This window comes from Nocardia sp. NPDC055321, from assembly GCF_053645575.1.
In genome coordinates, this window is the sequence record NZ_JBSHMS010000011.1 from 113,405 (window position 1) to 169,219 (window position 55,815).

The window sequence follows — 55,815 nt, forward strand, 5'->3', positions numbered from 1 at the left end:
CGCTCACCGGCTACGACATCGAGGTGGCCGAGGCGGTGGCCGGCAAGCTCGGCCGCACGGTCGAATTCGTCCAGGCGCCGTGGGATTCGCTGTTCGCGGGCCTCGAGTCCAAGCGTTTCGACCTGGTCGCCAATCAGGTGACGGTCAATCCCGAACGCACCGCGAAGTATTCGCTGTCCGAGCCGTACACCGTCTCCGACGGTGTGGTCGTCACCAAGAACGACAACACCGCGATCAGCGGCCTGGCGAGCCTGCCGGGCAAGACCTGCGCGCAGTCGGTGACCAGCAACTGGAACAAGGTCGCCGAGGGCGCGGGCTGCAAGGTCGAGGGCGTGCCCGGTTTCGTCGAGGCCATCACCCTGCTCAAGCAGGGCCGCGTGGACGCCACCGTCAACGACAATCTCGCCTACAACGAGTACGTCAAGACCAAGAACGACACGAGCGTCAAGATCGCGGGCAAGACCGGGGAGACCACCCGGCAGGCGTTCGCCGCCCGCAAGGACGACCAGGCGCTGACCGACCGGATCAACACCGCGCTCGCCGAACTGCGCGCCGACGGCACCCTGGCGAAGATCTCGGACAAGTACTTCGGCGTGGACGTGAGCAAGTAGGACCCGGGCGAATCGGGCGGATTACGCGACGATGGACGACTCCACCTGGGAGCTCATTCGGGCGAACCTGTGGCCGATGCTCGAGGCCACCGTCACCAAGACGCTGCCGCTGACCGCGATCAGCTTTGTGGTCGGCCTGGTGCTCGCGCTGTTCGTGGCGCTGGCGCGAATGTCGAAGATCTGGCCGGTGTCCGCCGCGGCCCGCTTCTACATCTCGATCATTCGCGGCACGCCGCTGCTGGTGCAGCTGTTCATCGTCTTCTACGCGCTGCCGCAATTGAACGTGGTGATCGATCCGTTCCCCGCGGCGGTCATCGCGTTCAGTCTCAACGTGGCCGGCTACGCGGCGGAAGTCATTCGCGCGTCGATACTTTCGGTCGCGGACGGGCAGTGGGAGGCGTCCTACGCGGTGGGCATGTCCTACTCGCAGGCGCTGCGCCTGATCATCCTGCCGCAGGCCTCGCGCATCGCGGTGCCGCCGCTGTCGAACACCCTCATCTCCCTGGTCAAGGACACCTCGCTCGCGTCGACCATCCTGGTCACCGAACTGTTGCGCACGGCGCAGCTGGCCGCCGCGCCCAGTTTCGACTTCTTCGCGCTGTACGGCGTCGCCGCGGTCTATTACTGGGTGATCTGCCTGATCCTGGGCTTCGGGCAATCCGGGCTGGAGACGCGACTGGCCCGTCACGTGGCGCGCTGACCCGCGATTAGCTGATCCGCCACGTGTCGCGCGGGAAAACACCGTGTGCCCGTTCAGCGGGACAAATCTCTCAGGACTAGGGTTGTCCCCGTGATGCGACGAACGAAGATTGTGTGCACACTCGGGCCCGCTGTGTCCTCCGAGGACCGGATTCGTGAACTCGTCGAGAGCGGTATGGACGTGGCGCGGCTGAACTTCAGCCATGGCGAACACTCCGACCACGCCGAGAACTACAAGAAGGTACGAGCGGCCAGCGATCTGCTCGGACGCGCGGTCGGCATCCTGGCCGATCTGCAGGGTCCGAAGATCCGGCTGGGCCGGTTCATCGAGGGTAAGACCGTCTGGGCGACGGGTGAGGAAGTCCGCATTACCGTCGACGAGATCGACGGTACCCACGACCGTGTTTCGACCACCTACAAGCAGCTCGCGCTCGATGCCAAGGCCGGGGACCGGCTGCTCGTCGACGACGGCAAGGTCGGCCTGACGGTCGAGCGCGTCGACGGCAACGACGTGGTGTGCCGGGTGACCGAGGGCGGCCCGGTTTCCAACAACAAGGGCGTGTCCCTGCCGGGTATGGACGTCTCGGTTCCGGCGTTGTCCGAGAAGGACATCGAGGATCTCGAGTTCGCGCTGAACCTCGGCGTGGACTTCATCGCGCTGTCCTTCGTGCGCTCGCCGTCGGACGTCGAGCTCGTGCACGAGATCATGGACCGCGTCGGCCGCCGGGTCCCGGTGATCGGCAAGCTCGAAAAGCCCGAGGCCATCGACAATTTGGAGGCCATCGTGCTGGCCTTCGACGCGGTCATGGTGGCGCGCGGCGACCTCGGCGTCGAACTGCCGCTCGAGCAGGTGCCGCTGGTGCAGAAGCGCGCGATCCAGATGGCGCGCGAGAACGCCAAGCCGGTCATCGTGGCCACCCAGATGCTGGAATCGATGATCACCAACTCGCGCCCGACCCGCGCCGAGGCCAGCGACGTGGCCAACGCGGTGCTCGACGGCGCGGACGCGGTCATGCTCTCGGGCGAGACCTCGGTCGGCGACTACCCGATCGAGACCGTGCGCACCATGGCCCGCATCGTGCACGCGGTGGAGAGCGAATCGTCCACCCGGGTGCCGCCGCTGACCCACGTGCCGCGCACCAAGCGCGGCGTCATCTCCTACGCCGCCCGCGACATCGGCGAGCGGCTCAACGCCAAGGCGCTGGTCGCGTTCACCCAGTCCGGTGACACCGTGCGCCGCCTCGCGCGCCTGCACACCCCGCTGCCGCTGCTGGCCTTCACCCCGAACGCGGTGATTCGTTCGCAACTGGCCTTGACGTGGGGTACGGAAACGTTCATCGTTCCTCCGGTGGGTTCGACCGACGAGATGATCCACCAGGTCGACAACGCGCTGTTGTCGATCGGTCGCTACAAGAAGGGCGATCTGGTGGTCATCGTGGCGGGATCGCCGCCGGGCACGGTCGGCTCCACCAACATGATTCACGTGCACCGTATCGGCGAGGAGGACCACTAGGTGAGTGCGTCGCTAGGCGAAACCGTGGACGGGGCAGCGGATTCGGTGAATCCCGGCCCCCCGTCCGACGATCTGCGGGGGCTGCTGGAGGTGCTCGATCTCGAGGAGCACGGGCCCGACATCTTCATCGGAAAGCATCCGGAGAAGACGTGGAGCCGGACCTTCGGCGGCCAGCTGGTCGCGCAGGCGATGATCGCCGCGGGCCGCACCGTGGGTCCGGGTCGCCCGGTGCACGCGGTCAACGCGCATTTCGTGCGCGGTGGCGACACCAAGAAGCCGATCGAATACCAGGTCGATCGCCATCGCGACGGGCGCGCGTTCGCCAATCGCACGGTGACGGCCTACCAGGACGGGCAGGAACTGTTCGTCATGCTGGCCGCCTTCCAGGACTGGGGTAAGGGTCTCGAGCACGGCACGCCGCTGCCCGACGTGGCCGATCCAGAGGGCCTGCCCCGGGTGGAGGAGTCCTTCTCCGGCCTGGAAGACAAGCTCGAGATGTTCGTCAACGCACCGCATCCCATCGACATGCGGTACACGAACGATCCGGCGTGGATCCTCAAGGGCACCGGCGAGAAGCTCAACCACAATCGGGTGTGGATGCGGACCGACGGCGCGTTGCCCGACGATCCGATGATTCACGTTGCGGCGCTGGCGTATTCGTCGGACACCACGGTGCTGGACTCGATCATCACCACGCACGGGCTGTCCTGGGGGCTGGATCGCATCCTGGCGGCGACGGTGAACCACTCCATCTGGTTCCATCGCCCGTTCCGATTCGACGAGTGGGCGCTGTACGCCACCGAGTCGCCGGTCGCGGCGGGCTCGCGCGGGCTGGCGCGCGGGCACTTCTATTCGCGCAGCGGCGATCTGCTCGCGACCACGGTGCAGGAAGGCGTGATCCGGCACTTCCCCAAGCGCTGAGCCGACACCGAATTCAGGCCGTACCCGCGAAGGGTGCGGCCTGATTCGCGTTCAGATGAGTTCGCGGTTCTCCGCGAGCTCGAAGTTCTCGCGTTGCAGCGCGTGCGCGATGTAGGGGATCGGCTCCTCGGCGGACAGCTCGAAGACCAGCCGCTGCTCCAGGCGCGCGATGCCGGCCTTGGTGAGCTGACGCGCCTCGCCGACCAGGCTCAGCGCGATCTCGTAGGTGCGGCGGTCACCCGGCTCGGTGTCGGGGTGGTCGAGTCGCCATTGGGTTTCCAGAACCGTATGGGTGGGGTCGTCACACTCCACGGGGAGGGTGAAACGCCACGCGAAGATGTCGCGATCGTCCACGTACTCGTCCACGACGCGGCACACCGTTTCGGTGACGCGGTGGAGGGTCTGCGGTGTCACGAAAACATGGAGTGAAACATCCGAAATTCGCTTCGGCATGTCTGAGTCCTGTTCCTGTGTCGAGGAACCATCGGCGGTGTGGTTCCGCGGGGCAGTGTAATCCTTGAACGGACCAATGGGGCAGACAGGTGGATTGACACGCAGGGCCCAGCGTAATCCTCGTTACCTCGAATGGGAACACATCCGGGGCGAGGAGTATCGGAATGTGCTCTTACCCGGCCGATTCCATGGCGCGATGGGCCGGTTGCCGTGATTGCTCGGGCAATTCGGGCACGGGAGCGGATCTGTCGCGGCCGCCGGGCAGAACCAGCAGGGTCGGGCGGGGTGTGCCGGCGTCACTGGCGGCGGTACGGGGGTGGATGGTGGCCTCGGGGTGCTCGTGCGCGTGCAGGGCCAGCAGCAGGGGCACCAGGGCGTCGGCTATGCGGTCGCCGACCTCGCAGAACGCCTTGGGCGACAGTCCGACGGGGTCGGCGATGTTCTCCCGGCCCGGGTAGGCGAGATCGTCGCGCGCGGCGTGCAGGCCCGCGAGCGTGCGCGCGCCGCTGATCTTGGCGATGCGGTAGGCCTCGAGCAGGGTGAAGGTGCGCGGGAAGGCCGCGGGGGCCGTCTCGCGGACCTGGTCGCGGATCTTGTCGGTCATGGTGAGGATCAGATCGGCGCGCTGGGCCATCTCGGGTTTGAACCGGCGCGCGCGAAAGCCGCTCGGGTCACCGCCGAGACCGGTAATGGTCTGGGCGGCAAGGGGTTCCACCGGGAAGCCGACCAGCGCCCGGACGCCGGCACTCTCGGCGGTCAGTCGTAGGCCGTGTTCGGCGGCCACCGCGAGGGTGAGGCGCTCGGCGATGACGGACCGGCAAACGTTTCCGCTGCACACGAAGAGCACATGCATGCGCACAACCTAGGCGCGGTTTCGCGCGCCGAGAATGGCTGCGTGACCGAATCACACCTTTCGTCCGGGAAGTTCATCCGTCGGCCGAATGTCGGTCGCTTCGCGTTCGCTCGAAGGTATCCATGGGGCCGGGGATGTGCGTGTCAACGTCCCTGAAATGTGAGCATGGTGGTTTTCGCCCAGCAAATCAAGTGCGCGGTGATTCAGTCCCGGTCGGATTCGGTTGCGTCGGAACCGTAATAGGATTTTTCGGTCACGACCGAGGCGACTTTCGGCGCGGCCCCGCGCACCCGGTCCCGGGTGGAGAACAACCGGCCGCGCGCCGGGACCACGGGCGCGAATCGGCCGAGTCCGCTGGGCGCGGCCATGTCGTCGTAGACCGAGTCGATCCCGCCGCGGGCGAAGTACGCCTCGTGCCAGAAGCCGGTGCCGCCGGAGTCCTTCAGGAACTCCTGCCACCAGATGCGATGCGGGTCCGAGCGGGTCCAGCGTTCCAGGCTCTCCAGATCGCGCCAGTACTGGCGCGCGCCCCAGTGCGGCGGGAAGAACGACCACACGACGTCCTCGTGGCTCAGCAGGCCGTCGGGGCGTTCGCGATGGGAGCTGTAGAGCTTGGGGCCGACGCCCAGCAGGCGCAGCACGCCGCGGGGGCGGTGCACCCGCATACCGAGCAGGATCATCACCAGATCCGGATATTCGGACAGATCCGCCGTCAATCGATTGACCCGCATGCGCGACCTCCCTCGCCGAGGCCGTACGCCGACCCTGTCGGAGATATACGGATTATCCCGCCTATCCGGTTCGAATGCCATGGCCGGACATTTGCCGCCTTGTTCGCGGCCCCCGGGCGGCTCCGAAACGCGACCGCCGGGTACGCGGCGCCGGCACAACGCCGTAATCGAGGCCCGCTCGGGGCGAATACCGGTGTGGGGGTGGGGGATCTCTGGCAGGGTGCGGGGTGTGGACAGGCGAGTTGAGTACGGGTTGCGGGAGTTTGCTGAGGCCTATGTGCTGGCCCGGGCCGACTGGTCGGATTCGATCGGCGGATATCAGCAGGACAGCACCGCCTACAACAAGGCGTTGCGGGCACATCGGGAGCGGCTGCTGGAGACGCTGGAGGAGCTGTACGAGCTGAAGCTCGAGATGAAGGAGATGGTCGAGATCCCGCGCGGGACGGTGCTGTTCATGCACTTTCGCGCGACGGTGAACTCGGCGCTGGCGTTGCGCACGCCCGGCAATCTGGAGGCCGGTCTGCTGCTGCGCTCACTGGAGGCGGCGGGCGAGCCCGGCCTGCGGATCAAGGCCACGTCCAAGCGCCTCGATCAGTTGCTCGACTCCTCCCGGGAGGCGCACCTGGACATGCTGGAGGATCTGCTCAGGATCCTGCTCGGCAATCGCGCGCACCTGACGTTCACCGCCGACGAGGTGGCGGCGGCCGGTGGCGGCGGGGCCGCGCCCGATCCGACGGACTATCCGCACGACTGACAGCGGGTGGCGGGCCGGGTTCGGGCCGGGAAGGCGATGGCTTCCCGGTGCGAATCCGGTCGCCACTCGCCGCGCGGCCCGGTCGGCGTCGCCCGATCAGCGTCGCCGCGTCATACGCCCAGCGGCGCGACCAGCCGGCCCCGTTCCAGCCGGAAGTGCATCTCCGCTCCCCGCTCGTCCGGCGTCCACCCGGCCCCCAAAGCCTCCTCGACGGCGGTGGCGACCATCCCGGGCCCGACGGTCTCGACCGCTCCCGCCCGCACCACGATGCGCTGCGCCGCCCCCTCCGCGGCCTCGACCACGAACCGCAGGTTCGGCAGGTCGGTAGCCGAGACCCGCCACCGATACCGCTGCTCGCCGACCGTGATGATCCGAGTTCCCTTACGCGACAATGTCATACCCGCATACAACACCCCGGATGCCCGCCCCCGCATCCGATTTTCCGCCGCCCGGTCCGCCGTCTCGGGGGCGGCCGATGACCTTCTCGCTGCCCGATTCGGACGGCCCGGATCGGGTAAACCCACACTCTCCCAACGCATCCGGCTCTCTCTGTCAGGTTTGGTGGTCCGCCGCCTCCAGGTCGCGCCGATCGAGGACGGCGCAACCGGCCACCCGGCACAGCGCGGCCCGCTGGCGCGGTGTCAGCTCGTTGTAGAAGACGATCACGCCGGCGCCGACGGCGTCGCGCAACGCCGCCAACTCCCGCACCTTCCCGGGACTGAACACCACCCGCTCGGAGTACGCCCGGTCCATCAGCTCCCGCCCGCCGCGCTGGTTCTTCGACTTCTTCCGCCCCGAGACCCCGCGCCGCTGCACGAGCCGCCCCGCGACGTGACCCCCCAGCCCCGCGATCCGCGCCTCGAGCGCGTCCATCAGCGCCCCGTGGTCCCGCACCCGCGCCGAGAACATCCCCGCCGTGATGACCACGGCCCCGCCCAGATCGACTGCCACCCCATCATCATCGTCGCCCGTCCGACCGGTGTCCGATCGAAGCCTGCGGGTGGCGTGTAATTCCAAGCTCTTCGCCCGAGTGACGAGCGGCTCGCGGAAATTCTCACCAGGTACGGTGAGGGAGGCGGCGTCCACGGTTCATCGTCGAGGCACATGGCGAACTTATCGGCGCCGTCGAGCGGACGGTGGCACGACTCGCCGCGCTCAGCCGATGTAGGGCTCGGGGAGTCGGTTGTAGCCGTGTTTGATTCGGAGGCGAGTCGAGGGGTGAATGTTCAGCTCGTCCAGGTCGGGTCGTGAAATCCAGTTCACATGGGGTGATTCGGGGCTGGGATGCAATTGCCCGCCCAATGGATCGGCCCGGAAGCAGATCGAAAATTGCTGGCGGACTTCGCCATTGGGATATGCCATGATGTGACTGGGGCTGGTGTATATCCCGACCAGCCCGGTCACATGAATGTCGATCCCGGTTTCTTCCTTGGTCTCGCGTACCGCTGTCGCGGCTATGTACTCGCCGAACTCCTGTCCGCCGCCCGGCAATGCCCACAACCCGTTGTCGCTGCGCTGGATGAGCAGTACCCGATCCCGCGCGTCCAGGACGAAAGCCGTTGCGGCCGCGACGATGCTGTTCGGTGCTGGGGCGTCAGGGTCGTTGTAGTACTCGATTCTCGCCATGGCCAACCTCCTTCGGATACGGTGCCGCCGCATCCCAGATGTCGTCGAATGTCTGCGTGTACATCTCGAACAAGCTTCCCTGGGTAAGCTGCCGCAGGTGCATCGCCGGCGCCTGCGGGGCCATCCGGCCGTATACGTGCATGTTCACGATCATGTCGTCGTCGAAGCGGTAGATCGAGCTGTACAACGTCGCACCGTGCAGCCGCACGGCGACGCCCGGCGTGCCGATCACCGGTTCGAAGAATGCCAGTACGTTGCGGATCTTCGCAGCGATTACGCCGGACCCGATGCCTTCTTCCGCTGTCCTGGTCTCGACGGCCGGGCTGCACTCGCCGGCCGAGGCCCCGCGTCGCGGGCTAAGCGCTCGCGGCGCGGGGGCTGTTCAGGAGCAGGGCGGCCGAGCCCTTGCGGAGGTAGTCCGAACCCTCGCGGAACTCGATCCGCTGGGGCTGGCCGGTGTTCATCGCCACCACGGCGGCGAGGGAATCGGCGAAGCGGGTGCGGCTTTCGCGGTCGCCGGACAGCAGCAGCACCCGGCGCTGGACGTCGACCTCGGCCAGCAGGCCGGGGTTCTCGTCGGATCGGACCTCGATCGCGGTGAGCTCCTCGGTCTCGAAGCGCCCCGCGCCCCGGGCGACGACCGCCGCCAACCCGTCGAGCTCTTCGGCGGACCCGCTGATTTCGACGACTCCGTCGCTGGACTGCTCGACCCTCATACCTCTCCCTACCACACCGGCGAGGCAGGTTCCTCCGCGTCGGCCCGTGGCTCGGGCACACATGGTACGGGTCCGGGTCGCGCGGCGGCAGCGGAGATCTGCGGGGAGGCCGGAGAGATGAGATGGAAAGCGATTGCGCCACAGTCTGGTTGATGGGCGCACAATTTCTCGTACCTGCTTTTTCTCGTTCCGGTACCGATATCTCAGGCAAGGTAGCCGGGGGGAATCGCCGGGCCGATCATCAGAGAGTGAGAGAGTTCGTCGAGCTCGTGCTGGGGGTCTGCGCGGCGGCGTTGGTGGTGTTCTTCGGCTACCTGGTCTGGCAGCAATTGGAAGGCGGTTACGAGGCGAGCCGCGCCGGGGATCCCGATCCCTACTTCACCGACACGACCTGTGCCAACTCGTTCTTCGCAGACGGCGATTCGTCCTATGAGATCGATATCCGCCCGAACCTGACGCTGAAGCGGTGTGTCGACCTGCTCGGCGAGACCGAGACCAAGCAGGTCATATTCGTGAACCACCTGCCGGATGCCGCCACCGTCTGCGTCGGACGGGACCTGGTCTGCTCCCCGGCCCATCCCCAGTTCCGGCTCCTGGTCCAGCCCGGCAACCGCGTGGTCATGGATCTTCCAACCCCTACGGTTCGCAAACGGGGCTACGACTGGGCCGTCAACCGCGCCTATCCGATTGTCATCCTCGCTCGCGGGTTCACTGCCGAGACGGTGATCAGTTGCCGCCTGGCCTGGTGAACGCGTCTGGATGACAGTGGGAGGCAACGGTACTCGAAATCCGGAACACCGCTGGATGTAGTGGCCGAGGCCGTGGATGCCGCTGTGGGCGAATCGTTGCGCGCATGTGAAAAGGGCGGCCCGGCTACCGCCGAAACCACCCTTTTCTCGAGTGCCGAGTGTGGGAATCGAACCCACACGCCCTTTCGGGCAACGGTTTTTGAGACCGTCGCGTCTGCCTATTCCGCCAACTCGGCGCACCAGGTCGAAACTATAGCGGGTGGGGGTGGCGGGAACCTAACCGGAGTCCGTGGCGGATGACATCGTTGTGATACTGGTCGGTTTGCGCTGGGTAGATGGGTTGTAGCGGCGGGTGGACGGTACTCTTTGGTGACTCGGGTACGTGCCGATCCGTCGAGGGTGGCTTCGGACCGATGTACGTCGGGTGTTGGTATCGGAGCGACAGGGGTTTCATCTATGGGAACGACAGCAGGGGGCGGTTCGAAGAAGGATGCCGCGGCATCGGCCCCCAAGCGCGTGGTGGTCGCCGAGGACGAGGCCCTCATCCGGATGGATCTGGTGGAGATGCTCTCCGAGGAGGGCTACCTGGTGGTGGGCGAGGCGGGCGACGGCCAGCAGGCCGTGGACCTCGCCGAGGAGAAGCGCCCGGATCTGGTGATCATGGACGTGAAGATGCCGCGCCGCGACGGTATAGACGCCGCCGCCGAGATCGCCTCGAAACGCCTTGCGCCGGTGGTCATTCTGACCGCCTTCAGCCAGCGCGACCTGGTGGAGCGCGCCCGCGACGCCGGCGCGATGGCCTATCTGGTCAAGCCGTTCACCAAGTCCGATCTGGTGCCCGCCATCGAGTTGGCGGCCAGTCGTTTCCACGAGATCACGGCACTCGAGGGCGAGGTTGCCAACCTCGCGGACCGCCTGGAAACCCGCAAGCTCGTCGAGCGCGCCAAGGGTGTGCTCATGCAGACCCAGGGCCTGTCGGAACCGCAGGCCTTCAAGTGGATTCAGCGCACCGCCATGGACCGTCGCACCACGATGAAAGCGGTCGCCGAGGTCGTTCTGGAGAATCTCGCGCCCAAGTAGGCGACCGATTGCCCGATGATTGCCCCTCTGTTGCCTCGAATACGCCGCTGCGATTTACCTGCCGGTAACACGAGGGGTGCAATCGTTTGTTGCGATGTCACATGGATGATGCGAATGTGATGCGCCGCTAACGTGGCGGGGATATGTTCTGTCCGGGCCGATCGATGGGGCGGCCCGCCTCGGTAAGCCGGGGGAGCACAGAACATAGAGGTGAATCGTGCTTGGTACGAAGACGCGAGGTTCGGCGAGCAGCAGGCGGCGGTGGCGTACGGTCCGTGCCGCGGTAGCCGTCGGCGCCGCGCTGACGCTCGCGGTGACCGGCTGCAGCAGCTCATCCACCGACGACACCGGTAAGAAGAACCGCACCAAACTGGTCGACTACGTACGTTCGTACGACGGCGCGGGTCTGGCGCGCAACTACAAGTGGGGCTCGAACGGCGAGCTCGAGAAGGCGCTGATCTGGATGTACCAGGTCAACGGCTCGGGCCAGCTCACCATCGACCCGGTCGTGCAGATCGACAGCGACGGCAAGCAGGTCGCGGCGACCGATCAGGCCGCCGCCGCCAAGGCGGCCGGTGACGGCCAGGCCACCTGCGCCGAGCAGTCCATCGCCATGGCCGGCCCGCTGACCGGCCCGAACGCGAACCTCGGCCTCAATATCGTGCGCGGCGTGCGCCTCGCGCTGGACGAGTTCAACAAGGCCAACCCGAACTGCAAGGTCAACCTCAAGGAATTCGACACCGAGGGCAACCCGCAGAAGGCCACCCAGGTCATCCCGACCATCGTCAACGACAAGTCGGTCGTCGCCCTGATCGGCCCGACCTTCTCGGGTGAGACCAAGGCGACCGGCCAGATCCTGAGCGAGGCGGGCCTGCTCGCGCTCACCCCGTCGGCCACCAACCCGGATCTGACCAAGAACGGCTGGAAGACCTTCTTCCGCGGTCTCGGTAACGACGCCGTGCAGGGCCCCGCCGTCGCCAAGTACCTGGCGGGCAGCGGCAAGTACAAGAAGATCTGTGTCGTCAAGGACAACACCGAGTACGGCACGGGCCTGGCCCAGAACCTCACCGACACCCTCGGCGCCATCGCCGATCCGAGCTGTGCTGCCGAGATCAAGGAAGGCGACAAGGACTTCTCGGCGGTGGTCTCCAAGCTCAACGCCGCCAAGCCGGACGGCATCTACTACGCCGGCTACTACGCCGAGGCCGCCCCGCTGGTGCAGCAGCTGCGCTCGGGCGGCGTGACCGCCGAGTTCATCTCCGCGGACGGCACCAAGGACGTCGAGTTCACCAAGCAGGCGGGTGACGCCTCCAAGGGCTCGCTGCTGTCCTGCCCCTGTGGCCCGGCGCCCGATTCCTTCGCCGCGGCGTACAAGGCGTCGAGTGGTTTCGAGGCCGGCACCTATTCGACCGAGGGCTACGACTTGACCACCATCGTGTTGAAGGGGATCGCGGCGGCAGGCAAGTAGTTCACCTATCCGAAAGCAGTGTGTGCCGGGGATCCGGCGGCGAACCCGCCGATCCCCGGCACACGCGCTTTCCTTGACGGCGAGAGTAGCGAATGAGTTTTTCCGTTGCGACGACCCAGATCGCTGCTGGGTCGATCGAATTCAACGTTTCGGGGGTGGTCGACCAATTCTGGCGACTCACCGTCGACGGATTGGCCTATGGGTCGATTTACGCCTTGGTCGCGGTGGGGTACACGCTGGTCTACGGCGTACTGCGATTGATCAATTTCGCCCATTCGGAAATCTTCATGGTGGGCCTGTTCGCCCAGTATGTGGGCCTGATGCTGCTCGGATTCGATCCCAGCGGAAACGCCTATTCCAAAGGCATCCTGGTAACGATCCTCTGCCTGCTCGCCGCGATGCTCTTCGGCATGCTGGTCGCGGGCGGCACCGCGGTGGGGCTGGAGCGAATCGCCTACCGCCCCTTGCGAAAACGGGGCGCGAAACCCCTGATCTTCCTCATCACCGCGATCGGCATGTCGTTCGTGCTGCAGGAGTTCGTGCACTACGTCCTGCCCAAGATCTGGCCCGGGCTGGGCGGCACCAACGCCCAGCAGCCGATCATGCTGGTGCGGCCGACGGACCAGTTCACCATCTTCGGCGCCCCGGTCACCAACATCACCCTGGTCATCATTCTGGCGGCCGTGGGTTTGGCGATCGGCACCGAATTGCTGATCAACCGAACCAAATTCGGCCGCGGTATTCGCGCGGTGGCGCAGGATCCGGATACCGCCACCCTGATGGGCGTCTCGCGGGAGCGGATCATCATGCTCACCTTCCTGGTGGGTGGCCTGCTCGCCGGCGCGGCGGCCCTGCTCTACTCCTTGAAGATCCCCAACGGCATCATCTATTCCGGCGGATTCATCCTGGGCATCAAGGCATTCAGCGCCGCGGTGCTCGGCGGTATCGGCAATCTGCGCGGCGCCCTGCTGGGTGGTCTGCTGCTCGGCCTGGTGGAGAACTACGGCCAGATCCTGTTCGGCACGCAGTGGCGTGACGTGGTGGCCTTCGTGGTCCTGGTGGTCGTGCTGATGTTCCGCCCGACCGGCATTCTGGGAGAAAGCCTGGGGAGGGCCCGCGCATGACGACTCCGACGAAGGCGCCCGAACGGACGCCGCGCCCGATGCACGGCGTCGGCGACAAGCTCCGCGCGTGGTGGTCCGGCCTGTCCCGGCCCGCGCAGTGGGGCGTAGCGGTTCCCGCGCTGATCCTGCTGGCGCTGCTGCCGGTGTTCCCGCCGCCGCTGATCGACACTCCCGGAACGAGTTTCGGCGGCGTGATGGCGCAGTTCGCCATGGTCGCGCTGATCGCCATCGGTTTGAACGTGGTGGTCGGCCAGGCCGGTCTGCTCGACCTGGGCTATGTCGGCTTCTACGCCGTCGGCGCGTACACTGTCGCCCTGCTCACCAGTCCGCAGAGCCCGTGGAACCAGATCGGCGACGGCTGGCTCGAAACCGATTGGGCGTGGCTGGCGTGCGTGCCCATCGCCATCGCCGTGGCTGCGCTCTCGGGCCTGATCCTGGGATCGCCGACGCTGCGCCTGCGCGGTGACTACCTGGCCATCGTGACGCTCGGATTCGGTGAGATCGTGCGGCTCATCGCGGACAATCTCAGCGAGGTCACCGGCGGCAGCATGGGCCTGCCGGGGATCGCCTACCCGCGCGTCGGCGTCTCCGACGACCATCCCTCCGGCTACTTCTCCTCCGGCAACCTGGGCGACGACTCGTCGCCGAACCTGTTGGACCGAGCCAACTCCGGCACCTGGTGGTTCTGGCTGGGCATGATCCTGGTGGTGCTGGTTCTGCTGATGGTCGGCAACCTCGAGCGCAGCCGGGTCGGCCGCGCCTGGGTCGCCATTCGCGAGGACGAGGACGCCGCCGAGATCATGGGCGTGCCGACCTTCAAGTTCAAGCTGTGGGCGTTCATGATCGGCGCGGCCATCGGCGGTCTGTCCGGCGCGTTGTACGCGGGTCAGGTGCAGTTCGTGAATCCGCCCGGGTTCAACATCATCAACTCGATGCTGTTCCTGTGCGCCGTGGTGATCGGCGGTCAGGGCAATAAGCTGGGCGTGATCGTCGGCGCGTTCCTGATCGTCTACCTGCCGAACCGATTCATGTCGGTCGAGGTCGGCGATCAAGCGCTCGGCGACTACAAGTATCTGTTCTTCGGTATCGCACTGGTGGTTGTGATGATCTTCCGGCCGCAGGGCCTGTTCCCGGCTCGGCAGAAATTGCTCGCCTACGGGCGGCAGGTGTACCGGGCCGTCCGGCCCGAGCCCGGCACGGCCGCGGGAGGTCAGCGATGACGGGCCCGGGCGGTGCGCTGTTCGATAACGAGGACATCGCCGCCGGATACGCCGCACCGCCGGAAGCGCCCAGCGCGGGCACCCTCGACGTGACCGAGGTGCTGCCGATCCTGGCCGACGAGACCGAGGTCGCCAAGGTCGTCGCCCCGCACCGCGACATCGACACCGCTGTCGGCGCACCGCTTCTGCGCACCGACGGGCTCACCGTCAAGTTCGGCGGCCTGACCGCGCTGGACAACGTGAGCTTCGAGATCCGGCGCGGGGAGATCCTCGGGCTGATCGGTCCCAACGGCGCGGGCAAGACCACCTGCTTCAACGCCATCACCGGCGTGTACCGGCCCTCCTCGGGCACGGTGCATTTCGACGGCAAGCCGCTGACCAAGACCAAGCGAAACGAGATCACCCGGCTCGGCATCGCGCGCACCTTCCAGAACGTGCGGCTGTTCGCGGAGATGACCGCGCTCGAGAACGTGGTCGTCGGCACCGACGCCAGGCACCGAACCTCGGTGCCCGGCGCCATCTTTCGCACGAAGCGGCATCGCGCCGAAGAGCACGACGCCATCGAGCGGGGCATGGCGCTCCTGGAATTCGTCGGCATCGCGCCCCGCGCGGTGGAGAAGGCCCGCAATCTCTCCTACGGTGATCAGCGCCGCCTGGAGATCGCGCGTGCCCTGGCCACCGAACCGAAACTGCTGTGCCTGGACGAACCCGCGGCCGGCTTCAACCCGAGCGAGAAATCCGCGCTCATGGATCTGATTCGCAAGATCCGCGACGACGGTTTCACGGTGCTGTTGATCGAGCACGATATGCGCCTGGTCATGGGTGTGACCGATCGCGTCGTCGTGCTCGAGTTCGGCCGCAAGATCGCCGACGGCCTGCCCGCCGAGATTCGCGAAGACCCCAAGGTGATCGCCGCGTACCTCGGCGTGCCCGACGAGGAACTGGGTGAGATGTGACTTCCTTGGATAAGAGGGACAAGAGCGACAAGAGCACGGCCCTCCTCGAGGTCGAGGACATGGTCGTCAACTACGGCAGAATTCAAGCGCTGCACGGCATTTCGCTGAGTGTCGGGCAGGGCGAACTGGTCACGCTGCTCGGAGCCAACGGCGCCGGCAAGACCACCACCATGCGGGCGCTGTCGGGGCTGCTCCCGCTCACCGGCGGCCGCATCCTCTTCGAGGGCCGTGACATCACCCGGATGAAGGCACACGAACGGGTCGGCATCGGTCTCATCCAGGCGCCCGAGGGCCGGGGCGTGTTCCCCGGCATGACGGTGCAGGAAAACCTCGACATGGGTTGCTACAGCCGCCCTTTCAAGGACAAGGCCGACTACAACAGCACCCTGGACTGGATCTTCGAACTCTTCCCCCGGGTGAAGGAACGCCAGAAGCAGGTCGGCGGCACCCTCTCCGGCGGCGAACAGCAGATGGTCGCCATCGGCCGCGCCCTCATGGCGCGCCCGAAGCTGCTGCTGCTGGACGAACCGTCGATGGGTTTGGCCCCCATGGTGATTCAGCAGATCTTCCGGATCATCGCCGACATCAACGCCCAGGGCACCACGGTCCTGCTGGTCGAGCAGAACGCCCAGCAGGCCCTGACCCGCAGCGACCGCGCCTACATCCTGGAGACCGGCGAGGTCACCAAGACCGGCCCCGGCCGCGAGCTCCTGCACGATCCGGCCGTCAAGTCCGCCTACCTCGGCGTCGGCTGAGGGCACGGGTCCGCGAACGACTCGGGCCGGTCCGCCATCGATGGCGGACCGGCCCGAGTGGTCTTGCAGGGGCGACAGGACTTGAACCTGCAACCTGCGGTTTTGGAGACCGCTGCTCTGCCAATTGAGCTACGCCCCTTGGTGCGCTGTGCGCGGAGTGAGATTATCAGCAAGGGCCGCGCGCGCGAAATCGGATTTCGGCGCGCCCGCGAAACCCGATTTCGCGAGCGGTCCGCGAACGGATGACCCGGCCGGGCGAAGGTTCCGTGCCCGCTTCCCACATGTGTCGGTGCACGTCCCTAGACTCTGTGCCGTGACTCCTGCCTCTACCGATCAGCGTCCGAGTGCCGTGTCCGCTCCCGCCTCCGGTGCACAGCCCACGCTGTTGCTGCTGGACGGGCATTCGCTGGCCTATCGCGCGTTCTACGCGCTGCCCGCGGAGAACTTCAAGACCGCGGGCGGGCAGACCACCAACGCGGTCTACGGGTTCACCGCGATGCTGATCAACCTGCTGCGGGACGAGAAGCCCACCCACGTGGCCGCGGCGTTCGACGTGAGCCGCAAGACCTTCCGCACCGAGGCGTACCCGGAGTACAAGGCCAACCGCGCCACCACACCGGACGAGTTCCGCGGCCAGGTCGAGGTCACCCAGGAGGTCCTGGGCGCGCTGGGCATCCCCGTCATGGCCATCGACGGGTACGAGGCCGACGACGTGATCGCCACCCTCACCACGCAGGCCGTGCCGCAGGGTTTCCGCGTGCTGATCGTCACCGGCGACCGGGATTCGCTGCAGCTGGTCAACGACGACGTCACCGTGCTCTACCCCAAGAAGGGCGTCTCCGAGCTCACCCGCTTCACCCCGGCCGCGGTGGAGGACAAGTATGGCCTCACCCCCGCGCAGTACCCGGACTTCGCGGCCCTGCGCGGCGACCCGAGCGACAACCTGCCGGGCATCCCGGGCGTCGGGGAGAAGACCGCCACCAAGTGGATTCGCGAATTCGGCGATCTGGTCAACCTGGTGGACAAGGTCGACACGGTCAAGGGCAAGGTCGGAGATGCCCTGCGCGCCAACCTGTCCAGCGTGCTGCTCAACCGCCAGCTCACCGAGATGGTGAAGGAGGTGCCGCTGCCGTACACCCCCGATCAGCTGGCCGTGCAGCCCTGGGATCGGGACAAGATCCACCGCCTGTTCGACGAGCTCGAGTTCCGCGTCCTGCGCGATCGCCTCTTCGACACGCTGTCCCCGGTCGAGCCCGAGGCCGAATCCGGTTTCGAGATCAGCGGCGCCGCCCTGCTGCCGGGCGAGGCGACCGCCTGGCTGGCCCAGCACGCGCCTTCCGGTGTGCGGCACGGGGTTACGGTGATCGGCACCGGCGCGCCCATCCACGGCGACGTCCAGGCCATCGCGCTGGCCGCCGCCGACGGCGAGGGCGCGTACCTCGACGTGCACGGTCTCACCCCCGAGGACGAGCAGGCCCTGGGCGCCTGGCTCGCCGACCCGAAGACCCCGAAGGCGTTGCACGAGGCCAAGTCCGCCATGCACGCCCTGCGCGGGCGCGGCTGGACCCTGGGCGGTCTGGCCAGCGACACCGCCCTGGCGGCGTACCTGATCCTGCCGGGCCAGCGCAGCTTCAACCTCGACGATCTGTCCCTGCGCTACCTCAAGCGCGAACTGCGCGTGGACGATGCGGGGGAAACCCAGCTGTCCCTGCTCGACGACGAGGACCACGTCGACACCGAGGTCGCCAAGGCCGCGATGCTGCGCGCCCGTGCGGTTTTCGACCTCGCCGACGCCTTCGACACCGAACTCGAGCGCATCGAGTCCACCGCCCTGCTGCGCGACATCGAACTGCCGCTGCTGGGCGTGCTCGCCGAACTCGAGGCCGCGGGCATCGCCGTCGACTCCGGTCAGCTCGAGCAGTTGCAGCGCCAGTTCGCCGACCGCGTGGGCGAGGCCGCCAACGCCGCGTACGGCGTCATCGGAAAGCAGATCAACCTGGGCTCGCCCAAGCAGCTCCAGGTGGTGCTGTTCGACGAGCTCGACATGCCCAAGACCAAGCGCACCAAGACCGGCTACACCACCGATGCCGATGCGCTGGAAGGGCTTTACGAGAAGACCCAGCACCCGTTCCTGCAGCACCTGCTCGAACACCGCGACGCGACGCGCCTGAAGGTGACGGTCGACGGCCTGCTCAAGGCGGTCGCCGACGACGGCCGCATCCACACCACCTTCAACCAGACCGTCGCCGCCACCGGCCGGCTCTCCTCGACCGAGCCGAACCTGCAGAACATCCCGATTCGCACCGACACCGGCCGCCGCATCCGCGACACCTTCGTGGTCGGCTCGGGTTTCGAATCGCTCATGACCGCGGATTACAGCCAGATCGAAATGCGCATCATGGCGCACCTGTCCAAGGACGAGGGCCTGATCGAGGCCTTCAACTCGGGCGAGGATCTGCACAATTTCGTGGCCTCCAAGGCGTTCGACATTCCGATCACCGAGGTCGATCCCGAACTGCGCCGCCGCATCAAGGCCATGTCGTACGGCCTGGCCTACGGACTGTCCGCCTACGGCCTGTCCCAGCAGCTCAAGATCAGCGCCGAAGAGGCGAAAGTTCAGATGGACGTGTACTTCTCGCGTTTCGGCGCGATTCGCGACTACCTGAACGACGCCGTGGACGAGGCCCGCAAGACCGGCTACACCGAAACCCTCTTCGGCCGCCGCCGCTATCTGCCCGATCTCGACTCCAGCAATCGCCAGCGCCGCGAGGCCGCCGAGCGCATGGCCCTGAACGCGCCCATCCAGGGCACCGCGGCCGACATCATCAAGGTCGCCATGATCTCCACCCAGCAGGCGATCAAGGACGCCGGACTGCGGTCGCGGATGCTGCTGCAGATTCACGACGAGCTCCTGTTCGAGGTCGCCGCGGGTGAGCGCGACGAGCTCGAAGCCCTTGCCCGCGAACACATGTCGAACGCCATCGAGCTGTCGGTGCCGCTCGAGGTCTCGGTGGGCGTCGGCCGCAGCTGGGACGCCGCCGCGCACTGACGCGACGAATTCGCACGGCCGCGCGAGTAATCCCGCGGCCGTGCGTACTCACTGCCGCGCCAGCTGTGCGGCCAGCACCGTCACCACCTCCGCGGTCTCGCGGCAGGTCCGCGCGGCGATCGGCTCGCCGAGCCGCTCGCAGCTCTCCGCGGTCGCCGTACAGATCCGCGCGGTGACCTCACACAAACCCGTCGCCCACGGCGATCGCCGATCCAGCAGGTCCGCGGTGAGCCGGCAGATCGCACCACAGTCCATCAGCAGGGTGATGTGCTCCCGCGCGGCGTGCGCGCCGCCGAGGTCGAGCGACTCGCCGGTCTGACGGACGCACGTCCGATGGCAGCCGAACAGATGATTGATTGTGCTCATGACTTTCGGATCGGTCATCGGGGCGCTACTCCTGGGCTCGGCGGCGGAACATGCCGCGGGGTGCGTTCACGGAGGGTTCGAAAGATCGTCCGGCAGGGTTCGCCCATTGTCGCAGCCGCGGTTGCCGGCGGCCGGAAAGCTGGTTGCCGAGCATCGGGAAGGCGAGCGATATGGCGCGCACCACAGGGTCGGTGACCTGCGACGAAGTTACCCGCGGGTCGATGACGAATATGGTTGCCATTGCGCAAATCTGCCCCTATGCTCGGTGCCGTGCCGAATCCCGTCCACAGCCGCAGCGCGGCGCGCAACGTCGCCGACCGCGACGCCGCCGCGCTTGTTCCGCTTACCGCGATGGTGGCTGTGACGCGCGTACTCGTAGTTCTCCGCCGTAGCGGGGTCTGATTCGGACCGGTCCCTCGCTGCGGGCCGATTGAACTTTTCTGTGCTGGTCCCCTCTGCCAATTTCTGGGAAGAAGTCGGGAAGACCTAGTCCAATGACAATTACTTTTGACACCCCCACGTTCCATGCCGCTGCCCCCGCGAGCCTGCGGGCCGAGAGCACCGGCCTGACCCTCGACGAGCTCAACGATCGCTACTGCCGCGACGCGGGCGCGATCAAGCTCGGCGAATGGACCTACCGCCGGGCCGCGGACTTCTCCGCGACCCTCGAGTTCGACGGCAGGTTGCGCACGGTGCACTCCACCGGCAGCCCGGTCGCCGCCCTGACCTCGGCCCTGTACGACGAGGGCTATCCGGTCGAGATCCTGCAGTTCCACCAGCGCCGCACCGGCCGGGGCACCGCCACCTTCGTGCAGTGCGAGTTCAACGGCCGTCGCGGCTGGGGCGCCGCCCTCGCCGACGAGAGCGCTGAATCGACCGTCCGCGCCATGATCGCGGGCATCAACTCGCTCGGCTGACGGCCCCGCCCGCCACCGCGGGCGGCCCAACGGACACACGTAAAAGACTGCGCCGCAACCGATTCCGGTTGCGGCGCAGTCTTTTCGAGTTGACGCGGTGCGAGCGCGCGGCGCGCTCGCCCGGGACCTACTTGGCGGCCTGCTGCTGCTCGGCGAGCTGCTTGCGGACCTCGTCCATGTCCAGCGCCTGCACCTGGCCGATGAGGTCCTCGAGGGCCTCGGCGGGCAGCGCGCCCGGCTGCGCGAACACCAGCACGCCCTCGCGGAAGGCCATGATGGTCGGGATCGAGCGAATGTTCGCCGCCGCCGCGAGACCCTGCTCGGCCTCGGTGTCGACCTTGCCGAAAACCACGTCGGGATGCTTCTCGGACGACTTCTCGTAGGTGGGGGCGAAGGCGCGGCACGGGCCACACCAGGAGGCCCAGAAGTCCACGAGCACGATGTCGCTACCGGTGACGGTCTCGTCGAAGTTCTGTTCGGTCAGGGTCTGGGTGGCCATGGCGTCCTCTCGTGTCGATTTCCCGGTCCAACACCGGGCCGTGCGGTTCTCTTCCCTGTACCCATTACGGTAGCCGCCAACCGCGTGCCGCCTCCGGGCCGCCGCCCGGTTTGCGCGAGGATGACTGCCATGAGCGACAGCGAGACTCGGCTCCGGCTGGGGTTGATCGAAGGTGACGGCATCGGCCCGGAGGTGGTGCGCGCCACCCGGGACGTGGTGGACGAGGCGATGGCGGTGGTCGGGGTGCCGCCCGTCGAGTGGGTGCATCTGCTCATCGGTCACGCCGCCATCGAGGAGTACGGCGACCCGGTGCCCGAGCCGACGCTCACCGCGCTCGCCGGCCTCACCGGCTGGATCATGGGACCGCACGACAACGCTTCCTACGCAGCCGATTACCGCACGGGGCTGCCGCCCGCGGGCGCGGTCCGCAAGCGCTTCGGCCTGTACGGCAACCTGCGGCCCTCGCGCACCGTCGAGGGCGTGCGGTCGACGGTGGCGCAGATGGATCTGCTGATCGTGCGTGAGAACAGCGAGGGGCTCTACGCCGACCGCAACATGTTCGCCGGGTCCGGCGAGTTCAAGCCGACCCCGGACGTGGCGATGGCGGTGGGCCTGTTCACCCGCGCGGCGATCGAGCGGATCGCGCGCGCCGCGTTCGAGAACGCGGCCGCCCGCGGCAAGCGCGTCACCATCGTGCACAAGGCCAACGTGCTGCCCATGTCCATGGGACTGTTCCGGGACGTGTGCTACGAGATCGCGGCGGCGGAGTTCCCCGATCTCGAGGTCAGCGACGAGCACGTGGACGCCGCGGCGGCGCATCTGGTGCGCGCGCCGCAGGACTACGACGTCATCGTCACCGAGAACATGTTCGGCGACATCCTGTCCGACCTGGCGGGGGAGCTGAGCGGTTCGCTCGGGATGGCGCCCTCGCTGAACTGTTCCGACGAGCAGGCCATGGCGCAGGCCGTGCACGGCGCGGCCCCGGCCATCGCCGGTCGCAACCGGGCGAACCCGGTGGCCCTGCAGCTCTCGGCCGCGCTGCTGCTGCGCTGGCTCGCGACACGCACCGCGCACAGCGCGCTGCAGCGGGTGGCGGAACGCATCGAACATGCGGTAGCCGATACGTTGCGGGCTGGTGTAGCAACATCCGATTTGGGTGGGTTAGCATCAACGACCGAATTCACCGAGCAGGTGCGGGCCCGGCTGCATCGCTGGTGAGCGCACTGCCGGAACCGGTCGTGTAACGAGCACCTGTCGGCGTGTCGCCGATTAATGTTCGGTTACCGGCCCGCACGAAATGTACGACTCGCCTACATTTCAAACGGCGGGCGACGTCCGGTTGTCGCGTGACCGAACTGTGGAGGACTGCTGTGTCTCGTATCGATTTCCGCGGGCGTGCCCTGCGGGCCGCCTGCGTCCTAGCGGGTGGCGCTCTCGTAGTGACCGCCTGTACCAGCACCACCGAGACCGACTCGCCCGAGGTGGCCAAGGTCGAGGTGGCCAAGGTGGACGCCATCGCCGCCAAGGTGCCCGCGGACATCGCGAGCTCGGGCAAGCTGATCGTCGGCGTGAACATTCCCTACGCGCCGAACGAGTACAAGGATCCCAACTCGGGCAAGATCATCGGCTTCGACGTCGACCTGGTCGACGCGGTCGCCAAGGTCCTCGGCCTGACCGCGGACTACAAGGAATCGGACTTCGAGAAGATCATCCCGGCCATCGAGGCCGGGACCTACAACCTCGGCATGTCCTCGATGACCGACAACGCCGAGCGCGAGAAGACCGCCGACTTCGTCACCTACTTCAACGCGGGCAGCCAGTGGGCCCAGCAGAAGGGCAAGTCGGTCGACCCGAACAACGCCTGCGGCAAGCGGGTCGCGGTGCAGCGCACCACCATTCAGGACACCGACGAGATCCCGGCCAAGAGCGCGGCGTGCGTCGCCGCCGGCAAGCCCGAGATCACCAAGGTCGCCTACGACGAGCAGAGCGCTGCGGCCACCGCGCTGGTGAACGGCCAGGTCGACGCCATGTCCGCCGACTCCCCGGTCACCGCGTACGCCATCAAGCAGGCGCAGGACAGCATCGAGTCCGCCGGTCCGCTCTTCGACGCCGCGCCGTACGGCTGGCCGGTCAAGAAGGGTTCGGCGCTCGCGCCCGTGCTGCAGGAGGCCGTCCAGTACCTCATGGACAACGGCCAGTACCGCTCGATCACCGAGAACTGGGGCGTCCAGGAGGGCGCGATCACCAAGTCGGTCATCAACGGCGCACAGGGCTGATCGCCGGCCATGTCGCAGGACGAGAAGGACCCCGCCGCTTCGGCTCCGGGGCCCGATTCCACCGCCGCGACCGTGACATCCACCGAACCCGAGCCGATCAAAGCGATTCCGCTGCGTCGGCCGGGCCGGTGGCTCGCGGCGGCGATCATCCTGGTGCTGCTGGGGCTGTTCCTCTACGGGGCCGCGACCAACCCGGCCTATCACTGGGACACGTACCGATTGTACCTGCGCGACAGCAAGATCGCCTCCGGCGCGCTGGTCACCCTCGAGCTCACCGTGCTGGCCATGGCGATCGGCGTGGTGCTGGGCGTGCTGCTCGCGGTCATGCGGCTGTCGCCGAATCCGGTGCTGCGCTCGGTGGCGTGGGTGTACCTGTGGATCTTCCGCGGCACGCCGGTGTACGTGCAGCTGGTGTTCTGGGGTCTGTTCCCGTCGCTGTACAAAACCATCACCCTCGGCGTGCCGTTCGGCCCGACGCTGGCGAACTGGAACGTGCAGGACTTCTCGGCGCCGTTCGTGTTCGCGGTCATCGGCCTGGGTCTCAACGAGGCCGCCTACATGGCCGAAATCGTCCGCGCCGGAATCGGTTCGGTGGGTGAGGGGCAGCGCGAGGCGTCGACCGCCCTGGGCATGTCGTGGTCGCAGACCATGACCCGCACGGTGCTGCCGCAGGCCATGCGCGTGATCATCCCGCCGACCGGCAACGAGCTGATCTCCATGCTCAAGACCACCTCGCTGGTCACCGCCATTCCGCTCACCACCGACCTGTACGGGCGGGCGCGCGACATCTACGGCATCAACTTCCAGCCGATCCCGCTGCTGCTGGTCGCGGCCACCTGGTACCTGGCCATCACCAGCGTGCTGATGGTGGGCCAGTTCTACCTGGAGCGGTACTACTCGCGCGGATCCTCGCGCAAGATGACCGCGAAACAGTTGCGGGCCTTGGCTTCCATGCAGCGTTCGGGGGTGGAGGGTCAGTGAGCCTCGAGAAGAAGAGCCTCGACCAGGATCCGGTCGCCGCGGCCACGCCGATGGTGCGCGCGGATCGGGTGTGCAAGAGCTTCGGCACGCTGCAGGTGCTCAAGGGCATCTCGCTGGAGGTGAAGCGCGGTGAGGTGCTGTGCCTGATCGGCCCGTCCGGCTCGGGCAAGTCCACCTTCCTGCGCTGCATCAATCACCTGGAGCAGGTGAACGCCGGCAGGCTGTACGTGGACGGTGAACTCGTGGGCTACCGCGAGAAGGGCGACAAGCTCTACGAACTGCATCCGCGCGAGGCCGCCCGCCAGCGCCGCGACATCGGCATGGTGTTCCAGCACTTCAACCTGTTCCCGCACCGGACCGTCCTCGAGAACATCATCGAGGCGCCGACCCGGGTGAAGAAGGTGCGCAAGGCCGACGCGATCACGCGCGCGAAGGAGCTGCTGGCCCGAGTCGGCTTGGCGGACAAGGCCGATTCGTATCCGGCGCAGCTGTCCGGCGGGCAGCAGCAGCGGGTGGCGATCGCCCGGGCGCTGGCCATGGATCCCAAGCTGATGCTGTTCGACGAGCCCACCTCGGCGCTGGATCCGGAACTCGTCGGCGAGGTGCTCGGCGTCATGCGCGAACTCGCCGCCTCGGGCATGACGATGGTGGTCGTGACGCACGAGATGGGCTTCGCCCGCGAGGTGGCCGATCAGCTGGCGTTCATGGACGGCGGTGTGGTCGTGGAGGCCGGGGATCCGCGCGAGCTGCTGGCCAATCCCCAGCACGAGCGCACCAAGGCGTTCCTGTCCCGCATCCTCTGACCGCTCAGTCGCGAGACACGGTGCGGCCCTTCGATAGTGGGTCGCCACCGGGCCGATCCGGTCGCGCTGCTGCTGCGCTGGCTCGCGACACGCAGCGCGCCGCAGCGGGTGGCCGAACGCATCGACGACCGAATTCGCCGAGCAGGTGCGGGCCGATTGATGTTCGGTTTCCGGCCCGCACCTGGGCGAGATCGGCTCAGATTCCGATGTAGACGGCCTTGGTGTTGAAGTAGGCATCGATGCCCTTGCGGCCGCGTTCGCCGCCCCAGCCGGACTGCTTCTGCCCGCAGATCGGCATCGACGGGTCGGCTGCCAGCGCGGTGTTCACCCAGATCTGCCCGGCGCGCAGCTCGTTGACGACGCGGTGCGCGCGGCCCAGGTTCTCGGTCCAGATCGAGCCGGCCAGACCGTACTCGGTGTCGTTGGCGGCGGCGATCACCTCGTCCTCGTCGTCGAACGGGATTACCGAGCCGACCGGACCGAAGATCTCTTCGCGGATGAGCCGCATGTCGGGGGTGGTGTTGGTGATGATCGTGGCCTCGTAGAAGTAGCCGCGCCGATCCAGGTGTTTACCGCCGGTGATCACCTGCGCGCCCGCGGCCACGCCCTCGTCCACGATGCCGGTCACCCGCTGTCGCTGCTTCTCGCTGATCAGCGGGCCCAGCACCGAGGTCGGATCGTCGCTGCCGCCCATCGGCAGCATCTTGGCGAAGGCGGCGAGCCCGTCCACGACCCGGTCGTAGATGCCGCGCTGCACGTAGATGCGGGAGGTGCACGAGCAGTTCTGCCCCGAGCCGGCGAGCAGGCCGATTCCGGCGCCCATGATCGCCTTGTCCAGGTTGGCGTCGTCGAACATGATCAGCGGCGATTTGCCGCCCAGTTCGAGGGTGAGGCGCTTGAGGTTGCCCGCGGCGGCCTTGACGATCAGTCGGCCGACCTCGGTCGAACCGGTGAACGAGATCTTGTCCACGCCCGGGTGCGCGGTGAGCGCGGCGCCGGTGGTCTCGCCGTAGCCGGTGACGACATTGAGCACGCCCTCGGGCAGGCCCGCGTCGCGGAAGATCTTCTCGAGCTCGAGCGCACTGAGCGGGGTCTCCTCGGCGGGCTTGAGTACCGCGCTGCACCCCGCTGCCAGGGCGGGCGCGACCTTGAGCATGGCGACGAAGAACGGCCCGTTCCACGGCACGATGAGCCCGACGACGCCGACCGGCTCGAGCTGGGTGAAGGTGTGAAAGGTCTCGAACTCGCCCAGCAGGCCGTCGGAGACCAGGTTGCTCGATTCGCCGTGGATCTTGCCGACCCAGCCGGCGTAGTAGACCAGCATGTCGTAGGCGACCTTGATGATCTGCTTCGCGGCCATCGCGTTCATGCCGTTGTCGCGGGCCTCGATCGCGGCGAGCTCGTCGGTGCGCTCGCGCACGAGGGCGGCGGCTCGGAATAGCACATCGGCGCGGTGCGCGGCGGGCAGCTTGCGCCAGATACCGGACTCGAACGTCTCCCGGGCCCGCGCCACGGCCTCGTCGACGGCCTTCCGATCGGAATCGACGACCTGCGCGATCTGCTCCTCGGTGGAGGGGTCGAAGACCGGAATGATGCCCGAGCTGGGGCTTTCGACCACAGGTTCGACGTCGATGGTGCTACTCACTGTCTCATCCTTTCGCCGAGCCCCTCCGGTCCGGAGAAGCGCGGTGCCTTCGGTTGTCGAGAACTCTGTGCCCTGCGCACGTCGTGTGCGCGGCAGCGCGTTCGAGCGCTCGAGTGCTCCCGCGCGCGCCGCGTCGAGCGTCACAGGCGGACGGTTGCCGTACCCCGCGGTCGCGGGAGGATGGCATCTTCGCGGCCGGGAGCGATAGGAGAATAGCACTCTCTCGAAATCGAAATAAGACTCTCGTTGCGTGAGAGGGTAAATCTGTAAGTCGCGGGTGGGGCTGCGGGGGTGGAGGGGGAGCGCCCTCCGGTCCGCATGATCGGCCGGCCGCCGCAGCTCTCGGACCGGCCCGGCGGCCAACCCCGCCTACCTCTGGGACGCCGCGATCCGCGCGGATTCAGGCGGGCGGAGCGTCCGCGCGCAGAAACCCCAGGATGCGGTCGGTCTGGCCGAGGATGGCGTGGCCGACGCCGGGCAGAACCTCGACGGTCGCGTTCGGGACCTCCGAGCGCACACGGCGCGCGGTGGTGGCGGAGTCGAACATGACGTCGTCCGCGCCCACGATGGCGAGAACCGGCATGGTGAGCGAACGCAACTGGTCATCGGTGAAGCCGGGCAGGCGTTCGGTGCGCGGGTTGAAATGCGTGAAGGTCAGGGTCACGTCGTCCAGCACCGGCTCGAGTTCGGGGCCGGTCAGGCCGGTCACCAGGGCGGCCGAGCTGCGCACGTCGTGGCGGCCGAAGAGCTTGGCCACAACGGTTTTGGCGACCCAGCCGAAGCGCTGCCTGCCGATCCCGCCGGGGCACAGCAGGGCCAGCCGCGCGATCCGGCCGGGCCGGCGAACGGCGTAGTCGAGGGCCGTCCAGCCGCCGAGCGATATGCCGACCATCGACGTGTCCGAAATCCCAAGTCCCGCAAGCACATCGTCGAGCCACAGCGCGACTTCCTCGGACGCCAGCTCCGGCCGGGTGGGCGCGCTGCCGCCGGGTTCGCCGACCAGATCCACCGAGTAGACGCGGAACTCCCGCGCCCAGGCGGCGACATCACCGCGCCACATCGAGGAGTTCGCCCCCGAACCGTGCAGCAGCACCAGTGGAGGCGCGTTCACCGAGCCGGAGGCCAGCACGAAGGTCTCGCCCGCGCGGGTGGGTATCCGCAACTGTTCGGCGGGAATAGGCCACTCGCGCAGCACTTCCCGGTAGCGCGCGGCGATGGCGGCCGCGCCGGCGGCGGACTTGTAGATGGGGGCGACGGCGTCGGTGGTGCTTCGCGTGCTCATGGGACGAGCACTCCTTCCAGGTATTCGAGCAGTCGCGCGGTATCGGCGAGACCGCCCACGATGATGATCTTGAGCCGGGCGCGTTCGGGGTCGTGAAAGGTCTGGAAGCGCAGGGGATCGTCGCCGAGCCGGCGATTGCCCGTCGCGCCGGTGAGCAGCGAGGCCACCCGGTCGACGGTGGCCGGGTCCACGGCGTCGACCTCGACGATCGTCGAGGCTTCGGCGTGCCGACGCCGGGCGACGCTCTCGCTCGGGGAGGCGGGCACCGGCAGGCCGGTGAACGCCTCCAGATCCGCGTGCGCGATGCGGTACTGCTTACCGATCCGCACGGCGGTGAGCTTTCCGTCGCGGACATAGCCGCGCACGGTGCGCACGTGCAGTCCGAGTCGTTCGGCGACTTCCTCCACCGAGTACAGACGATCGTTCATGCAAACGACTGTAAACAACCCTATGAGAATGCGCAATAAGGTTGTTTAGGGAAGTTTAGGGAAGCTTCTTGCCGAAGTCTTCCGTGTGATGCCGCTCGACAGCTACGCTGTGTAGTAGATCCAACTACGACATGTAGTAGATATTGTGTCGAATGCGATGGGGGCATTGGCGATGGCTGCGCACACTTCCGACCGACTCCGAATCACCCTGTCCCGGTGGAGCTTTCTGCAATGGGCGACCGCCGTCGTCGGGCTGGTGCACATCGTGTGGGCCATCGCGGGCTGGATCGCCGAACCGAGCTTCGCCCTCGGGGAGCACGCACCAGCCACGCCGGTGCTCGGCATGGACTACAACGGCTGGCACGCCGTCGCCGGCCTGCTGCTGTTCACGCCGGCGCTGGCGGCCGCCACCCGCGAACACTGGTCCGCGTGGTACTGCGTCATCGCCGCGCTCGGCGGCGGTTTCGGGGTCGGCGTCTGGGCGCTGTTCTCCCATCGGGTGCTGGTCTTCAGCTTCCCGAACCACACCGCCGACGCCGTTCAACACATCGCGACCGGCGTCCTGCTGCTCGCCCTGGTCGCCGTGCAGGCGGTGCTGGACGGCGGTCTGCGCGCGGTCTTCACTCCGGCGCGCTGACGAACATGGCCGCGGGGTCCTTCCAGACCGACACGGCGATGCGCAGCTGGCCGAGCAGCACCTTCGCGGCCGGGCTCAGCGGCTGCGCGGTACTCCAGGCCAGGGCCAGGCGGCCGCGCATCGGCGGGTCGATGTCGAGCAGGCGCACCCCGAGCGCCGCGGCGGCGTCCGGGGGAATCGGCGGCACGATCGCGACACCGAGATCGTAGGACGCCAGCCGCATGAGCAGCGGGGGAGCGGCCGCCTCGAACGCCACGTTCGGAACCAGACCCGCTGCCGCACAGCTCTTTTCCAGCACACCCCGAATCCCGGCGCCCGCGGGGAGGCAGACCAGCGGATGGGTGCACAGTTCGGCCAGTCCGATGCGATCATCGAAACCGGTCGCGGTCGCCGCGACCGCCGCGACGATCGGGGACTCGTACACCGTCTCCAGCGCGATATCGGGATCGGAATCCGCGCCGGAGAGACTGATCAGGCAGATATCGAGGGCGCCGTGCCGCAGCGCCTCGTACATGGCCTCGGAGGTGTCCTCGGTCAGGGTGATCGCGATCTGCGGATGATCGCGGTGGTACTCCGACAGCACGCGCGCGATGTCGACCTCGCCGTCGGCCGCGCCGGAGATCATCCCCACCCGCACCCGGCCCCGCAACAATCCGGTGAACTCGTCGACGGTGTGGCTCACCCGCTCGGCCGCGGCGAGTGCGGCCCGGGCGTGCGGGAGTACCGCCGCGCCGACGGGCGTCACGGTGACGGTGCGCGACGACCGGTCCAGAAGCCGCTGTCCCAGTTCACGTTCCAGCTGCCGGATCTGCGCGCTCAGCCCCGGCTGCGACAGGTGCAGACGGGCCGCGGCCCGGGTGAAATTGGCTTCCTCGGCCACCGTGACGAAATAGCGCAGCTGCCGCAGTTCCATAACCATGGATTCTAGTAGTGAGAAGAACTATCTGTTGGAGTTATCAAACCCGGCTCGGCAGGCTGGCAGACATGGCACAGACAACGCGTTCGACAACAGATCTGCCCGACGTGACCGGCCCGGTGTTCCGCCCCGGCGACGCGGGCTACGACGACGAGATCGCCGGATTCCAAACCGCGTACACGCATCGGCCGGGGGTGGTCGTGGGTGCGCTGCACGCCGAGGATGTGCGCGCGGCGGTGGAATACGCCGCCCTGCGCGAGCTGCCGATCGCGGTGCAGGCCACCGGTCACGGCCTGTCGGCGCCGCTGTCCGGCGGAGTGCTGATCTCGACGCGGCGCATGACCGATATCCGCGTCGATCCCGTCACCCGGATCGCCCGCGTCGGCGCGGGGGTGCGCGCCGGGGCGCTCGTCGAGGCCGCGGCCGCGCACGGGCTCGCCCCGCTCAACGGATCCTCGCTGTCGGTCGGCGTGGTCGGCTACACCCTCGGCGGCGGCCTGGGACTGCTCGCCCGCGAATTCGGTTATGCCGCAGACCATGTGCGCGCCATCGACATCGTCACCGCGGACGGCCGCCCGCGCCGGCTGGCGCCGGGGGACGAGCTCTTCGGCGCGGTGCTGGGCACCGGCGGCAACTTCGGCGTCGTCACCGCCCTCGAACTCGAACTCCTGCCCGTCACCGCGGTGTACGGCGGTCAGCTCCAATTCGATACGCGCCTGGTCGAACCCGCGCTCGAGGGCTGGCGACTGTGGACCGCGGACCTGCCCGACGAGCTGACCTCGGCCGTCACCGTGCTCACCGTTCCGGATCATCCCGGGGTACCGGAGCCGCTGCGCGGGCGCTACACCGCGACGATCAACATCGCGTACACCGGGGGTCGTGAGGAAGGCGAGCGGCTGATCGCCCCGTTGCGTGCCATCGGACCTCGGCTCGCGGACGACCTGCGGGTCATGCCCTACACCGAATCCCATGCCATCTACCGTGATCCGGACTTCCCGCACGCCTACACCGCCACCAACGCGCTATTGCGCGAACTGCCCGCCGAGGCCACCGACACCTTCCTCGAGCACACCGGCCCGCGCTCGGGCAGTCCGGTGGTGGCGGGCCTGCGGCACCTGGGCGGCGCGCTGCGGCGTCCGGGGCCCGCCGGCATCGCGGTCGATCACCGCGACGCCGAGTACGTGGCCCGCGTCATCGCCATGCCGGACGGCGACGCCGGGCACGAGACCCGTGATCGCCTCGCCGACATCCGGGAAGCGTTGTCCCCCTGGACGATCGGGCACCATCTCAACTTCCTGTACGGCGGCGGCGCGGACGCCGGCGAGGCGCAGACCCGGGCGGGGTACGCCCCCGCCACCTACGACCGCCTGGCGGGCCTGAAGTCGAACCACGACCCCCGCAACCTCTTTCGGGCCAACCGCAACATTCGACCGCGCTGAATCGCCGCCGTGCGGTCGCACGTCGGCAATCACGAGACGTCTATATGCGCATCTACGCATGTAGTGCCGGCCTGTCGAAGGTGGGCCGATGGCACAGCCGTTGCCGCGGCCCGCGTTCACGTCCGCACATGCGCCGAGGTGAGAGGGTGAACCCTGTCGAACATATTGCTTGGCAACCCCGTCGTTCCGCGCTATCGTCGTGATATCACTTCGATATTTGGAGGGCACAGACATGGAGCTACGTCCGGCATTCCGGCGGAACGGTTTCCTCTTCCTTTTGCTCCTGGTCGCGGTCATCGTCGTGGCCATCGTGGCGGCGGTGGCCTGCCTGGCGGCCGCGGGTGACGGCGGCGGCGCGGGCTGGATCGCCGGCGCCGTTCTCGGCTTCACCATCGCGACGCTGGCCGTGCTCGGCCTGTCCGGGCTGCTGGTGGTCAACCCGAACGAGGCCCGCGTCATCCAGTTCTTCGGCCGTTACATCGGCTCGGTCAGCGACCCCGGGTTCTTCTGGGTGGTGCCGCTGACCGACCGGCGCCGAATCTCGTTGCGCGTGCGCAACTTCGAGACCCAGAAGCTGAAGGTCAACGACGCCGACGGCAACCCGGTCGAGATCGGCGCGGTCGTGGTCTACCGCGTGGTCGACAGCTTCAAGGCCGCCTTCTCGGTCGACGACTACGAGCAGTACGTGGAGACCCAGTCCGAGGCCGCGGTCCGGCACCTGGCCACCATCCACCCGTACGACGCGCACGACGACGCCCGCACCAGCCTGCGCGACGGCGCCGAGATCGCCGAGGAGCTCACCACCGAGCTGCGCGAGCGCACGGATCTGGCCGGCATCGAGGTGCTCGAGGCCCGCATCACCCACCTCGCGTACGCCCCAGAGATCGCCCAGGCGATGCTGGTGCGCCAGCAGGCATCCCAGGTCGTGGCGGCCCGCAGCCGCATCGTCGAGGGCGCTGTCGGTATGGTCGGCATGGCCCTCGAGCGTCTCGCGGCACAGGGCATGGTCGAACTCGATGAGGAGCGCAAAGCCACCATGGTCTCCAACCTGCTGGTCGTGCTCTGTGGTGACCGCCCCGCCCAGCCCGTCGTGAACACCGGCTCCCTCTACTCGTAATGGTCAAGCGCGAGCCGAAAAAGGTGCTGCTCCGGCTCGACCCGGCCGTTCACGAAGCCGTGGCCAAGTGGGCCGCCGACGACCTGCGCAGCATCAACGCCCAAATCGAGTACGCCCTGCGCCTGGCCCTCAAACAGGCCGGCCGCGATCCCAAATCCCCGTAGTTCCACCGCTGTTCGTCGAACGCCCGCGACCCCGCGTCGCGGGCGTTCGACGTGCCGGCGAGCGCTTCCCGCCGTGTCCCGCGCGACCGCTCGCCGCCTCCGGTCGGCCCGCTCGCAGGTCGAGGCGTTGGTCGACGCCGGTGTAGAACTCGATGTTCATCACGTCCTGCCCGGACCTGCATCACGGGGGTGCCCCGCGACGACGATCCGGCATTTCCGGCATCGTCCGTTTAGGGTGACCGGGTGCCAATCTCGTTCGATACAGGCGGTTTTCAGCAGGCGGACGCCACCCGCTGGGTCGATCCCGGCACCGGCGACATGGCGGGGGTGCAGTACTTCGATCTGCCGCCCGACCTGCCCGCGTCACTGGAGGACGTCGCGACCCTGCGTGCCCGGCTGACCGCGATCCACGCGTCCACCGGCGGGCTCATCGAAGCCTGGGTCATCGGCGTGGACGGGCAGCCCGCGCTGCTGCGCATCGAGAAGATGCGGCATCGCGACCAGCCGACCGGGCTGGTCTTCGCCGCGTCGATCGTGGTGCCCAAGGACCGGTGCAGCGCCGTGCTCATGCTCTTCTGCGAGGAGACCGGCATCACCGGCATGCGGGAGGCGATGACCATGGCGCGGCTGGGATTCGAGTCCATGTACCCGCCGCACCCCTACGCGCCCGAGGTGCGCGGCGACCTCCCGTACAACCGCGCCGACGCCGCCGAATTCGACGCCGACTTCCCGGATCATCCGCTGAGCCGGGTCCGGGCGTGGCTGACGCGGACGGTGCCGACGATCCGCCTCGACCCGGCCTTCGCCGCCCTGCCGCCGTTCCGCGGCTGAATCGCGGCGTCCGCGCGATCCTCAGGCGGGCTTCTCGGTGACGAAAATGGCTGTGCCCGGGAAGATCTCGCCGCGCAGCGGACTCCACTGGCCCCATTCACGGTCCAGCCACTCCGGCCAGTCGGGCTCGATGATGTCCACCAGGGTCAGGCCCGCGGCAACTATCTCGCGAACTCTGTCGCCCACCGTGCGGTGGTGCTCGACGTAGGTCGCCTCGCCGTCGGCGTCGTGTTCGACGTAGGGCGTGCGATCGAAATACGGGATCGTGGCGCGCAGGCCCTCGGGGCCCGGATCGTCCGGAAAGATCCAGCGCATGGGGTGATTCACCGAGAACACCCACCGGCCGCCGGGGCGCAGGACCCGGGCGACCTCGCGCATCACCTGCGCCGAATCCGCCACGAAGGGGACCGCGCCGAAGGCCGAGCACGCCAGGTCGAAGGAGGCGTCGGCGAAGGGCAGCGCCTCGGCGCCCGCCTGCACCAGCGGGACGCGCGGCCCGCCCGCCGCCATGGCCGCCACACCGCGGTCGAGCATGCTGCGCGAGATGTCCAGGCCCACCGGATGCGCGCCGTGCGCGGCGAGCCAGCGCGAACACGGCGCCGAACCGCACCCGATCTCGAGGATCGTCTTGTCCACGACGTCCCCGAGCAGCCGCCAATCGCCCTCGTGCAAACCCTCGGGGCACCAGACGAATTCGCCGGCGGGGGAGTCGACGCCCAGGAAATCGGCGTGCGTCTCGTGATAGGCCGCCGCGTCCGCGTCCCACCAGCGCCGGTTCGCGCGCTCGCTGACCGCCGAGTCGACCTTGGCGCGGGCCACGCCCACCGTGCCGAGCAGTGCGTTCGCCTCGGCATGCCGGGTATCGTCGGGGGAATCGGGGTGATCTTCGGCCATGGCCGCACTCTATCGACTCGCGTTGCGGCACCCGTGTTTGCTTGGTACAACGACAGTCGCGTACGCTGTTTTCCGCGAGTGTCTTCTGTACTCGTTCCTCCAGGGGGGTCCGGACCGGAACTTCACGGGGCGATCGAGCAGAGCAGACGTTCGTGCTGTGAGTCCGCATGCTTCTGGCAGCGTTGTGCTCCGCCACAGCGATGTGCTGTCGCATGACCAACGTAGTTCCATCGCTGTGTGTTCGCAGCAATACCGAAAGCCCACATGTCCACTACCGACCACAATCCGTCCGGAGCCTCCCAACACATGCCCACCACCGTGACCTCGCCGCAGGTAGCCATCAACGACATTGGCTCTGCCGAGGACTTCCTCGCCGCTATCGACAAGACGATCAAGTACTTCAACGACGGCGATATCGTCGAAGGCACCATCGTCAAGGTCGACCGTGACGAGGTTCTTCTCGACATCGGTTACAAGACCGAAGGCGTCATCCCTTCCCGCGAACTCTCCATCAAGCACGATGTCGACCCTTCCGAGGTCGTTTCCGTGGGCGATGAGGTCGAGGCCCTCGTTCTCACCAAGGAGGACAAGGAAGGCCGCCTGATCCTGTCGAAGAAGCGGGCTCAGTACGAGCGCGCCTGGGGCACGATCGAGGAGCTCAAGGAGAAGGACGAGGCCGTCAAGGGCACCGTCATCGAGGTCGTCAAGGGTGGTCTGATCCTGGACATCGGCCTCCGCGGCTTCCTCCCCGCCTCGCTCGTCGAGATGCGCCGCGTCCGCGACCTCCAGCCGTACGTCGGCAAGGAGATCGAGGCCAAGATCATCGAGCTCGATAAGAACCGCAACAACGTGGTCCTGTCGCGTCGCGCCTGGCTCGAGCAGACCCAGTCCGAGGTCCGCAGCGAGTTCCTGCACCAGCTCCAGAAGGGCCAGGTCCGCAAGGGCGTCGTGTCCTCCATCGTCAACTTCGGTGCCTTCGTGGACCTGGGTGGCGTCGACGGCCTGGTGCACGTCTCCGAGCTGTCCTGGAAGCACATCGATCACCCGTCCGAGGTTGTCGAGGTCGGCAACGAGGTCACCGTCGAGGTTCTCGACGTCGATCTCGACCGCGAGCGCGTCTCCCTGTCGCTCAAGGCGACCCAGGAAGACCCGTGGCGTCAGTTCGCCCGCACCCACGCGATCGGCCAGATCGTCCCGGGCAAGGTCACCAAGCTCGTTCCGTTCGGCGCCTTCGTGCGTGTCGAAGAGGGCATCGAGGGCCTGGTGCACATCTCCGAGCTGGCCGAGCGCCACGTCGAGGTCCCGGACCAGGTTGTCGCCGTCGGCGACGACGCCATGGTCAAGGTCATCGACATCGACCTCGAGCGTCGCCGGATCTCGCTGTCGCTGAAGCAGGCGAACGAGGACTACAACGCCGAGTTCGACCCGTCGAAGTACGGCATGGCCGACAGCTACGACGACCAGGGCAACTACATCTTCCCCGAGGGCTTCGATCCCGAGACCAACGAATGGCTCGAGGGCTCGGACAAGGTCCGCGAGGAGTGGGAAGGCCGTTACGCCGAGGCCGAGCGTCGCCACAAGATGCACACCGCTCAGATGGAGAAGATGGCCGCTGACGCTGCCGCCGAGGCCGCCAACGGCGGTTCCTCGAACTACTCCTCCGAGAGTGGCTCGCAGGCCGCGTCCTCCTCGTCGTCTTCGTCCTCCACCGAGTCCGCCGGTGGCTCGCTGGCGAGCGACGCGCAGCTGGCCGCCCTCCGTGAGAAGCTGTCGGGCAACGCCTGATTCGCTGATGCGGTAGCGCGATAAGCTACACCGAAACCCCCGGGTCCGTCAGGATCCGGGGGTTTCGTATTGTGCGGGTTCGAATTGCGCATGCGAATCGGCCGATCGAATTCGGGTACGCGAATTAGAGCTGCCGCCTATTGATAGACGGCAGCTATTCGGACGGTGGAATGCCCGCACACAAAGGTGGCCCAGTCCGAAGGATCTGGGCCACGGCGGAAATGTGTTTCAGCCGGCGGTGGCCGGTACCCAGCGATTCGCCGCCGCAGCGGAGCGTTTTCGCATGGCCGCGAAACTGTGCCGGGCGGGATTTATCAGGGTGGAGAACCACGTGCGACGGTGCTCGGCAAGCGCTGCCCTGACCGCGGGGATCTCGATGCAGTGCATCATGCCCGGCAGTCCCAGACGGTGGCGACCCGCCTGGATGTTTCTGGTGCCCAATGATATTCCTTCTCTTGCGTGAACCGGCCTGCGATCGCCTGCGGCGAACCTTAGCCGAACAAAAGTGTCCGACACCGTATTTTGCGCGACATTCGCACCGGCGTGTCGGAATGTTGTCGCCGATCGCGCCGAATTCGCCGGAAAAGTTGCGAGTTGGTCTCGCGATTATCACGGAATGGGCAATATGGACGATTGATTGTGAAATTCGGGGAGTGAATGGGTATTCCGTACTTCCGGCAGGTGAGGGGTGCCGGATCGGCGTATTCGAGCGGATGCGAGACTGATCCGATGTTGCGAATCGGTCTCACCGGAGGCATGGGAGCGGGCAAATCCACCGTCGCCCGCATCCTCGTCGAACGCGGTGCGGTGCTCGTGGATAGTGATGTCATCGCGCGCGAGGTGGTGGCCCCGGGGACCGAGGGCCTGGCCGCCCTCGTCGCCGCGTTCGGGGACGAGATCCTCGCCGCGGACGGGAGCCTGGACCGGCCCGCCTTGGCCGCCAAGGCTTTTGTCAGCGACGAGGCCCGCGCCACCCTCAACGGCATCACCCATCCGCTGGTCGGGCAGCGCACCGCCGCGCTGATCGCCGCCGCGCCGGCGGACGCCATTGTGGTGCAGGACATTCCGCTGCTGGTGGAGAACGGGCTCGGGCCCTTCATGAACCTGGTCCTGGTGGTCGACGCCGAGCAGGAGACCCGGGTGCGCCGCCTGGTGGAGTTCCGCGGCATCGACGAGGCCGACGCCCGGGCGCGCATCGCCGCACAGGCCACCGACGCTCAGCGCCGGGCCGCGGCGGACGTGCTGCTGGACAACAATGGCGCCGACGGCGTCATAGGGGCCGAGGTGCACCGGCTCTGGGACGAGCGACTGGCGCCCTTCGAACGGAATCTGCGCGCCCGGACCCCGGCGCCGCGGCCGGCGGAATCGCCGGTGGTGCCCGCGAATCCGGAGTGGCCCGCCCAGGCGCAGCGGCTCATCGCGCGCCTGCACGTGGCGTGCGGCGCCGCGGCCGAGCGCATCGAGCACGTCGGCCCGACGGCGGTGCCGGGCAAGCCCGCCGAGGACATCCTCGATCTGCGGGTGACGGTCGCGGACGCGGCGACCGCCGCCGGACTGCGGGATCGGCTGGCGGACGCGGGTTTTCCGGCCGCGCCCGGCGTACCGGCCGATGCGAACGAGCTCGTGCACGGCAACGCGGATCCCGGCCGCGCGGTGAATGTGGTGCTGGCCCCGCGGGATTAGCCCCGGACAGCACGACGGCGCGGGTGCGCGCTCGCCTCGCCCCCGCGCCGTGATCGGCCGCGCTACTTCCAGGTCAGCGTGATGCCCTCGGATTCGAGCCAGCCCTCGAAGCTGTGCCCGTGCGCGGCGATGCCGTCGATGGCGGCGGTGGCGGACTCGATGGCGCGCTGGGCCTGCCCGAGCTCCACGTAGCCGGCGGCGTGCGCGGCCAGCAGTTCGTCGACGTCGAGGAGTTCGACCTCGCGCCCGGTGCGCACCACCAGATCGAGGTAGTGATCCACCGAGGTCCACTTCTGCGGGCTCACCCGGACGAACTCGCCGATATCGATATAGTAGTCCTGATCGCGCAGGTTTCCGGGAGTGAAATGGAAGATCGTGGCGCGAATGGACAACCGTGGCAGCAGCCAGGATTCGATGTAGTGGAACTCCGGATGGTCCGAGGGGCGTGCCATGTAAAGTCCCCAGGGTTCGGCGTGATAGCGCTCGACGTGGCGGACGAAGCCCTTCGGGTCGATATTGGTGAGCTCATCGACGTTGAAGTACTCCACCTTCGGTCGGTGCAGGTCTACGGTGGGCGCCTGGGTCATGCGAACAGCATCGCGCGTCGGGGGTTCGGCGTCCAGCGGAAGTGTGGTCGAATCGCGGGTCGATACCGTGAGATCAGCAATTTCCCGGGAAATTTTCCGGAAAAAGCCAATGTGAAACACCACCTTCCGTTACGGTGCGGCTACCCACGTTGACGTGGGGGAGTTCAACCAAAGGGAAGTACTACGCATGAATTCTCAGAGCGTCCGTGCTCGCCGGGCCGGGGTTGGCGTCACGGCCTTCGGTGCGATGGCTTGCACCGTCATTCTCACCGCGCCGCAGGCCAGCGCCTGGGTCGGGGATGTTGCGGTCTCCGGGTCCAACCACAAGGCCGGTTGCAGCTACACCGTGACCGCCTCGGTCGAGGTCGACCGTCTCTCGTCGGTGAAGTTCACCGACAACGGCAAGGACATTCCGGGCAGCCCGGTCTCGCCGTCGTTGCTCAGCAACAAGGTGACCATCAAGTGGACCCCGGACTCCGCGGGCGCCCACAAGATCGAGGCGCGGCAGCTGCTGATCAGCGACTCGATCACCGTCCAGGTGGCCGCGGGCACCGGCACCGGCAGCCTCGGCTGCGGCGGCGGCCTCGGCGATCTGCTGCCGAGCCTGTCGGCGGGCTAGACCGCACGCTGACCCGAGTCGAGAGCCACCCGAGCACGGACTTGCGCCGAGCCGGGTGGCTTTTCGCTGCCGCCACCCGGTCAGAGCCAGGTGAGCCGGAGCCCCCGCGCCCCGAACCAGCGGTTCACGTCGTGGCCGTGCGCCGCGATGCCGTCCACCACCCGCGTGGCCTGTTCGATGACCCGGTGGGTGTACGCGGTGTCGAAGTACCCCGCCGCGTGCGCGGTCAGCAGTTCGTCGATGCCGAGCAGTTCGGGTTCCCGGCCCGGCCGGGCCACCACGTGCAGGTAGTGCCCCTCGGCCCGCCATCGTTTGGGTCCGATCGGGCCGTAGTCCCCGATGTCGAGGTGGTAGGTCTGGCCGCGATCGTGGCCCGGGCGCAGGTGATAGACCGTGGCCCGCAGCGAAAGATCCGGCAGCAGCCAGGATTCGATGTACCGGTACCGCGGATTGTTCACGATCCGCTCCATGTACAGCCCCCACGGCTCGGCGTGCAGCCGCTCGACCGGGTGCACGTAGCCGTGGTGATCGGTCCAGGACAGGTGCGCGAGATTGAAGAACTCGAGTCTGGGCCGGTGCGCCGGCGCACCGGGCGGGACACGTCTCGCTCCCCGGGGATCCGACCCGTTGGTGGAATTCCCCTGTGGCGTTTGCAGACTGGTCATCTCGCCTCGCCTCGTCTCGACCTGCCGGAACCAGACCAGGTTACGCCCGCCGCCCCCCGCCGCAACCCCCGTGAGAAGACCGGAATCCGAGCGCAACAATTCCGGAACTCCTCTCGAACTCCGTTGTGAGACCGCACATTTCAGACATCCAACCCGAACCCCAAGTCAATACAAACCCCGACCCACCCGAAGGTAATCAACCCCCCACCCCCGACCAATCCCCACCCCCGCAAACCCCAACGGCAAGCAATGCCATCCCCGCAAAGTCCCCCGCCCGCAAGCAATGCCTGATTTCGCAAGGATCGGGGTAACTCCGGGGGCACGCCCAAAATGGTGTCCTCTCCCACCCGAGTCGCGCGTCCCCAACGGCCAACGGCTCCCAGGCCGTGCGCCAAAGTCCCGGAGAGGCGGGACAGTCTGTCGGTGGGGGGCTCTAGGCTGGTGAACATGGCTTTCGCAACCGAGATCCCGGAAGATCGGCCGCTGGCACACTCCGAACATCGGCCCATCGGCGATATCGAGCGGACCGAAGGCCGGTTCCAGGTGGTCTCCGAACACAAACCCGCCGGTGACCAGCCCGCCGCCATCGCCGAACTCGAGAAGCGCATCAACTCGGGCGAGCGCGATGTGGTGCTGCTGGGCGCCACCGGTACCGGTAAGTCGGCCACCACGGCCTGGCTCATCGAGAAGCTGCAGCGCCCGACCCTGGTGATGGCGCCGAACAAGACCCTGGCCGCGCAGTTGGCGAACGAGCTGCGCGAGATGCTGCCGAACAACGCCGTCGAGTACTTCGTCTCGTACTACGACTACTACCAGCCCGAGGCGTACATCGCGCAGACCGATACGTACATCGAGAAGGACAGCTCGATCAACGACGACGTCGAGCGGCTGCGGCATTCGGCGACCTCGAGCCTGCTCTCGCGCCGCGACGTGGTGGTGGTCGCGTCGGTGTCGTGCATCTACGGCCTCGGCACCCCGCAGTCCTACCTCGATCGCTCGGTGCAGCTCGACGTCGGTTCCGAGGTCGATCGCGACAAACTACTGCGGCTGCTGGTCGACGTGCAGTACACCCGCAACGACATGTCCTTCACGCGCGGCAGTTTCCGCGTGCGCGGCGACACCGTCGAGATCATTCCCTCGTACGAGGAGCTGGCGATCCGCATCGAGTTCTTCGGTGACGAGATCGAGGCGCTGTATTACCTGCACCCGCTCACCGGCGACGTGGTGCGCAAGGTGGATATGGTCCGCATCTTCCCGGCGACCCACTATGTCGCGGGGCCCGAGCGGATGGAACGCGCCGTCGCCGATATCGAGACCGAACTCGAGCAGCGGCTCGCCGAATTGGAGAAGCAGGGCAAACTTCTGGAAGCGCAGCGTTTGCGCATGCGTACCCAATACGACCTGGAAATGATCAGGCAGGTCGGCTTCTGCTCCGGCATCGAGAATTATTCGCGGCATATCGACGGTCGCGGCGCGGGTACCGCGCCGGCGACGCTCATCGATTACTTCCCCGATGATTTCCTGCTCGTCATCGACGAATCGCACGTGACGGTGCCGCAGATCGGCAGCATGTACGAGGGCGATATGTCGCGGAAACGGAATCTGGTGGAATTCGGTTTCCGGCTGCCGTCCGCGGTCGACAACCGCCCGCTCACCTGGGAGGAATTCGCCGACCGCATCGGGCAGACCGTCTATCTGTCGGCGACCCCGGGCAAATACGAATTGGGCCAGAGCGGCGGCGAATTCGTCGAGCAGGTCATTCGCCCGACCGGCCTGGTCGACCCGCACGTGGTGGTCAAGCCGACCAAGGGGCAGATCGACGATCTGGTGCACGAGATCCGCCAGCGGACCGAGCGCGACGAGCGCGTCCTGGTCACCACCCTGACCAAGAAGATGTCCGAGGATCTCACCGACTATCTGCTCGGGCTCGGCATCCGGGTGCGCTACCTGCACTCGGAGATCGACACGCTGCGCCGCGTGGAGTTGCTGCGGCAGTTGCGGCTCGGCGAGTACGACGTCCTGATCGGCATCAACCTGCTGCGCGAGGGCCTGGACCTTCCCGAGGTGTCACTGGTCGCGATCCTGGACGCTGACAAGGAGGGGTTCCTGCGCAGCGGCACCAGCCTGATCCAGACGATCGGCCGCGCGGCCCGCAATGTGTCCGGCGAGGTGCACATGTACGCGGACAAGATCACCGATTCGATGCAGCACGCGATCAGCGAGACCGAACGCCGACGCGCGAAGCAGATCGCGTACAACGAGGAACGCGGCATCGATCCCAAGCCGCTGCGCAAGAAGATCGCCGACATCCTCGACACCGTCTATCGCGAGGCCGAGGATTCCGAGGCCGTCGAGATCGGTGGTTCGGGTCGGAACTCGAGCCGTGGCCGCCGGGCACAGGGTGAGCCCGGCCGCGCGGTCAGCGCGGGGGTGTACGAGGGCCGCGATATCAAGGCCATGCCGCGCGCCGAACTCGCCGACCTGGTCAAGGACATGACCGCGCAGATGATGAACGCCGCCCGCGAACTGCAGTTCGAGCTCGCGGGCCGGTTGCGCGACGAGATCGCCGACCTGAAGAAGGAACTGCGCGGGATGGACGCCGCTGGGCTGCAGTGAACGCCGAATCGCGGGCCCCGGATCCGGTGGGGAGCAAGCACTTCCCGGCCGCCGCAGGCCCGCGGCCGGTTCCGCCGCCGGAATCCGCGAAGGGCATTCTGCGACCGCGGGAGCAGGCGGCGGTCAACAACCACGCCCGGCTCGCCGCGGGGGAGCGGGTGTCCCGCTACGTCGAGTGGTACTGGGCGGTGCGCTGGGATCGGCGCGGGCTCGCGCCGTACTACGCCGAGGTGCTGCCGTTCCCGGCGGTGAACGTGACCTTCGAGCACACCCACGAGCGGCGCGGCGGGTTCGTCTCCGGGGTCTGGACCACCAAGTACGTGCGCGAATTGGCCGGGGCGGGCGAGACTTTCGGGGTGAAGTTCCTGGCGGGCGGTTTCGGCGCCTTCACGGGTATGGACGTGGGCGCGCTGCGCGATCGGGCGGTGCCCCTGACCGAGGTCTTCCCGGAGGCGGCGGGCCTGACCGACGCGGTGCTGGCGGCCACCTCGCTCGAGCGGCGCCGCACGCTGGTGGAGGACTTCCTGGCCGAGATCGCCGACCGGCGCGCGGTCACCGACGACGCGCCGTACCGCCAGGTCCTGGAGATCATCGACGCCATGGCCGGCGACCGCGCGCTGACCCGGGTCGACCAGGTCACCGCGCGTTTCGACATCCCGGCCCGGACCCTGCAGCGGCTGTTCCGCCGCTACGTGGGGGTCGGCCCGAAGGCGGTGCTGCGCCGCTATCGGCTGCAGGACGGCGCGCATCTGCTGGCGCAGGGCCGCACCTCGGACCTGGCCGCGCTGGCGCTCGACCTGGGCTACTTCGATCAGGCGCACTTTTCCCGCGAGTTCGGGCAGGAGATCGGAATTTCTCCGCTCGAATACGCCCGCTCCGCGCTCCTGTCCTGAGATATTGGGAATAAGGAAATCGCACAGTCAGTTGGTTGCCATGTCACCCAATGGCATAAGTCGATCAACCGAGGAGTGAGCCATGGTGGATGTGCTGGTTTTGATCGGGCGGATCCTGTTCGCCGCGTTGTTCCTGGGCTCAGCGATGGGCCATCTCACCAAAGCCGACGCGATGGCGCAGTACGCGCAGTTCCGCGGGGTGCCCTCGCCCAAGCTCGCGGTCATCGGCTCGGGTGTGCTGCTGCTGGTCGGCGGTCTGAGCGTGTTGTTCGGCGTCTGGGCCGATCTCGGCGCGCTGCTGCTGGTGATCTTCCTGCTGCCGACGGCCTTCCTGATGCACCCGTTCTGGAAGGAGACCGATCCCGAGGCGAAGCAGACCGAGATGATCAGCTTCAACAAGGACGTCGCGCTCGCGGGCGCGGCGCTCATGCTCTTCGCCTTCTTCGCCGCGGCGGGCCACTGCCTCGGATTGACGCTCACCGGACCGCTTTTCAACCTCTGACCGATCGGCGCGCTAGTATTGCGCGTCATTGTGATCGGCCACAACGAAGAGGAGCGCATGAACATCATGAGCGTGATTCTCGGCTGGTTCTGGGCCGACTATCACCAGCGGTGAGTGGGTAGCGGTTGTATTTCCCGGCCCATCCGGTGCGTGCCGAGCGCCGGATGGGCCGGACCGTTTCATCCCGCCGATTCCGGGTAGAAACGCCGCTTGTGACCAATATCCCAGGGGCGCAATAGGGTTGACGTTTTACGCCGTCTCCCGAGGGGCATTGGAAATTCGCAGGTAGTCGGGGTTCGTTCGGTAACCGCGTGCGGAATGTGTGCTGCGACCGATGCGGCACGCGAGTGTGATGTGTTGCCATATCGAAAATTTCCGTCGGATATGCCGCTATTGTCAGGCGCAGTCGCCGCCGACTCATCCGCAGCACGCGGGCGTCGCGGCCCCGACCCTTGTACTTGGAGGAGAGAATGACCGCCTACCGGACGATCGTCGTCGGTACCGATGGCTCGGACTCGTCGTATGTCGCCGTCGAGCGGGCTGCGGCGCTGGCCGGCGAGGGCTCGACGTTGTACATCGCCTGCGCCTACTACCCGACCGACGACCGCGACATCGCCGCGGCCGCCGACGTACTCAAGGAAGAGGCCTACCAGGTCCGCGGTTCCGCGCCGACGAGCGAGATCCTGCGCGTGGCCCGGGATCGCGCCGCCGCCGCGGGCGCCGCGAACATCGTGGAGAAGGCGGTGGTCGGCGAACCCGTCGAGTCGCTGCTGCACCTGCTCAAAGAACTGGACGCCGATCTGCTCGTGGTCGGCAACCGCGGCCTCAACACCCTCGCGGGTCGTCTGCTCGGCTCCGTGCCGTCGGACGTGGCGCGCAAGTCGCGCAGCGATGTGCTGATCGTGCACACCGTGCGCTGAGTCCCCGGACTCCCGATACCGGAGCGGCCGTGACCAATTGGTCACGGCCGTTCTCGCGTCGGCGGGGCCGGCCCGCCGCGGCGCCGTTCGCGAGCACGAGCGCGGGCGGTCACCGGCCCCGCCCGCGCGACTTCGGGTGCCGGACCCCGCTGCTACGCGGTGGTTCCGGTGTCCGAGAGCCTGCCCAGTACCGGCGGCAGGTCGGCGGTGTGCACGACTGTCAGGCGCTGGGTGGCACGGGTCAGGGCCACGTAGAGATCGTTCATCCCGCGCGGGGACTCGGCCAGCAGGCGCTGCGGCTCGACCAGGATCACCGCGTCGAACTCCAGGCCCTTGACGTCGTGCACGGTCATGACGCGCGCCGAATCATCGGCCAGGTCAGCCAGTTCCGGGGCCAGATCGTGCGGCACGATGATCGCGGTGGTGCCCGGATGCGTGGCCTCGGCCGCGACGTGCCGGGCGACCTCGGCGGCCACACCGCCGGCGGTCACGCGGTGGGCGGCGGGGGTGAAACCGGACTCGCGGATCGAGCGCGGGATCGCCATGCCCGGGTCGATCTCGGCCAGCACGTCGGCGGCGATGGCCATGATCTCGGCGGGGGTGCGGTAGTTCACGGTCAGCTCGGTGAGCTTCCAGCGTTTGGCCACATACGGTTCGAGCACCTGCTGCCAGGACGCCGCGCCGGCCGGGTCGCCGGTCTGGGCGACGTCGCCGACGGCGGTGATCCAGCGGTTGGGGATGCGGCGCATGACCATTCGCCACGCCATCTCCGAGAGTTCCTGCGCCTCATCGACGATGACGTGCCCGTAGGTCCAGGTCCGGTCCCCGGCCGCGCGCTCGGCGGTGGTCTGGCTGGTGCGGACCTGCTGGCGTTCGGCGAGCTGGCTCGCGTCGATGAGGTCGTAGGCCATGAGCAGTTCGGGATCGAGGTCGTCCTCGAGATCCTGTGGCGCGGAACCGGTCAGGATGTCCAGCGCGTCCTGGGCCTCGGCGAGCTGGGCGCGCCAGCGGCGGCGCGAGCGTTCACGCTCCTCGCTGTCGTCGATGCCGAGCAGCTCGGCCAGCTCGTCCAGCAGGGGTGCGTCGGCGTCGGAGAACTCGCCGTTGTCGGGGCGCCGGAGTTCGGCGCGGTCCTCGGCGCCGAGGTCACCGGCGGCGTTGTTCAGGCGGCGGGCATCGGCCCAGAGTCCGCCGAGCACGTCCTGCGGGGTGAGCAGCGGCCACAGCCCGGCGATGGCGCGCTGGATCTCGGCGTCGGCGCGCATCTCGTCGCGGATCTCGGTGAGGTCGGCCTGGCTCAACAGGTTTCGCCCGCCGAGCGGGTCGGCGCCGATGAGCTGGGCCAGCTGGTCGGTGAGCGCGTCCACGACACCGGCGGCGAAGATGGGCCGGGCCAGGTTGTGCGGCCGCCGCGAGGAGCGGGCGCGCCCGCGCGCCTTGGTGGCGACGCGGCGGTCCAGGGTCAGTTCGCGGCCGTCGAAGTGCAGGCGGATCGGTTCGCGCGGCACCTCCTGCCAGTCGCGGACCGCCTTCTTGAGCACCTCGATCATGTCGAGCGAGCCCTTGAGCTCACCGGCGCGCAGCGAATCCTGCAGTGTCGCGCGCACTCCCGGGTACAGGTTGCCGATGGTGGACAGCAGCACGCCGGTCTCGCCCAGCGAGGGCAGCACCTGGCCGATGTAGTCCAGGAAGGTCGAGTTCGGCCCGATGATGAGCACGCCGGCCTTTTCCAGCTGCTGGCGGTAGGTGTAGAGCAGGTAGGCGGCGCGGTGCAGTGCCACCGCGGTCTTGCCGGTGCCGGGCCCGCCCTGCACCACGAGCACGCTCTTGTGCTCGGAGCGAATGATCGAATCCTGTTCGCTCTGGATGGTTTCCACGATGTCGTTCATGTGACCGGTGCGGGCGGCGTTGAGCGCGGACAGCAGCGCGCTCTCGCTGCCGACGCCGCCGTCGCCGTCGATCACGCCGTCCCGGCGCGCGGCCTCGAGGTCGAGGTACTCGTCGTTGACCGCGGTGACCTTGCGATTACGGGAGCGAATGTGCCTGCGCCGGGTCACCCCGTCCGGGGCGGCGGTGGTCGCCAGGTAGAACGGCCGCGCCATGGGCGCGCGCCAGTCCAGCAGCAGGGTCTCGTAGTCGGATTCCTCGTCCAGGATGCCGATGCGGCCGATGTAGCGGCGCTCACCCTCGCCGTCGGCGCCCGCCTGGCCGTCACCGTTGCCGGCGGCCGGGTCCCCGTCGGCGCTCTCGGCCAGATCGATTCGCCCGAAACACAATCCGTGCTCGGCGGCGTCGTACTTCGATAGGTCCTCGGAGTAGAGCTGGGTGAACGACTCGCGTTCGCTGCGGGCCTGCGGGGTGCCGCCCGTCTCGAGCAGCACGGTGCGCAGGCGGCGCTGGGCGTATTCGCGCATGCCGTCGAGCCGTTCGTACAGCAGGGTCAGGTGCCGCTGTTCGCGTTCCAGGTCGGCCGTGGGTTCGGCACCGGATCCGGAAACGGATCGCTCCTGCGTGAGGTCGGGCAAAACGGAACTCCTTGTCACCACACCGGTCGCCGGGCAGGGCGCGCGCACCATCGAGAACAGAGTTGTCGAGTCTAGTTCGCGTTCGCCCGGCGCGCCGTACCGCCCGGTCGTGGCGGGATGTGACGGCCCGGTCGTGGCGGGCCGACGGCGCCCGGCCGTGACGTGACGCGTGGCTCAGGACGCGTGCGTGGAGTCGCTGCGCCTGCTCAGCGCGCTGTCCCGGTGGCCCGGCGGTTTGGCCCGGTACATGGCGATGTCGGCGTCGTGCAGCACGGCCTCGGGGGTGCGTCCGTCGCCCGGGTGCAGCGGGGTGATGCCGATCGAGGCGTTGACCTGGATGCGGTGCCCGCGCGCGATGATGGGTTCGGCCATGGTGGTGCGCAGCCGGGTGACCAGGGTTTCCAGGTCCTCGCCCAGGGTGCGCCCGGACAGCAGCACCAGGAACTCGTCGCCGCCGATGCGACCGACGATGTCGTCCGAGCGCAGTCCGCGCTGGAGCCGCTGGGCCACGATCTGCAGCACGGTGTCGCCGATGGCGTGCCCGAGCGTGTCGTTGATGGCCTTGAAGCCGTCCAGGTCGATGAACAGCACCGTGGACACCGGCAGATCCTCGCTGGTGCCCAGGGCCGCGGCGAGCCGGGACAGCACCAGCGCGCGGTTGGCCAGCCCGGTCAGCGGGTCGTGGGTGGCCTGGTACTCCAATTGCCTTCGGCTGGCCCGGAATTCGGTGATGTCGTTGAACGAGGACACGGCCGCGGAGTTGGGGTCCTCCGGATTGAGCAGCCGGCTGCTGGCCGAGAGCCAGCGGCGCTGCCCGTCCGGGCGGTCGACGCCGAACACGAAGCGGGTCACGGTCTCCCCGGTGGCCAGGGTCCGCATGACGGGGTACCAGGACTGCGGCATAGGCTGGGCGTTGGCATCGAGCAGCGCGAGCGGGATGTCGTCGATGCGGGTGCCGATGAGATCGTCGGCGTCGTAGCCGAAGATACGGCGCGCGGCCGGGTTGGCCGATTCGATGCGGCCGTCCCGGTCGATCACCACCACACCCTCCTCGAGCTGGGAGACGACCGTGGCGAAGAACTGTTCGGCGCGTTCCTGCGCGGCCTCGGCGGCGCGCTGCGGGGTCAGATCGTGCAGGACCACCTGGTAGGCGAGGTGTTCGTGCCAGGCGGTGAGTACCGAGACGGTTTCCACGTCCACGGTGCGGCCGTCCATGCGCAGCAGTGTCATCTCGGCGGGTACCGAGGCGGTGCCGGCGATGGTGAGGGTGCGAATGCGCTCGAGCATCGGCGTGAGCGAGGCCGGATGGACGAACCGGGTGATGGGCTGGCCGACTATCTCGTCGGTGGTCTGGGCGGCGAGCAGCCGCACGGTGGCCGGATTGGCGTAGACGATGGTCCCGCGCTCGTGGACGACCACCGCGTCGGGGCTGTATTCCACCAGGGTCCGGTACCGCTGGGCCAACTGTTCGGCATCGGTCGGAGCGGTTGCCCGATCGTTACCCGCCACCTCTTGCACCCCCTGATCGTCGTTGTGAAGCGTCGATGGAGCCCGGCACCACTATGTTGTCGGCGAGGTTGCTGCGACACCCTGCCGACCTGTATTGAATCAATCACAGTCCAGCACAGCATCGGGCTGCGTTTGACGATCATTACAGGCACCGGCTCTGGAAGGAGCGATGCTCATGGCTGGCACCATCCCCGACCCGAATACCGAAGAACAGCACCAAGATCATATGACCATCGCCGGAATCGGTGCGGTGACCGGGTACGGCTGGGGTCGTGAAGCTCTGTGGGAAGGTTTGCTGAGCGGTAAGCCCGCCGCTCGGCTCTTTCCAGGGTACGGCCCCGAACGCGATAGGCACGGTTGGGTTGCCCGCGTGCCGGACGGCGGTGACCCGGAATTGGGTCCGAGTCGCTACGCGCGGGCCGCGCAGCAGTCGGTGCGCGAGGCCGTGGCCGACGCGACGGCGCGGGGCTGGCGGCCGGGCGGGACGGTCGGTCTCCTGCACGCCATCGTGCTGGGGGATGTGTCCGAATGGCGAGATTTCTACCTGGTCGACGGCGGCAGAAGACGCTCCCGCGACTACATGCGATTACTCCCCTCGACACCGGTGTCGATGCTCATGCAGGAGTTCGGTTTTCACGGCCCGTCCATGAACGTCTCGGCCGCGTGCTCCTCGGCCAACGTCGCGGTGATCACCGCGCAACTGTGGCTGGCACAGGGTTTCGCCGACGATGTGATCGTGGTCGCCACCGATCTGTCCGCGACCCCGGACATGGTCGAGCACTTCGTGGCCCTGGGCGCGGCGGTCACCGACGACGAACCGCTCAGCGCGTGCCGGCCCTTCCAGCAGGGCAGTCGCGGCTTCAGCATGGGCGAGGCCGCGACCGCGTTCGTGGTGACCCGCACGGCCGATCGGCCCTACGCCGCGGTTCTGGGCGGGGCGATGTCGAACGACGGCTATCACGTGGTGTCGGTGGAACCCGGCCACGAACAGATCTTCGACTGCGTGCGGCGCGCGCTGGCCCGGGCCGATGTGCGGCCCGAGGAAGTCGCCTATCTGAACGCGCACGGGTCGGGCACCAGGCAGTGCGACGACGCCGAAACGGCCCTGCTGGCCGACCTGTTCGCGGATCGGCCGCTGGTGTGCGCGACGAAACCGCTGACCGGGCACTGCCAGGGCGCGGCCGCCGGCGTGGAAGTGGCGGCGATCGCCCTGGGTTACGAACGCGGCCTGGTGGTCTCGTCCCCGATCGTGGCGCCCGCGCATCCGCGGCTGCTGGACGGCGTGGCCGTGGGCACCGACGGCATCACCCTCAAGACCTCGCTCGGTATGGGCGGGCACAATTCGGCGCTGGTGCTCGGGCCCGTCGGCTGACCCGACGACCCGCGGCCGGTCAGTGCAGCGGCACGGACCAGTGCAGTTTGGTGCCGGTCTCCTCGCCGTCGCGGCGCGGATAGACCGCGAGCCTGCCCCCGGATTCCTCGGCCCGGGTGGCGAGATTGGTGAGCCCGCTGGGGGTGATGTCGTCGGCGATGCCGCACCCGTTGTCGGCCACCACGATGGTCAGATCGTCCGCCACCCCGATGTCGATGGTGATGGTGGTGGCTCCCGAATGCCGCACCGCGTTGCTGACCGCCTCGCGCACGACCGCCTCGGCGTGATCGGCGAGCCCGGGCTCGACCACCGAGAGCGGTCCGGTGACGTGCATGAGCGCGCGGATCTCGCTGTCGGTGGTCTGCTGCTTGACCGCGCGTTCGATGCGCTGGCGCAACCGGGTGCTGTGCCCGTTGCCGCCGTGCAGATCGAAGATCGAGGTGCGGATCTCCTCGACCACGTCCTGCAGATCGTTGATGGTGTCGGTCAGGCGCTGGCGCACCTCGGGGACGCGGGCGCGCGGCACGGTGCCCTGCAGCGAGAGGCCGATCGCGAACAGTCGCTGGATGACGTGGTCGTGCAGGTCGCGGGCGATGCGATCGCGGTCGGTGAGGATGTCGAGTTCGCGCATGCGCCGCTGGGCCACCGCCAACTGCATCGCGACCGCGGCCTGATCGGTGAAGGCCGCGATCAGTTCCACCACTTCGTCGGCGTAGGGCGCGGATTCGGCCGAGCGCACGATGATGAGCACGCCCATGGTGGAATCGGGGGTGTGCAGCGGCAGTACCAGGGCCGGGCCGATGTCCTCGATGGGTATGCCGAGATCGATGTGCCGGGCGTCGTCGAAACGCAGCGGGGTGCGCGAGATCAGGGCCTGCCCGACCGCCGCGTCGACGGTGCGCACGGTCGCCGCGTCCGGTTCGGTCGCCCGCGCGGGCGGCCCGGACCATTGCGCCACAACGAGTTCGGTGACTTCCTCGGGCGGGGTGTCGGTGTCGGCGACCACGGCCAGCAGCGCGCGCTGGGAGGCGGTGAGTTCGCGGGCGTGCTCGACCACGTGCGCGAGCACCTGATTGGGGTCGGTGTCGGCCAGGAACTCGGTGGCGATGTCCCGGGTGGCCTCGATCCAGGCCTGGCGGGTGCGCGCGGATTCGTACAGCCGGGCGTTGTCCACCGCGATACCGGCCGCGGCCGCCAGGGCCTGCATGAGGACCTCGTCGTCCTCGGTGAAGGGGTGCCCGCCGGATTTCTCGGTGAGATACAGATTTCCGAACAGCTCGCCGCGAATGCGCACGGGCACACCGAGAAAGGTGTGCATGGGCGGATGCTCGGGCGGGAAGCCGACCGAGGCGGGATGGCGGGTGAGATCGTCCAGCCGGACCGGCTGGGCCTTGCTCAGCACCAGGCCGAGCACGCCGTGGCCCTCGGGCAGATCGCCGATGAGCATGCGGGTCTGATCGTCGATGCCGTGATAGATGAACTGGTTGAACTGCTGGTCGTGCCCGCGGACCCCGAGCGCGCCGTACCGGGCGTCGACCAGGCTGGTCGCCGCGCGCACGATGGTGCGCAGCGTTTGATCCAGGTCGAGCCCGGAGGTAACCGCGAGCATGGCCTCGACCAGTCCGTCGATGCGATCACGCGCGTCGATGATCTGCTCCACGCGGTCTTTGACCTCGGTGAGCAATTCTCGTAATCGCAACTGCGACAACGTGTCACGTACCGAATAGGGTCCGGTGCGAGGGGTGTCGTGCATGGTAGTCCTGGTGTCGGCGGGCGCGCACACAGCACGGTGGATACTACGCTCGGCAGGGTTGCCGACGGGTTGTTACGCCGAACGTGACCGTCTCGAACGGAGTTTCGGCGTTCGCGCGGTATCCGCGACGACTCCCCACGCGCGCCGGCGCGCCAGCAGCGCGGCCCCGGCGCGGTTGTCCAGCAGCGAGCGCCCGGCGCCGATTTCCCTGATGGCCGAAGCCAATTCCATGCCCTTGATGTCCTTGACCACGTATCCGCTGGCCCCGGCGTCCATGGCCGCCATCATGGCCTGCTCGTCGGGATAGGACGCCAGGATCAGGCAGCGCAGTTTGTCGATGCCCGCCAGCAGTTCCCGGCACAGTTCGATGCCGTCGCCGTCGGGCAGGCGCGCGTCCAGCACCGCGACATCGGGGCGCAGCGCCGGTATTCGCGAGCGCGCCTGGGCGATGTCGCCGGCGCCGCCCACCACGGTGAGCGAGTTGTCCTGCTCCAGCATTTCGGTGAGCCCGCGTCGGACGGTTCCCGGTGCGGTGACGAGGAAGACGGTGATCAAGGCTGCCTCCGAGCTCTCGGTGAAACCAGGGTGCGCACTGACTCTTCGAACGTAACCCCTGATGGCTCAGGTGAATACGGGCGAAGGTCACTTGTTATCTCGGTGGGGACTTTCGACCCTGTTTCGTGTCGTGAGGACCGTGATGCCATGAATGCGGGTTGCCGGGTCGGATACGGGAAAGGTGGTCGGCTATGGGTGGGTCGGAAGTGTGGTCCAGTGGTGTGGATCCGGATTTCGTGGTGACCACGCACGGTCCCGTCCCCGCCGCGGAGGTCACGCGGGCGGTGCGCGGGCTCGGCCGGATCCTGCGCAGGCACGGGCTGGAGGGGCAGGTGCGGGTGCGGCTGCGCTGGCCGGCGGTCGAGGACGGTCCCACCCTGGTGCAGGTGTCGGTCCGGGCGCTGGGGAAGGCGTTCCGGGTGCAGGTCGCCGGGCCGGGGCGATTCGCCACGACCTTCGCGCTGGAACGGCTGGACCTGCGGCTCGGGTGTCCGGCGGAGACCGCGTCGCGGCCGTGGCCGGATCCGGCGCGGCCGGTGCTCGGCGCGGTCAGCGAGCCGCGCGCGATCGTCCGGCGCAAGGACTGCCGGCTGCGGGTCGCCACCGCGGCGAACGCGGCGCTGGTGCTGGACGCCATGGACTACGACGCCTACCTGTACACCGACGCCGACACCGGCGCGGACGCGGTCGTGTGCTGGAGCGGGCCGCTGGGCGCGCGGGCACAGCGGCAGTACCGCGACGTGGTGCCGGCGCTGCTCGAGGACGAAGCCGCGGCGCGACTGTGCCTGGGCGGGCTGCCGTACCTGTTCTTCACCGATCCCGACACCCGCCGGGGCAGGCTGCTGTACCGCCGGTTCGACGGCGATCTCACCCTGGTCGCGGCGATCGGCAGCGACGAGCGCCCGCGCGATCGCGGGCTGCAGCCGCGGGTGCTCAGCACCACCTGCGTGCGCCGCACCCAGACCGAGGCGCTCACCGAATGGTTCGCGGCCGGGGTGATCGCGGACCGGTGAAAACCGCCCGCGACCGGCCGGGGAATCTTGACACCAACACAGCGGTTGACCAGCGTCGTAGCCCGCTCGACAGAACTTGTCGGTGGGCACGCCTAGCATGGCGTCGGGGGTAATTCTGGATACCGAACGTTGGAAGGATGGCCGGTGGCGGATCGCCTTACGGTGCGCGGAGCACGGGAACACAACCTCAAAGGGGTCGATCTCGACCTACCCCGTGACAGCCTCATCGTATTCACCGGGTTGTCCGGCTCCGGCAAATCGTCCCTCGCGTTCGACACCATCTTCGCCGAGGGGCAGCGCCGTTACGTGGAGTCGCTCTCCGCGTACGCGCGCCAGTTCCTGGGCCAGATGGACAAACCGGATGTGGATTTCATCGAGGGGCTGTCGCCCGCGGTCTCCATCGACCAGAAGTCGACCAACCGCAACCCGCGGTCCACGGTCGGCACCATCACCGAGGTCTACGACTACCTGCGCCTGCTGTTCGCGCGCGCGGGCACCCCGCACTGCCCGACCTGCGGTCACCTGATCGAGAAGCAGTCGCCGCAGCAGATCGTGGACCAGGTGCTGGCGATGGCCGAGGGCATCAAGTTCCAGGTGCTCGCGCCCGTGGTGCGCACGCGCAAGGGCGAATTCGTCGATCTCTTCGAATCGCTGCACGGGCAGGGCTATTCGCGCGTGCGGGTCGACGGCGTGGTGTATCCGCTGACCGAGCCGCCGAAGCTGAAGAAGCAGGAGAAGCACGACGTCGAGGTGGTCGTCGACCGGCTCTCGGTCAAGCCCAGCTCCAAGCAGCGCCTCACCGACTCGATCGAGACGGCGCTGCGCCTGGCCGACGGCATCGTCGTGCTGGACTTCGTCGATCGCGACGAGCACGCCCACGATCGTGAGCGCCGGTTCTCCGAGCGCCTGGCCTGCCCGAACGGGCATCCCCTCGACATCGAGGATCTGGAACCGCGCTCGTTCTCGTTCAACTCCCCGTACGGCGCCTGCCCGGATTGCACGGGTCTGGGTATCCGCAAGGAGGTCGATCCGGATCTGGTCGTCCCGGATCCGGAGTTGAGCCTGGCCGAGGGCGCGATCGCGCCGTGGTCGCGCGGGCAGACCGCCGAATACTTCACCCGCCTGCTGTCGGGTCTGGCCGAGGCCGTCGGCTTCTCCATGGACACCGCCTGGCAGGACCTGCCGGCCAAGGCGCGAAAAGCGGTGCTGGAGGGCAGTTCCGAACAGGTACACGTCTCCTACGTCAACCGGTACGGCCGCAAGCGTTCGTACTACGCCGATTTCGAGGGCGTGATGCCGTTCCTGCAGCGGCGCATGGAGAACACCGAGTCCGAGGCGATGAAGGAGCACTACGACGGGTACATGCGGGATATCCCGTGCCCGGTCTGCAACGGTGCGCGCCTGCGGCCGGAGATCCTCGCCGTTACCCTGAGCGCGGGCGGGCAGGACAAGTCGATCGCCGACATCGCCGACCTGTCCATCGGTGACGCCGCGGAGTTCCTGCTGTCGCTGACCCTGGACGATCGCCAGGCCGCCATCGCGGCGCAGGTGGTCAAGGAGATTCAGGCGCGGCTGGGCTTCCTGCTCGATGTCGGGCTGGCGTATCTGAGTCTGGGGCGCGCCGCGGCCACGCTGTCCGGCGGTGAGGCGCAGCGCATTCGGCTCGCCACGCAGATCGGCTCGGGTCTGGTGGGTGTGCTGTACGTGCTGGACGAGCCGTCCATCGGCCTGCACCAGCGCGACAACCGCCGCCTCATCGAGACGCTGACCAGGCTCAAGAGCCTGGGCAACACGCTGATCGTCGTCGAGCACGACGAGGACACCATCCACGCGTCGGACTGGGTGGTGGACATCGGCCCGCTGGCGGGCGAGCACGGCGGCGAGGTGGTGTACTCGGGGCCGTATCCGGGTCTGCTCGAGGATCGGCGATCGCTCACCGGCGCTTACCTTTCCGGGCGCGAGCGCATCGAGGTCCCGCTCATCCGGCGGCCGATCGACAAGAAGAAGCAGCTCACCGTGGTGGGCGCCGTCGAGCACAACCTGCGCGACATTCAGGTGAACTTCCCGCTCGGGGTCCTCACGGCGGTGACGGGTGTGTCCGGGTCGGGTAAGTCGACGCTGGTCAACGATATTCTCGCGACCGTGCTGGCCAACAAGCTCAACGGTGCGCGGCAGGTGCCCGGGCGGCACACGCGCATCAACGGTTTGGACCATCTGGACAAGCTGGTGCAGGTGGACCAGTCGCCGATCGGCCGCACGCCGCGCTCGAACCCGGCGACCTACACGGGCGTGTTCGACAAGATCCGCACCCTGTTCGCGGCCACCACCGAGGCCAAGGTGCGCGG

53 protein-coding genes, 2 tRNA genes and 2 pseudogenes (2 of these 57 only partly in view) are annotated in these 55,815 nt (G+C 67.8%); 33 read left to right on the forward strand and 24 right to left on the reverse strand.

Annotated elements, in window-relative coordinates; genetic code table 11:
- The 4 genes from ACWIGI_RS19310 to ACWIGI_RS19325 form a co-directional block, all read left to right on the forward strand.
- On the forward strand, positions 1-611 hold the 3' portion of the coding sequence (locus ACWIGI_RS19310; RefSeq protein ID WP_454203776.1) for a transporter substrate-binding domain-containing protein. The gene continues 142 nt to the left of window position 1, outside the view; 611 of the gene's 753 nt are visible here — the last part of the coding sequence; the start codon falls outside the window, past its left edge; it ends in the stop codon at positions 609-611.
- Positions 612-642: 31 nt separating this feature from the next.
- The gene (locus tag ACWIGI_RS19315) at positions 643-1,311 is read left to right on the forward strand and encodes an amino acid ABC transporter permease (protein ID WP_454203777.1); all 669 of its coding nucleotides are present in this window, start codon (positions 643-645) and stop codon (positions 1,309-1,311) included.
- A 90-nt stretch (positions 1,312-1,401) separates the two neighbouring features.
- Complete coding sequence (pyk, locus tag ACWIGI_RS19320; RefSeq protein WP_454203778.1) at positions 1,402-2,823, forward strand: pyruvate kinase; 1,422 nt, start codon at positions 1,402-1,404, stop codon at positions 2,821-2,823.
- Positions 2,824-2,868: 45 nt separating this feature from the next.
- Positions 2,869-3,744 carry an acyl-CoA thioesterase gene (locus ACWIGI_RS19325; RefSeq protein WP_454203905.1) on the forward strand — a complete coding sequence of 292 codons (876 nt, stop codon included), beginning with the start codon at positions 2,869-2,871 and terminating at the stop codon, positions 3,742-3,744.
- A gap of 51 nt (positions 3,745-3,795) precedes the next feature.
- On the opposite strand, the gene ACWIGI_RS19330 is transcribed toward ACWIGI_RS19325, so the two are convergent.
- From ACWIGI_RS19330 to ACWIGI_RS19340, 3 genes are all read right to left on the reverse strand, one after another.
- A complete protein-coding gene (locus ACWIGI_RS19330; RefSeq protein ID WP_454203779.1) occupies positions 3,796-4,158 on the reverse strand; it encodes a hypothetical protein in 363 nt (120 codons plus the stop codon).
- A 211-nt stretch (positions 4,159-4,369) separates the two neighbouring features.
- A complete protein-coding gene (locus tag ACWIGI_RS19335; protein ID WP_454203780.1) occupies positions 4,370-5,050 on the reverse strand; it encodes an arsenate reductase/protein-tyrosine-phosphatase family protein in 681 nt (226 codons plus the stop codon).
- A gap of 203 nt (positions 5,051-5,253) precedes the next feature.
- A complete protein-coding gene (locus tag ACWIGI_RS19340; protein WP_454203781.1) occupies positions 5,254-5,781 on the reverse strand; it encodes a monooxygenase family protein in 528 nt (175 codons plus the stop codon).
- A gap of 229 nt (positions 5,782-6,010) precedes the next feature.
- Here ACWIGI_RS19340 and ACWIGI_RS19345 point away from each other — a divergent pair, with 229 nt between their 5' ends.
- Complete coding sequence (locus ACWIGI_RS19345; RefSeq protein ID WP_454203782.1) at positions 6,011-6,535, forward strand: hypothetical protein; 525 nt, start codon at positions 6,011-6,013, stop codon at positions 6,533-6,535.
- Positions 6,536-6,645: 110 nt separating this feature from the next.
- On the opposite strand, the gene ACWIGI_RS19350 is transcribed toward ACWIGI_RS19345, so the two are convergent.
- From ACWIGI_RS19350 to ACWIGI_RS19370, 5 genes are all read right to left on the reverse strand, one after another.
- Positions 6,646-6,933 carry a hypothetical protein gene (locus ACWIGI_RS19350; RefSeq protein ID WP_454203783.1) on the reverse strand — a complete coding sequence of 96 codons (288 nt, stop codon included), beginning with the start codon at positions 6,931-6,933 and terminating at the stop codon, positions 6,646-6,648.
- Positions 6,934-7,087: 154 nt separating this feature from the next.
- Entirely contained in the window at positions 7,088-7,486 is a 399-nt protein-coding gene (locus ACWIGI_RS19355) for an HflX-like GTP-binding protein (protein ID WP_454203784.1), read from the reverse strand.
- Positions 7,487-7,690: 204 nt separating this feature from the next.
- Positions 7,691-8,161 (reverse strand): NUDIX domain-containing protein, encoded by a 471-nt coding sequence (locus ACWIGI_RS19360; protein WP_454203785.1) that lies wholly within the window; start codon positions 8,159-8,161, stop codon positions 7,691-7,693.
- Positions 8,130-8,393, reverse strand: a complete 264-nt coding sequence (locus ACWIGI_RS19365) for a hypothetical protein (protein WP_454203786.1) — start codon at positions 8,391-8,393, stop codon at positions 8,130-8,132. Before ACWIGI_RS19365 ends, ACWIGI_RS19360 begins: the two co-directional genes overlap by 32 nt.
- 124 nt (positions 8,394-8,517) lie before the next feature.
- Positions 8,518-8,877: a hypothetical protein gene (locus ACWIGI_RS19370; protein WP_454203787.1), complete on the reverse strand. Its 360-nt coding sequence runs from the start codon at positions 8,875-8,877 to the stop codon at positions 8,518-8,520.
- A 248-nt stretch (positions 8,878-9,125) separates the two neighbouring features.
- On the opposite strand from ACWIGI_RS19370, the gene ACWIGI_RS19375 reads away from it, so the two are divergent.
- Positions 9,126-9,626, forward strand: coding sequence for a hypothetical protein (locus ACWIGI_RS19375; RefSeq protein WP_454203788.1), 501 nt, complete (start codon positions 9,126-9,128; stop codon positions 9,624-9,626).
- 152 nt (positions 9,627-9,778) lie between these two features.
- Here the strand turns inward: ACWIGI_RS19375 and ACWIGI_RS19380 are convergent.
- Positions 9,779-9,862: transfer RNA gene (locus ACWIGI_RS19380), tRNA-Leu, on the reverse strand.
- A gap of 220 nt (positions 9,863-10,082) precedes the next feature.
- On the opposite strand from ACWIGI_RS19380, the gene ACWIGI_RS19385 reads away from it, so the two are divergent.
- From ACWIGI_RS19385 to ACWIGI_RS19410, 6 genes are all read left to right on the forward strand, one after another.
- The gene (locus ACWIGI_RS19385; protein ID WP_354990567.1) at positions 10,083-10,706 is read left to right on the forward strand and encodes an ANTAR domain-containing response regulator; all 624 of its coding nucleotides are present in this window, start codon (positions 10,083-10,085) and stop codon (positions 10,704-10,706) included.
- A 463-nt stretch (positions 10,707-11,169) separates the two neighbouring features.
- The gene (locus tag ACWIGI_RS19390) at positions 11,170-12,174 is read left to right on the forward strand and encodes a branched-chain amino acid ABC transporter substrate-binding protein (protein WP_454203906.1); all 1,005 of its coding nucleotides are present in this window, start codon (positions 11,170-11,172) and stop codon (positions 12,172-12,174) included.
- 92 nt (positions 12,175-12,266) lie between these two features.
- Entirely contained in the window at positions 12,267-13,298 is a 1,032-nt protein-coding gene (locus ACWIGI_RS19395) for a branched-chain amino acid ABC transporter permease (RefSeq protein WP_454203789.1), read from the forward strand.
- Positions 13,295-14,518, forward strand: coding sequence for a branched-chain amino acid ABC transporter permease (locus ACWIGI_RS19400; protein WP_454203790.1), 1,224 nt, complete (start codon positions 13,295-13,297; stop codon positions 14,516-14,518). Before ACWIGI_RS19395 ends, ACWIGI_RS19400 begins: the two co-directional genes overlap by 4 nt.
- Positions 14,515-15,474 (forward strand): ABC transporter ATP-binding protein, encoded by a 960-nt coding sequence (locus ACWIGI_RS19405; protein ID WP_454203791.1) that lies wholly within the window; start codon positions 14,515-14,517, stop codon positions 15,472-15,474. Before ACWIGI_RS19400 ends, ACWIGI_RS19405 begins: the two co-directional genes overlap by 4 nt.
- A gap of 59 nt (positions 15,475-15,533) precedes the next feature.
- Positions 15,534-16,229 carry an ABC transporter ATP-binding protein gene (locus ACWIGI_RS19410; RefSeq protein WP_454203907.1) on the forward strand — a complete coding sequence of 232 codons (696 nt, stop codon included), beginning with the start codon at positions 15,534-15,536 and terminating at the stop codon, positions 16,227-16,229.
- Positions 16,230-16,295: 66 nt separating this feature from the next.
- On the opposite strand, the gene ACWIGI_RS19415 is transcribed toward ACWIGI_RS19410, so the two are convergent.
- A tRNA-Trp gene (locus ACWIGI_RS19415) sits at positions 16,296-16,368 on the reverse strand.
- 174 nt (positions 16,369-16,542) lie between these two features.
- Here ACWIGI_RS19415 and polA point away from each other — a divergent pair.
- Positions 16,543-19,278 (forward strand): DNA polymerase I, encoded by a 2,736-nt coding sequence (gene polA, locus ACWIGI_RS19420; protein ID WP_454203792.1) that lies wholly within the window; start codon positions 16,543-16,545, stop codon positions 19,276-19,278.
- A 48-nt stretch (positions 19,279-19,326) separates the two neighbouring features.
- Here the strand turns inward: polA and ACWIGI_RS19425 are convergent, their stop codons facing one another.
- Both ACWIGI_RS19425 and ACWIGI_RS19430 read right to left on the reverse strand, forming a co-directional pair.
- Positions 19,327-19,662, reverse strand: a complete 336-nt coding sequence (locus ACWIGI_RS19425; protein ID WP_454203793.1) for a four-helix bundle copper-binding protein — start codon at positions 19,660-19,662, stop codon at positions 19,327-19,329.
- 7 nt (positions 19,663-19,669) lie between these two features.
- Positions 19,670-19,885, reverse strand: coding sequence for a hypothetical protein (locus ACWIGI_RS19430; RefSeq protein WP_454203794.1), 216 nt, complete (start codon positions 19,883-19,885; stop codon positions 19,670-19,672).
- 253 nt (positions 19,886-20,138) lie between these two features.
- Between ACWIGI_RS19430 and ACWIGI_RS19435 the strand changes: the two genes are divergently transcribed.
- Entirely contained in the window at positions 20,139-20,561 is a 423-nt protein-coding gene (locus ACWIGI_RS19435; protein ID WP_454203795.1) for a 2-keto-3-deoxygluconate kinase, read from the forward strand.
- A gap of 127 nt (positions 20,562-20,688) precedes the next feature.
- Here the strand turns inward: ACWIGI_RS19435 and trxA are convergent, their stop codons facing one another.
- Entirely contained in the window at positions 20,689-21,060 is a 372-nt protein-coding gene (gene trxA, locus ACWIGI_RS19440; RefSeq protein ID WP_454203796.1) for a thioredoxin, read from the reverse strand.
- Between the two features lie 129 nt (positions 21,061-21,189).
- Between trxA and ACWIGI_RS19445 the strand changes: the two genes are divergently transcribed.
- The 4 genes from ACWIGI_RS19445 to ACWIGI_RS19460 all read left to right on the forward strand — a co-directional run bounded on the left by ACWIGI_RS19445 (position 21,190) and on the right by ACWIGI_RS19460 (position 25,120).
- Positions 21,190-22,278 carry an isocitrate/isopropylmalate dehydrogenase family protein gene (locus tag ACWIGI_RS19445; protein WP_454203797.1) on the forward strand — a complete coding sequence of 363 codons (1,089 nt, stop codon included), beginning with the start codon at positions 21,190-21,192 and terminating at the stop codon, positions 22,276-22,278.
- Positions 22,279-22,430: 152 nt separating this feature from the next.
- Positions 22,431-23,336 (forward strand): ABC transporter substrate-binding protein, encoded by a 906-nt coding sequence (locus ACWIGI_RS19450; RefSeq protein WP_454203798.1) that lies wholly within the window; start codon positions 22,431-22,433, stop codon positions 23,334-23,336.
- A 9-nt stretch (positions 23,337-23,345) separates the two neighbouring features.
- Positions 23,346-24,317, forward strand: coding sequence for an amino acid ABC transporter permease (locus ACWIGI_RS19455; protein WP_454203799.1), 972 nt, complete (start codon positions 23,346-23,348; stop codon positions 24,315-24,317).
- Positions 24,318-24,367: 50 nt separating this feature from the next.
- A complete protein-coding gene (locus tag ACWIGI_RS19460) occupies positions 24,368-25,120 on the forward strand; it encodes an amino acid ABC transporter ATP-binding protein (RefSeq protein WP_454203908.1) in 753 nt (250 codons plus the stop codon).
- Between the two features lie 196 nt (positions 25,121-25,316).
- Here the strand turns inward: ACWIGI_RS19460 and ACWIGI_RS19465 are convergent, their stop codons facing one another.
- The 3 genes from ACWIGI_RS19465 to ACWIGI_RS19475 all read right to left on the reverse strand — a co-directional run bounded on the left by ACWIGI_RS19465 (position 25,317) and on the right by ACWIGI_RS19475 (position 28,475).
- Entirely contained in the window at positions 25,317-26,765 is a 1,449-nt protein-coding gene (locus tag ACWIGI_RS19465) for an aldehyde dehydrogenase family protein (RefSeq protein ID WP_454203800.1), read from the reverse strand.
- A 400-nt stretch (positions 26,766-27,165) separates the two neighbouring features.
- Positions 27,166-28,047: an alpha/beta fold hydrolase gene (locus tag ACWIGI_RS19470; RefSeq protein WP_454203801.1), complete on the reverse strand. Its 882-nt coding sequence runs from the start codon at positions 28,045-28,047 to the stop codon at positions 27,166-27,168.
- Entirely contained in the window at positions 28,044-28,475 is a 432-nt protein-coding gene (locus ACWIGI_RS19475; protein ID WP_354987792.1) for a helix-turn-helix domain-containing protein, read from the reverse strand. The genes ACWIGI_RS19470 and ACWIGI_RS19475 overlap by 4 nt, the downstream gene beginning before the upstream one ends.
- 172 nt (positions 28,476-28,647) lie before the next feature.
- Here ACWIGI_RS19475 and ACWIGI_RS19480 point away from each other — a divergent pair, with 172 nt between their 5' ends.
- Entirely contained in the window at positions 28,648-29,112 is a 465-nt protein-coding gene (locus ACWIGI_RS19480; protein WP_454203802.1) for a DUF4383 domain-containing protein, read from the forward strand.
- Here ACWIGI_RS19480 and ACWIGI_RS19485 read toward each other — a convergent pair.
- Positions 29,096-30,025 (reverse strand): LysR family transcriptional regulator, encoded by a 930-nt coding sequence (locus ACWIGI_RS19485; RefSeq protein ID WP_454203803.1) that lies wholly within the window; start codon positions 30,023-30,025, stop codon positions 29,096-29,098. The two genes, ACWIGI_RS19480 and ACWIGI_RS19485, sit on opposite strands and share 17 nt — an antisense overlap.
- Before the next feature lie 71 nt (positions 30,026-30,096).
- Here ACWIGI_RS19485 and ACWIGI_RS19490 point away from each other — a divergent pair, with 71 nt between their 5' ends.
- The 4 genes from ACWIGI_RS19490 (at position 30,097) to ACWIGI_RS19505 (ending at position 33,579) form a co-directional block, all read left to right on the forward strand.
- Complete coding sequence (locus tag ACWIGI_RS19490) at positions 30,097-31,467, forward strand: FAD-binding oxidoreductase (RefSeq protein ID WP_454203804.1); 1,371 nt, start codon at positions 30,097-30,099, stop codon at positions 31,465-31,467.
- A gap of 232 nt (positions 31,468-31,699) precedes the next feature.
- On the forward strand, positions 31,700-32,584 hold the full coding sequence (locus ACWIGI_RS19495) for an SPFH domain-containing protein (RefSeq protein ID WP_454203805.1): 885 nt from the start codon (positions 31,700-31,702) through the stop codon (positions 32,582-32,584).
- On the forward strand, positions 32,584-32,748 hold the full coding sequence (locus ACWIGI_RS19500) for a hypothetical protein (protein WP_354987797.1): 165 nt from the start codon (positions 32,584-32,586) through the stop codon (positions 32,746-32,748). The genes ACWIGI_RS19495 and ACWIGI_RS19500 overlap by 1 nt, the downstream gene beginning before the upstream one ends.
- A 243-nt stretch (positions 32,749-32,991) precedes the next feature.
- Positions 32,992-33,579, forward strand: coding sequence for a hypothetical protein (locus ACWIGI_RS19505; protein WP_454203806.1), 588 nt, complete (start codon positions 32,992-32,994; stop codon positions 33,577-33,579).
- A 21-nt stretch (positions 33,580-33,600) separates the two neighbouring features.
- Here ACWIGI_RS19505 and ACWIGI_RS19510 read toward each other — a convergent pair whose 3' ends face one another.
- Entirely contained in the window at positions 33,601-34,473 is an 873-nt protein-coding gene (locus tag ACWIGI_RS19510) for a class I SAM-dependent methyltransferase (RefSeq protein WP_454203807.1), read from the reverse strand.
- Positions 34,474-34,779: 306 nt separating this feature from the next.
- Here ACWIGI_RS19510 and rpsA point away from each other — a divergent pair, with 306 nt between their 5' ends.
- The gene (rpsA, locus tag ACWIGI_RS19515) at positions 34,780-36,258 is read left to right on the forward strand and encodes a 30S ribosomal protein S1 (protein ID WP_454203808.1); all 1,479 of its coding nucleotides are present in this window, start codon (positions 34,780-34,782) and stop codon (positions 36,256-36,258) included.
- A gap of 729 nt (positions 36,259-36,987) precedes the next feature.
- A pseudogene (gene coaE, locus ACWIGI_RS19520) lies at positions 36,988-37,920 on the forward strand (dephospho-CoA kinase); the annotation flags it as partial.
- Positions 37,921-38,003: 83 nt separating this feature from the next.
- Here coaE and ACWIGI_RS19525 read toward each other — a convergent pair.
- Complete coding sequence (locus ACWIGI_RS19525; RefSeq protein ID WP_454203809.1) at positions 38,004-38,528, reverse strand: DUF402 domain-containing protein; 525 nt, start codon at positions 38,526-38,528, stop codon at positions 38,004-38,006.
- 187 nt (positions 38,529-38,715) lie between these two features.
- On the opposite strand from ACWIGI_RS19525, the gene ACWIGI_RS19530 reads away from it, so the two are divergent.
- Positions 38,716-39,147, forward strand: a complete 432-nt coding sequence (locus ACWIGI_RS19530) for a hypothetical protein (protein ID WP_454203810.1) — start codon at positions 38,716-38,718, stop codon at positions 39,145-39,147.
- 80 nt (positions 39,148-39,227) lie between these two features.
- On the opposite strand, the gene ACWIGI_RS19535 is transcribed toward ACWIGI_RS19530, so the two are convergent.
- A complete protein-coding gene (locus ACWIGI_RS19535) occupies positions 39,228-39,812 on the reverse strand; it encodes a DUF402 domain-containing protein (RefSeq protein WP_454203811.1) in 585 nt (194 codons plus the stop codon).
- 447 nt (positions 39,813-40,259) lie between these two features.
- On the opposite strand from ACWIGI_RS19535, the gene uvrB reads away from it, so the two are divergent.
- From uvrB to ACWIGI_RS19555, 4 genes are all read left to right on the forward strand, one after another.
- Entirely contained in the window at positions 40,260-42,428 is a 2,169-nt protein-coding gene (uvrB, locus tag ACWIGI_RS19540) for an excinuclease ABC subunit UvrB (protein WP_454203812.1), read from the forward strand.
- A complete protein-coding gene (locus ACWIGI_RS19545; RefSeq protein WP_454203813.1) occupies positions 42,425-43,321 on the forward strand; it encodes a helix-turn-helix domain-containing protein in 897 nt (298 codons plus the stop codon). Before uvrB ends, ACWIGI_RS19545 begins: the two co-directional genes overlap by 4 nt.
- Positions 43,322-43,403: 82 nt before the next feature.
- Positions 43,404-43,823 (forward strand): DoxX family protein, encoded by a 420-nt coding sequence (locus tag ACWIGI_RS19550; protein ID WP_454203814.1) that lies wholly within the window; start codon positions 43,404-43,406, stop codon positions 43,821-43,823.
- Between the two features lie 470 nt (positions 43,824-44,293).
- Positions 44,294-44,743, forward strand: coding sequence for a universal stress protein (locus tag ACWIGI_RS19555; RefSeq protein ID WP_454203815.1), 450 nt, complete (start codon positions 44,294-44,296; stop codon positions 44,741-44,743).
- A gap of 152 nt (positions 44,744-44,895) precedes the next feature.
- Here ACWIGI_RS19555 and ACWIGI_RS19560 read toward each other — a convergent pair whose 3' ends face one another.
- A complete protein-coding gene (locus tag ACWIGI_RS19560) occupies positions 44,896-47,208 on the reverse strand; it encodes a HelD family protein (RefSeq protein ID WP_454203909.1) in 2,313 nt (770 codons plus the stop codon).
- Positions 47,209-47,442: 234 nt separating this feature from the next.
- Positions 47,443-48,777, reverse strand: coding sequence for a diguanylate cyclase domain-containing protein (locus tag ACWIGI_RS19565; RefSeq protein ID WP_454203816.1), 1,335 nt, complete (start codon positions 48,775-48,777; stop codon positions 47,443-47,445).
- 175 nt (positions 48,778-48,952) lie between these two features.
- Between ACWIGI_RS19565 and ACWIGI_RS19570 the strand changes: the two genes are divergently transcribed.
- Positions 48,953-50,149 carry a beta-ketoacyl synthase N-terminal-like domain-containing protein gene (locus tag ACWIGI_RS19570; protein WP_454203817.1) on the forward strand — a complete coding sequence of 399 codons (1,197 nt, stop codon included), beginning with the start codon at positions 48,953-48,955 and terminating at the stop codon, positions 50,147-50,149.
- A gap of 19 nt (positions 50,150-50,168) precedes the next feature.
- Here ACWIGI_RS19570 and ACWIGI_RS19575 read toward each other — a convergent pair whose 3' ends face one another.
- Both ACWIGI_RS19575 and ACWIGI_RS19580 read right to left on the reverse strand, forming a co-directional pair.
- The gene (locus ACWIGI_RS19575; RefSeq protein ID WP_454203818.1) at positions 50,169-51,902 is read right to left on the reverse strand and encodes a sensor histidine kinase; all 1,734 of its coding nucleotides are present in this window, start codon (positions 51,900-51,902) and stop codon (positions 50,169-50,171) included.
- A 138-nt stretch (positions 51,903-52,040) separates the two neighbouring features.
- Positions 52,041-52,457, reverse strand: a pseudogene (locus ACWIGI_RS19580) (response regulator); the annotation flags it as partial.
- A 191-nt stretch (positions 52,458-52,648) separates the two neighbouring features.
- Between ACWIGI_RS19580 and ACWIGI_RS19585 the strand changes: the two are divergent.
- Both ACWIGI_RS19585 and uvrA read left to right on the forward strand, forming a co-directional pair.
- Entirely contained in the window at positions 52,649-53,470 is an 822-nt protein-coding gene (locus tag ACWIGI_RS19585) for a sigma 54 modulation/S30EA ribosomal C-terminal domain-containing protein (RefSeq protein ID WP_454203819.1), read from the forward strand.
- Between the two features lie 144 nt (positions 53,471-53,614).
- A protein-coding gene (gene uvrA / locus ACWIGI_RS19590) for an excinuclease ABC subunit UvrA (protein WP_454203820.1) crosses the window boundary here: on the forward strand, positions 53,615-55,815 show its 5' portion. It continues 841 nt past the right edge of the window; 2,201 of the gene's 3,042 nt are visible here — the first part of the coding sequence; the start codon lies at positions 53,615-53,617; the stop codon falls past the right edge of the window.

What these genes read in the sequence shown, in the direction of transcription:
- ACWIGI_RS19430 (WP_454203794.1), bottom strand. Translation starts at nt 19,885, where the DNA reads ATGGCAACCATATTCGTCATCGACCCGCGGGTAACTTCGTCGCAGGTC.
- ACWIGI_RS19510 (WP_454203807.1), bottom strand. Translation starts at nt 34,473, where the DNA reads ATGGCCGAAGATCACCCCGATTCCCCCGACGATACCCGGCATGCCGAG.
- ACWIGI_RS19435 (WP_454203795.1), top strand. Translation starts at nt 20,139, where the DNA reads ATGACAATTACTTTTGACACCCCCACGTTCCATGCCGCTGCCCCCGCG.
- ACWIGI_RS19360 (WP_454203785.1), bottom strand. Translation starts at nt 8,161, where the DNA reads ATGGCGAGAATCGAGTACTACAACGACCCTGACGCCCCAGCACCGAAC.
- ACWIGI_RS19500 (WP_354987797.1), top strand. Translation starts at nt 32,584, where the DNA reads ATGGTCAAGCGCGAGCCGAAAAAGGTGCTGCTCCGGCTCGACCCGGCC.
- ACWIGI_RS19570 (WP_454203817.1), top strand. Translation starts at nt 48,953, where the DNA reads ATGGCTGGCACCATCCCCGACCCGAATACCGAAGAACAGCACCAAGAT.
- ACWIGI_RS19445 (WP_454203797.1), top strand. Translation starts at nt 21,190, where the DNA reads ATGAGCGACAGCGAGACTCGGCTCCGGCTGGGGTTGATCGAAGGTGAC.
- ACWIGI_RS19460 (WP_454203908.1), top strand. Translation starts at nt 24,368, where the DNA reads ATGGTGCGCGCGGATCGGGTGTGCAAGAGCTTCGGCACGCTGCAGGTG.
- ACWIGI_RS19530 (WP_454203810.1), top strand. Translation starts at nt 38,716, where the DNA reads ATGAATTCTCAGAGCGTCCGTGCTCGCCGGGCCGGGGTTGGCGTCACG.
- ACWIGI_RS19485 (WP_454203803.1), bottom strand. Translation starts at nt 30,025, where the DNA reads ATGGAACTGCGGCAGCTGCGCTATTTCGTCACGGTGGCCGAGGAAGCC.
- trxA (WP_454203796.1), bottom strand. Translation starts at nt 21,060, where the DNA reads ATGGCCACCCAGACCCTGACCGAACAGAACTTCGACGAGACCGTCACC.
- rpsA (WP_454203808.1), top strand. Translation starts at nt 34,780, where the DNA reads ATGCCCACCACCGTGACCTCGCCGCAGGTAGCCATCAACGACATTGGC.
- ACWIGI_RS19455 (WP_454203799.1), top strand. Translation starts at nt 23,346, where the DNA reads ATGTCGCAGGACGAGAAGGACCCCGCCGCTTCGGCTCCGGGGCCCGAT.
- ACWIGI_RS19495 (WP_454203805.1), top strand. Translation starts at nt 31,700, where the DNA reads ATGGAGCTACGTCCGGCATTCCGGCGGAACGGTTTCCTCTTCCTTTTG.
- ACWIGI_RS19550 (WP_454203814.1), top strand. Translation starts at nt 43,404, where the DNA reads ATGGTGGATGTGCTGGTTTTGATCGGGCGGATCCTGTTCGCCGCGTTG.
- ACWIGI_RS19395 (WP_454203789.1), top strand. Translation starts at nt 12,267, where the DNA reads ATGAGTTTTTCCGTTGCGACGACCCAGATCGCTGCTGGGTCGATCGAA.
- ACWIGI_RS19575 (WP_454203818.1), bottom strand. Translation starts at nt 51,902, where the DNA reads ATGCACGACACCCCTCGCACCGGACCCTATTCGGTACGTGACACGTTG.
- uvrB (WP_454203812.1), top strand. Translation starts at nt 40,260, where the DNA reads ATGGCTTTCGCAACCGAGATCCCGGAAGATCGGCCGCTGGCACACTCC.
- ACWIGI_RS19350 (WP_454203783.1), bottom strand. Translation starts at nt 6,933, where the DNA reads ATGACATTGTCGCGTAAGGGAACTCGGATCATCACGGTCGGCGAGCAG.
- ACWIGI_RS19335 (WP_454203780.1), bottom strand. Translation starts at nt 5,050, where the DNA reads ATGCATGTGCTCTTCGTGTGCAGCGGAAACGTTTGCCGGTCCGTCATC.
- ACWIGI_RS19410 (WP_454203907.1), top strand. Translation starts at nt 15,534, where the DNA reads ATGGTCGTCAACTACGGCAGAATTCAAGCGCTGCACGGCATTTCGCTG.
- ACWIGI_RS19490 (WP_454203804.1), top strand. Translation starts at nt 30,097, where the DNA reads ATGGCACAGACAACGCGTTCGACAACAGATCTGCCCGACGTGACCGGC.
- ACWIGI_RS19525 (WP_454203809.1), bottom strand. Translation starts at nt 38,528, where the DNA reads ATGACCCAGGCGCCCACCGTAGACCTGCACCGACCGAAGGTGGAGTAC.
- ACWIGI_RS19475 (WP_354987792.1), bottom strand. Translation starts at nt 28,475, where the DNA reads ATGAACGATCGTCTGTACTCGGTGGAGGAAGTCGCCGAACGACTCGGA.
- ACWIGI_RS19555 (WP_454203815.1), top strand. Translation starts at nt 44,294, where the DNA reads ATGACCGCCTACCGGACGATCGTCGTCGGTACCGATGGCTCGGACTCG.
- ACWIGI_RS19370 (WP_454203787.1), bottom strand. Translation starts at nt 8,877, where the DNA reads ATGAGGGTCGAGCAGTCCAGCGACGGAGTCGTCGAAATCAGCGGGTCC.
- ACWIGI_RS19480 (WP_454203802.1), top strand. Translation starts at nt 28,648, where the DNA reads ATGGCTGCGCACACTTCCGACCGACTCCGAATCACCCTGTCCCGGTGG.
- ACWIGI_RS19425 (WP_454203793.1), bottom strand. Translation starts at nt 19,662, where the DNA reads ATGACCGATCCGAAAGTCATGAGCACAATCAATCATCTGTTCGGCTGC.
- ACWIGI_RS19390 (WP_454203906.1), top strand. Translation starts at nt 11,170, where the DNA reads ATGTACCAGGTCAACGGCTCGGGCCAGCTCACCATCGACCCGGTCGTG.
- ACWIGI_RS19340 (WP_454203781.1), bottom strand. Translation starts at nt 5,781, where the DNA reads ATGCGGGTCAATCGATTGACGGCGGATCTGTCCGAATATCCGGATCTG.
- ACWIGI_RS19315 (WP_454203777.1), top strand. Translation starts at nt 643, where the DNA reads ATGGACGACTCCACCTGGGAGCTCATTCGGGCGAACCTGTGGCCGATG.
- ACWIGI_RS19535 (WP_454203811.1), bottom strand. Translation starts at nt 39,812, where the DNA reads ATGACCAGTCTGCAAACGCCACAGGGGAATTCCACCAACGGGTCGGAT.
- ACWIGI_RS19400 (WP_454203790.1), top strand. Translation starts at nt 13,295, where the DNA reads ATGACGACTCCGACGAAGGCGCCCGAACGGACGCCGCGCCCGATGCAC.
- ACWIGI_RS19585 (WP_454203819.1), top strand. Translation starts at nt 52,649, where the DNA reads ATGGGTGGGTCGGAAGTGTGGTCCAGTGGTGTGGATCCGGATTTCGTG.
- ACWIGI_RS19385 (WP_354990567.1), top strand. Translation starts at nt 10,083, where the DNA reads ATGGGAACGACAGCAGGGGGCGGTTCGAAGAAGGATGCCGCGGCATCG.
- ACWIGI_RS19470 (WP_454203801.1), bottom strand. Translation starts at nt 28,047, where the DNA reads ATGAGCACGCGAAGCACCACCGACGCCGTCGCCCCCATCTACAAGTCC.
- ACWIGI_RS19405 (WP_454203791.1), top strand. Translation starts at nt 14,515, where the DNA reads ATGACGGGCCCGGGCGGTGCGCTGTTCGATAACGAGGACATCGCCGCC.